At 69.3% G+C, this 55,998-nt stretch carries 56 protein-coding genes (2 of these 56 running past the window's edge); 21 read left to right on the plus strand and 35 right to left on the minus strand.

Annotation, left to right across the window (positions count from 1 at the left end):
• A protein-coding gene (locus DMC64_RS22415; RefSeq protein WP_037345096.1) for a hypothetical protein crosses the window boundary here: on the plus strand, window positions 1-373 show its 3' portion. Its footprint begins 140 nt before the window's first position; 373 of the gene's 513 nt are visible here — the last part of the coding sequence; the start codon falls outside the window, past its left edge; it ends in the stop codon at window positions 371-373.
• A 101-nt stretch (window positions 374-474) separates the two neighbouring features.
• Here the strand turns inward: DMC64_RS22415 and DMC64_RS22420 are convergent, their stop codons facing one another.
• Window positions 475-2,982 (minus strand): tetratricopeptide repeat protein, encoded by a 2,508-nt coding sequence (locus DMC64_RS22420; RefSeq protein ID WP_158634246.1) that lies wholly within the window; start codon window positions 2,980-2,982, stop codon window positions 475-477.
• A 144-nt stretch (window positions 2,983-3,126) separates the two neighbouring features.
• Here DMC64_RS22420 and DMC64_RS22425 point away from each other — a divergent pair, with 144 nt between their 5' ends.
• Window positions 3,127-5,655, plus strand: coding sequence for a tetratricopeptide repeat protein (locus tag DMC64_RS22425; protein WP_125735152.1), 2,529 nt, complete (start codon window positions 3,127-3,129; stop codon window positions 5,653-5,655).
• 22 nt (window positions 5,656-5,677) lie between these two features.
• Window positions 5,678-6,262, plus strand: a complete 585-nt coding sequence (locus DMC64_RS22430; RefSeq protein ID WP_125735153.1) for a dihydrofolate reductase family protein — start codon at window positions 5,678-5,680, stop codon at window positions 6,260-6,262.
• Window positions 6,263-6,295: 33 nt separating this feature from the next.
• On the opposite strand, the gene DMC64_RS22435 is transcribed toward DMC64_RS22430, so the two are convergent.
• From DMC64_RS22435 to DMC64_RS22445, 3 genes are read right to left on the minus strand one after another with little or no spacing between them, the layout of a single operon-like run.
• Entirely contained in the window at window positions 6,296-7,273 is a 978-nt protein-coding gene (locus tag DMC64_RS22435; protein ID WP_125735154.1) for an RNA polymerase subunit sigma-70, read from the minus strand.
• Between the two features lie 5 nt (window positions 7,274-7,278).
• On the minus strand, window positions 7,279-7,689 hold the full coding sequence (locus tag DMC64_RS22440) for a VOC family protein (RefSeq protein ID WP_037345088.1): 411 nt from the start codon (window positions 7,687-7,689) through the stop codon (window positions 7,279-7,281).
• A gap of 38 nt (window positions 7,690-7,727) precedes the next feature.
• A complete protein-coding gene (locus DMC64_RS22445; RefSeq protein WP_125735155.1) occupies window positions 7,728-8,462 on the minus strand; it encodes a helix-turn-helix domain-containing protein in 735 nt (244 codons plus the stop codon).
• Window positions 8,463-8,626: 164 nt separating this feature from the next.
• Here DMC64_RS22445 and DMC64_RS22450 point away from each other — a divergent pair, with 164 nt between their 5' ends.
• Window positions 8,627-9,448: a trypsin-like serine protease gene (locus DMC64_RS22450; protein WP_125735156.1), complete on the plus strand. Its 822-nt coding sequence runs from the start codon at window positions 8,627-8,629 to the stop codon at window positions 9,446-9,448.
• Window positions 9,449-9,462: 14 nt separating this feature from the next.
• On the opposite strand, the gene DMC64_RS22455 is transcribed toward DMC64_RS22450, so the two are convergent.
• From DMC64_RS22455 to DMC64_RS22495, 9 genes are read right to left on the minus strand one after another with little or no spacing between them, the layout of a single operon-like run.
• Window positions 9,463-10,950 carry a class I adenylate-forming enzyme family protein gene (locus DMC64_RS22455; protein ID WP_125735157.1) on the minus strand — a complete coding sequence of 496 codons (1,488 nt, stop codon included), beginning with the start codon at window positions 10,948-10,950 and terminating at the stop codon, window positions 9,463-9,465.
• Window positions 10,947-12,320 (minus strand): CoA transferase, encoded by a 1,374-nt coding sequence (locus DMC64_RS22460; protein WP_125735158.1) that lies wholly within the window; start codon window positions 12,318-12,320, stop codon window positions 10,947-10,949. The genes DMC64_RS22455 and DMC64_RS22460 overlap by 4 nt, the downstream gene beginning before the upstream one ends.
• The gene (locus DMC64_RS22465; RefSeq protein WP_125735159.1) at window positions 12,317-13,108 is read right to left on the minus strand and encodes a class I SAM-dependent methyltransferase; all 792 of its coding nucleotides are present in this window, start codon (window positions 13,106-13,108) and stop codon (window positions 12,317-12,319) included. The genes DMC64_RS22460 and DMC64_RS22465 overlap by 4 nt, the downstream gene beginning before the upstream one ends.
• On the minus strand, window positions 13,099-14,592 hold the full coding sequence (locus DMC64_RS22470; protein WP_199755061.1) for a class I adenylate-forming enzyme family protein: 1,494 nt from the start codon (window positions 14,590-14,592) through the stop codon (window positions 13,099-13,101). Before DMC64_RS22470 ends, DMC64_RS22465 begins: the two co-directional genes overlap by 10 nt.
• Window positions 14,589-15,881: an NAD(P)/FAD-dependent oxidoreductase gene (locus DMC64_RS22475; RefSeq protein WP_125735160.1), complete on the minus strand. Its 1,293-nt coding sequence runs from the start codon at window positions 15,879-15,881 to the stop codon at window positions 14,589-14,591. Before DMC64_RS22475 ends, DMC64_RS22470 begins: the two co-directional genes overlap by 4 nt.
• Window positions 15,878-16,801 (minus strand): UbiA family prenyltransferase, encoded by a 924-nt coding sequence (locus tag DMC64_RS22480; RefSeq protein WP_125735161.1) that lies wholly within the window; start codon window positions 16,799-16,801, stop codon window positions 15,878-15,880. The genes DMC64_RS22475 and DMC64_RS22480 overlap by 4 nt, the downstream gene beginning before the upstream one ends.
• Window positions 16,798-17,439 carry a class I SAM-dependent methyltransferase gene (locus tag DMC64_RS22485; protein WP_125735162.1) on the minus strand — a complete coding sequence of 214 codons (642 nt, stop codon included), beginning with the start codon at window positions 17,437-17,439 and terminating at the stop codon, window positions 16,798-16,800. The genes DMC64_RS22480 and DMC64_RS22485 overlap by 4 nt, the downstream gene beginning before the upstream one ends.
• Entirely contained in the window at window positions 17,439-18,560 is a 1,122-nt protein-coding gene (locus DMC64_RS22490) for a DegT/DnrJ/EryC1/StrS aminotransferase family protein (protein ID WP_125735163.1), read from the minus strand. Before DMC64_RS22490 ends, DMC64_RS22485 begins: the two co-directional genes overlap by 1 nt.
• The gene (locus DMC64_RS22495; protein ID WP_233629772.1) at window positions 18,557-19,705 is read right to left on the minus strand and encodes a DegT/DnrJ/EryC1/StrS aminotransferase family protein; all 1,149 of its coding nucleotides are present in this window, start codon (window positions 19,703-19,705) and stop codon (window positions 18,557-18,559) included. Before DMC64_RS22495 ends, DMC64_RS22490 begins: the two co-directional genes overlap by 4 nt.
• A gap of 167 nt (window positions 19,706-19,872) precedes the next feature.
• Here DMC64_RS22495 and DMC64_RS22500 point away from each other — a divergent pair, with 167 nt between their 5' ends.
• Genes DMC64_RS22500 through DMC64_RS22525 form a run of 6 tightly spaced genes read left to right on the plus strand, consistent with a single transcriptional unit; the run spans window position 19,873 to window position 25,238 of the window.
• Window positions 19,873-20,892, plus strand: a complete 1,020-nt coding sequence (locus tag DMC64_RS22500; protein WP_125735165.1) for a Gfo/Idh/MocA family oxidoreductase — start codon at window positions 19,873-19,875, stop codon at window positions 20,890-20,892.
• Complete coding sequence (locus DMC64_RS22505; RefSeq protein WP_125735166.1) at window positions 20,882-21,700, plus strand: sugar phosphate isomerase/epimerase; 819 nt, start codon at window positions 20,882-20,884, stop codon at window positions 21,698-21,700. Before DMC64_RS22500 ends, DMC64_RS22505 begins: the two co-directional genes overlap by 11 nt.
• A 23-nt stretch (window positions 21,701-21,723) precedes the next feature.
• On the plus strand, window positions 21,724-22,917 hold the full coding sequence (locus DMC64_RS22510) for a M20/M25/M40 family metallo-hydrolase (RefSeq protein ID WP_370324538.1): 1,194 nt from the start codon (window positions 21,724-21,726) through the stop codon (window positions 22,915-22,917).
• Window positions 22,914-23,963 carry an Ldh family oxidoreductase gene (locus tag DMC64_RS22515; protein WP_125735168.1) on the plus strand — a complete coding sequence of 350 codons (1,050 nt, stop codon included), beginning with the start codon at window positions 22,914-22,916 and terminating at the stop codon, window positions 23,961-23,963. The genes DMC64_RS22510 and DMC64_RS22515 overlap by 4 nt, the downstream gene beginning before the upstream one ends.
• The gene (locus tag DMC64_RS22520; protein ID WP_125735169.1) at window positions 23,960-24,904 is read left to right on the plus strand and encodes a Gfo/Idh/MocA family protein; all 945 of its coding nucleotides are present in this window, start codon (window positions 23,960-23,962) and stop codon (window positions 24,902-24,904) included. The genes DMC64_RS22515 and DMC64_RS22520 overlap by 4 nt, the downstream gene beginning before the upstream one ends.
• Window positions 24,837-25,238: a hypothetical protein gene (locus DMC64_RS22525; RefSeq protein ID WP_037345066.1), complete on the plus strand. Its 402-nt coding sequence runs from the start codon at window positions 24,837-24,839 to the stop codon at window positions 25,236-25,238. Before DMC64_RS22520 ends, DMC64_RS22525 begins: the two co-directional genes overlap by 68 nt.
• A gap of 40 nt (window positions 25,239-25,278) precedes the next feature.
• Here DMC64_RS22525 and DMC64_RS22530 read toward each other — a convergent pair whose 3' ends face one another.
• The 7 genes from DMC64_RS22530 to DMC64_RS22560 form a co-directional block, all read right to left on the minus strand.
• Complete coding sequence (locus DMC64_RS22530; RefSeq protein WP_125735170.1) at window positions 25,279-25,815, minus strand: EF-hand domain-containing protein; 537 nt, start codon at window positions 25,813-25,815, stop codon at window positions 25,279-25,281.
• 78 nt (window positions 25,816-25,893) lie between these two features.
• Window positions 25,894-27,141, minus strand: coding sequence for a nucleotide sugar dehydrogenase (locus DMC64_RS22535; protein ID WP_125735171.1), 1,248 nt, complete (start codon window positions 27,139-27,141; stop codon window positions 25,894-25,896).
• Between the two features lie 14 nt (window positions 27,142-27,155).
• Window positions 27,156-27,467: a hypothetical protein gene (locus tag DMC64_RS22540; protein WP_125735172.1), complete on the minus strand. Its 312-nt coding sequence runs from the start codon at window positions 27,465-27,467 to the stop codon at window positions 27,156-27,158.
• 323 nt (window positions 27,468-27,790) lie between these two features.
• Window positions 27,791-28,750: a ribokinase gene (locus DMC64_RS22545; RefSeq protein WP_125735173.1), complete on the minus strand. Its 960-nt coding sequence runs from the start codon at window positions 28,748-28,750 to the stop codon at window positions 27,791-27,793.
• Window positions 28,735-29,769 carry a phosphotriesterase gene (locus tag DMC64_RS22550; RefSeq protein ID WP_125735174.1) on the minus strand — a complete coding sequence of 345 codons (1,035 nt, stop codon included), beginning with the start codon at window positions 29,767-29,769 and terminating at the stop codon, window positions 28,735-28,737. Before DMC64_RS22550 ends, DMC64_RS22545 begins: the two co-directional genes overlap by 16 nt.
• Window positions 29,762-30,757, minus strand: coding sequence for a DMT family transporter (locus tag DMC64_RS22555; protein ID WP_038510724.1), 996 nt, complete (start codon window positions 30,755-30,757; stop codon window positions 29,762-29,764). Before DMC64_RS22555 ends, DMC64_RS22550 begins: the two co-directional genes overlap by 8 nt.
• Before the next feature lie 31 nt (window positions 30,758-30,788).
• Window positions 30,789-31,541, minus strand: coding sequence for a glutamine amidotransferase (locus DMC64_RS22560; RefSeq protein WP_125735175.1), 753 nt, complete (start codon window positions 31,539-31,541; stop codon window positions 30,789-30,791).
• Window positions 31,542-31,652: 111 nt separating this feature from the next.
• On the opposite strand from DMC64_RS22560, the gene DMC64_RS22565 reads away from it, so the two are divergent.
• Window positions 31,653-32,642, plus strand: coding sequence for a LacI family DNA-binding transcriptional regulator (locus DMC64_RS22565; RefSeq protein WP_125735176.1), 990 nt, complete (start codon window positions 31,653-31,655; stop codon window positions 32,640-32,642).
• Entirely contained in the window at window positions 32,639-33,697 is a 1,059-nt protein-coding gene (locus tag DMC64_RS22570; protein ID WP_125735177.1) for a M20 family metallopeptidase, read from the plus strand. Before DMC64_RS22565 ends, DMC64_RS22570 begins: the two co-directional genes overlap by 4 nt.
• Before the next feature lie 29 nt (window positions 33,698-33,726).
• On the opposite strand, the gene DMC64_RS22575 is transcribed toward DMC64_RS22570, so the two are convergent.
• Window positions 33,727-34,188: a hypothetical protein gene (locus DMC64_RS22575; RefSeq protein WP_125735178.1), complete on the minus strand. Its 462-nt coding sequence runs from the start codon at window positions 34,186-34,188 to the stop codon at window positions 33,727-33,729.
• Between the two features lie 128 nt (window positions 34,189-34,316).
• Here DMC64_RS22575 and DMC64_RS22580 point away from each other — a divergent pair, with 128 nt between their 5' ends.
• Complete coding sequence (locus tag DMC64_RS22580) at window positions 34,317-35,069, plus strand: alpha/beta fold hydrolase (RefSeq protein ID WP_125735179.1); 753 nt, start codon at window positions 34,317-34,319, stop codon at window positions 35,067-35,069.
• Here the strand turns inward: DMC64_RS22580 and DMC64_RS22585 are convergent.
• Together DMC64_RS22585 and DMC64_RS22590 are read right to left on the minus strand one after the other, a co-directional pair.
• Window positions 35,056-35,289 (minus strand): DUF6480 family protein, encoded by a 234-nt coding sequence (locus DMC64_RS22585; protein ID WP_037345055.1) that lies wholly within the window; start codon window positions 35,287-35,289, stop codon window positions 35,056-35,058. The two genes, DMC64_RS22580 and DMC64_RS22585, sit on opposite strands and share 14 nt — an antisense overlap.
• Before the next feature lie 62 nt (window positions 35,290-35,351).
• Window positions 35,352-36,287, minus strand: coding sequence for a glycoside hydrolase family 43 protein (locus DMC64_RS22590; protein ID WP_125735180.1), 936 nt, complete (start codon window positions 36,285-36,287; stop codon window positions 35,352-35,354).
• Between the two features lie 181 nt (window positions 36,288-36,468).
• Here DMC64_RS22590 and DMC64_RS22595 point away from each other — a divergent pair, with 181 nt between their 5' ends.
• Complete coding sequence (locus tag DMC64_RS22595; protein WP_158634247.1) at window positions 36,469-36,759, plus strand: DUF3040 domain-containing protein; 291 nt, start codon at window positions 36,469-36,471, stop codon at window positions 36,757-36,759.
• Here the strand turns inward: DMC64_RS22595 and DMC64_RS22600 are convergent.
• From DMC64_RS22600 to DMC64_RS22610, 3 genes are all read right to left on the minus strand, one after another.
• Window positions 36,726-37,670, minus strand: a complete 945-nt coding sequence (locus tag DMC64_RS22600) for a universal stress protein (protein WP_233629773.1) — start codon at window positions 37,668-37,670, stop codon at window positions 36,726-36,728. The genes DMC64_RS22595 and DMC64_RS22600 overlap by 34 nt on opposite strands.
• Before the next feature lie 83 nt (window positions 37,671-37,753).
• The gene (locus DMC64_RS22605) at window positions 37,754-38,848 is read right to left on the minus strand and encodes a M20 family metallopeptidase (protein WP_125735368.1); all 1,095 of its coding nucleotides are present in this window, start codon (window positions 38,846-38,848) and stop codon (window positions 37,754-37,756) included.
• A 51-nt stretch (window positions 38,849-38,899) separates the two neighbouring features.
• Entirely contained in the window at window positions 38,900-40,408 is a 1,509-nt protein-coding gene (locus tag DMC64_RS22610; protein WP_125735369.1) for an AbgT family transporter, read from the minus strand.
• A gap of 160 nt (window positions 40,409-40,568) precedes the next feature.
• On the opposite strand from DMC64_RS22610, the gene DMC64_RS22615 reads away from it, so the two are divergent.
• Window positions 40,569-41,552, plus strand: a complete 984-nt coding sequence (locus DMC64_RS22615; RefSeq protein WP_125735182.1) for an Lrp/AsnC family transcriptional regulator — start codon at window positions 40,569-40,571, stop codon at window positions 41,550-41,552.
• Between the two features lie 12 nt (window positions 41,553-41,564).
• Here DMC64_RS22615 and DMC64_RS22620 read toward each other — a convergent pair whose 3' ends face one another.
• Window positions 41,565-42,176, minus strand: a complete 612-nt coding sequence (locus DMC64_RS22620; protein WP_125735183.1) for a TetR/AcrR family transcriptional regulator — start codon at window positions 42,174-42,176, stop codon at window positions 41,565-41,567.
• Between the two features lie 114 nt (window positions 42,177-42,290).
• On the opposite strand from DMC64_RS22620, the gene DMC64_RS22625 reads away from it, so the two are divergent.
• From DMC64_RS22625 to DMC64_RS22635, 3 genes are read left to right on the plus strand one after another with little or no spacing between them, the layout of a single operon-like run.
• Window positions 42,291-42,677, plus strand: a complete 387-nt coding sequence (locus DMC64_RS22625; RefSeq protein ID WP_199755062.1) for a Dabb family protein — start codon at window positions 42,291-42,293, stop codon at window positions 42,675-42,677.
• A 38-nt stretch (window positions 42,678-42,715) separates the two neighbouring features.
• A complete protein-coding gene (locus tag DMC64_RS22630; RefSeq protein ID WP_125735185.1) occupies window positions 42,716-43,330 on the plus strand; it encodes a gamma carbonic anhydrase family protein in 615 nt (204 codons plus the stop codon).
• A complete protein-coding gene (locus DMC64_RS22635; RefSeq protein WP_233629774.1) occupies window positions 43,275-43,973 on the plus strand; it encodes a hypothetical protein in 699 nt (232 codons plus the stop codon). Before DMC64_RS22630 ends, DMC64_RS22635 begins: the two co-directional genes overlap by 56 nt.
• Window positions 43,974-43,994: 21 nt before the next feature.
• Here DMC64_RS22635 and DMC64_RS22640 read toward each other — a convergent pair whose 3' ends face one another.
• The 6 genes from DMC64_RS22640 to DMC64_RS22665 form a co-directional block, all read right to left on the minus strand.
• Window positions 43,995-44,594: a dihydrofolate reductase family protein gene (locus tag DMC64_RS22640; RefSeq protein WP_125735186.1), complete on the minus strand. Its 600-nt coding sequence runs from the start codon at window positions 44,592-44,594 to the stop codon at window positions 43,995-43,997.
• Window positions 44,595-45,459: 865 nt separating this feature from the next.
• Window positions 45,460-46,023 (minus strand): hypothetical protein, encoded by a 564-nt coding sequence (locus tag DMC64_RS22645; protein WP_125735187.1) that lies wholly within the window; start codon window positions 46,021-46,023, stop codon window positions 45,460-45,462.
• Between the two features lie 18 nt (window positions 46,024-46,041).
• Complete coding sequence (locus DMC64_RS22650) at window positions 46,042-47,319, minus strand: NucA/NucB deoxyribonuclease domain-containing protein (RefSeq protein WP_158634248.1); 1,278 nt, start codon at window positions 47,317-47,319, stop codon at window positions 46,042-46,044.
• A gap of 368 nt (window positions 47,320-47,687) precedes the next feature.
• A complete protein-coding gene (locus DMC64_RS22655; RefSeq protein WP_125735189.1) occupies window positions 47,688-50,012 on the minus strand; it encodes an ATP-binding protein in 2,325 nt (774 codons plus the stop codon).
• Window positions 50,009-50,410 (minus strand): RIP homotypic interaction motif-containing protein, encoded by a 402-nt coding sequence (locus DMC64_RS22660; RefSeq protein WP_125735190.1) that lies wholly within the window; start codon window positions 50,408-50,410, stop codon window positions 50,009-50,011. The genes DMC64_RS22655 and DMC64_RS22660 overlap by 4 nt, the downstream gene beginning before the upstream one ends.
• A 123-nt stretch (window positions 50,411-50,533) precedes the next feature.
• Complete coding sequence (locus DMC64_RS22665; protein WP_158634249.1) at window positions 50,534-51,085, minus strand: TetR/AcrR family transcriptional regulator; 552 nt, start codon at window positions 51,083-51,085, stop codon at window positions 50,534-50,536.
• Between the two features lie 83 nt (window positions 51,086-51,168).
• On the opposite strand from DMC64_RS22665, the gene DMC64_RS22670 reads away from it, so the two are divergent.
• The 3 genes from DMC64_RS22670 to DMC64_RS22680 all read left to right on the plus strand — a co-directional run bounded on the left by DMC64_RS22670 (window position 51,169) and on the right by DMC64_RS22680 (window position 54,931).
• Window positions 51,169-52,707 (plus strand): MFS transporter, encoded by a 1,539-nt coding sequence (locus DMC64_RS22670; protein ID WP_125735192.1) that lies wholly within the window; start codon window positions 51,169-51,171, stop codon window positions 52,705-52,707.
• A gap of 133 nt (window positions 52,708-52,840) precedes the next feature.
• A complete protein-coding gene (locus DMC64_RS22675; protein WP_125735193.1) occupies window positions 52,841-53,815 on the plus strand; it encodes an alpha/beta hydrolase in 975 nt (324 codons plus the stop codon).
• A gap of 81 nt (window positions 53,816-53,896) precedes the next feature.
• Window positions 53,897-54,931: a GlxA family transcriptional regulator gene (locus DMC64_RS22680; protein WP_125735194.1), complete on the plus strand. Its 1,035-nt coding sequence runs from the start codon at window positions 53,897-53,899 to the stop codon at window positions 54,929-54,931.
• A gap of 12 nt (window positions 54,932-54,943) precedes the next feature.
• On the opposite strand, the gene DMC64_RS22685 is transcribed toward DMC64_RS22680, so the two are convergent.
• Window positions 54,944-55,864, minus strand: coding sequence for an NAD-dependent epimerase/dehydratase family protein (locus tag DMC64_RS22685; protein ID WP_125735195.1), 921 nt, complete (start codon window positions 55,862-55,864; stop codon window positions 54,944-54,946).
• A 30-nt stretch (window positions 55,865-55,894) separates the two neighbouring features.
• A protein-coding gene (locus DMC64_RS22690; RefSeq protein WP_125735196.1) for a trans-acting enoyl reductase family protein crosses the window boundary here: on the minus strand, window positions 55,895-55,998 show its 3' portion. The gene runs 1,078 nt beyond the window's last position; only the last 104 of its 1,182 coding nucleotides appear in the window; its start codon lies off the right edge, out of view; it ends in the stop codon at window positions 55,895-55,897.

Genomic DNA, 55,998 nt, shown 5'->3' on the forward strand with positions numbered 1-55,998 from the left:
CGGTACCACCGACTGCGGCGGATGGCGTGGCGCCACAGCCGGGTACAGCGGCTGGAAGGTGTCCACTTCGGACTGTGCCTGGATCAGCCCGGCGTCGAAGAAGAATCCGCAGCACCGCCGCTACAAGTGGGCCGCGCAGTCCGGAAGCAACACCAGGATCTGCGTCCAGGTCCAGGGCCACTATTGGAGCACCAAGAAAAAGAAGAGCGTCGCGACCTGGACGACGGCGGGATGCGGCACCTCCGGCACCGTCGTCGTGCGGTGGTCGGGACCGCCGAAGAAGGGCGGCGGCTACCTCGGCCTCGCCGCCACCCCCAAGGTGCGGGCGAAGGTTCAGCCGGGTTTCCTCGGCGTCGGGTACAAATGGGCGTGAGCCGACCATTCGCCCTTTGACGTTGCGAAAGCCACTTTCACAACCTTCGACGTTACGAAAGTGGCTTTCGCAACCGTCACCGCGCCGTGCGGTCGCACCGGCTAACGCAGGCCGATCTCGGTGAACAGGGCCTGTGCCTTCCGCCCGTGCTCGTCGGCCGTGCCGCTGTCGCCGGTGACGGCCGCACCGCGTTCGATCCCCTTGTGCGCCTGTGCCTGCTCATAGCGATCGCCCAGTTTCTCGGCGACCGCGAGCGCTTCGCGATGCCTGGCGATCGAGCCCGCGGCGTCCCCCTTGCCGTCGAGCGCGATGCCGATTCCGTTGAGCGCCTTGACCTCGAACTCGCCCAAACTGTTCCGGCGCGCGAGGTCCAGTGCCTCGCTCAGATGTGTCAAGGCGTCGTCGTGCACGCCCAGCCGCGCGAGCAACACTCCGATGTGGAGCAAGGCCTCGGTTTCCGGGAACCGGTAGCCGAATTCGCGTGCGGTGACGAGCGCCCGCCGGTAGTGGCCGAGCGCCTCCGCGGAGTGACCCTGCTGCTCGCGCACCGTGCCGAGGTTGCCGTAGGTCAGGCATTCCCCGACCCGGTCCCCGACCTCCAGCATGATCTCCAGCGCCTCGTCGAGGTACGTCGCCGCCTTGTCCCAGTCGCCGACACGCATCGCGCTGTTCCCGAGGTTGCCCAGCGCACGGCTCTCGCTGGTGCGGTTGCCGGTCGCCCGGTGCACGAGCAACGCCCGCCGGTAGCAGTCCTCGGCCGCCGCGAAGTCACTGAGCCGGTCGAACGCGTTGCCGAGGTTGTTCAGTGCCCGCGCCCAGCTGGTCCGGTCACCGGCCGCGTCGTATCGCTCGAGCGCCTGCTTGAGCTGGTCGATGCTCTCCTGGTAGCGGTTGGAACGCAGGTAGACCGCACCGAGGCTCATATGCGCGCTCGCCTGGATCAGCGGGTCGGCGGCGCGGATCGCGATGCCGTGCACGATCTCCGCGTCGGCGAACAGCAACGCGTTGTACAGGTACCGGTTCAGGATCGGCGACATCATGGCCGCGTCCTCGCTCCGGCCCTCTTCCCCGGCCAGCGCGGTGATGCCCACCAGGTTGTGCCGTTCGGCGTCCAGCCACTCGGTCGCCGCCGCGAGGTCGGCGAAGTCGGGTGCCGCAACGTCCGAAGTGGACACTACGGGCCTGCGGTCGCGTTCATGCGGGGCGTAACGGTCCATGGCGCGGCAGGCGGTGTGCCGGTAGTAGTCGAACAACCGCCCGAGTGCGGCCTGCCGCGCGGAAGCGGCGTCCACGTCCCGCGCCAGCCCCGCCGCGTAGAGACGGACCACGTCGTGCAGGCCGAACCGGCCCTGGACGTGCCGCTGCACCAGGCTGCCGGCGACGAGTTCGCCCAGAAGTTCCTCCGCCGTACCCGGGTCCACCCCGGCGAGCGCGGCCGCCGCGCGCGTGTCGACGTCGCGGCCGGGATGGATCGCGAGGAGCCGCAGCAGCAGCGCGGCCTCGGCGGGCAGGTCCGCATAGGACAGACCGATCGCGTTCTCCAGCTCGTCCTCGACCCGCAGGGTGTCCCGGCGTTCCGCGAGCCGGGCGGCGTGGTCGCGCAACGTCCAGTCGCGGCGGTTCCGGATCCGGCCCGCCACCACCGTCAACGCGAGCGGCAGATGGCCGACCAGTTCGGCGATCCGCGCGGCGGCCTCGGTGTCCTCGGCGACCTCGGCCGCACCGACCAGCCTGCGCAACACGTCGAGCGATTCGGTCCCCGGCAACGCTTCCAGGTGCACGGACCGCGCACCGGCCAAGCCGGTCAACCGCCGTCTGCTGGTGATCAGCACGACGCCGCCCGCCCGCTCCGGCAGCAGTGGGCGCACCTGGTCGGCGTCCGCCGCGTTGTCCAGCACCACGATCGGACGCCGGTCCGCGAGCAGCCGCCGGTAGGTCGCCTGCCTATCCGCCGGACCGAGACGGTGGATCTCCCCGCCCGGCACGCCGAGCCGCCGCAGGAACTCGTCCAGCACCGCGAGCGGGTCGGCGGGCGCGCGGTCGGCGTCGTAGCCGCGCAGGTCCGCCCACAACCGGACCACGATGCCGTCGCGGTGCGCCAGCCGGTGCGCGGCACGGACGGCGAGGCTGGTCTTGCCGACTCCGGCCATGCCGTCGATCACGACCGTCGAGCATCGCTCGTCTCCGCCGGGGCAGGTGATCGCGGCCAGCTCGGCGTGCCTGCCGACGAAGTCCGTGCTGTCGGCAGGCAGCTCACCTGCGACGGTCACCCATGACGAGTCCGCCGTCAGCCCCGCGATCACCTGACAGACCTGCCGCCACCTGGCCACCACCGCCTCGTCGGCGGTGAGCGCGCGCACGATGTCCGCGACGAGGTCCGCGTCGACCCGCCGTCTCCCCGGCCGCAGGCAGCGGTAGACCGTGTTGAACACCGGCAGATCGGGGTTGCCCGCCGCCCGCCGCCCTCGCACGACCCGCCGGTGCAGCTCGCGGTAGGACACGCCGTACCAGCCGCGCAGCGTGTTCAGCCGGACCGCCAGCTCGTCGAACGAACCGGCGCCCAGCGGCTCTGGCGGCATTTCGCCCACGTCCGTCCGGTCGGGATTCACGGTCGGGAAGGGTAGTCCGTATGGTCGATCGGCACTGTCCGAATGGAAGAGATCGCCGACCATCGAGTTCGCCGATCCGGCCCATCGCCGTTGCTCCTCGACTAGGGTCGACCGGCATTCGGTTCGCGTGTCCAGGGGGTTCCCGTGACGGAGGAACAGCGCCCGAGTCCGGTCGGAGCTCGGTCGTACGACGAGCTCTCCCAGCGGCTGAGGCAGGCCTTGGCCTGGGCGGGGCTGACCCACCGGGAACTGCACCGGCGGGTGCGGCGCCTGCGCACGGCCCGCGGGACGGCCGACCTTCCCGCCTACAACACCGTCTATCGCTGTTTGCTGCCCGGGCGCAAACGGCTGGACGTCGAGCTGGTCGTCGACATCGCGGCCGTGTTGCTCGGCATGGACGTCGCCGCGGAATGGCGGCAGGCGCACCGGGTGATCACCGGCGACGCCACCGAGGCGGCCGTGATCAGCGTGGCCGATCACCTTCCCGCCGGGACCGGCCGGTTCGTCGGCAGGCAAGCACAGCTGCGCCAGGTGCTGGAGGCCGAGCCGGAGGACGCCGGTGTGTGGGCGATCTCCGGAATGGCCGGGGTCGGCAAGACCCGGTTCGCCGTCGAGGTCGCGCGGCTCTGGGGCGAGCGGGGCCGGTTCGCCGACGTGCGGCTGGTGGTGAATCTGCGCGGCTTCGACGCGGATCGTCCGGCCGCCGACCCGGCCGCGGTGCTCGAAGGTTTCCTGCGCCGGCTCGGGGCGTCCGGTAGCGAGATCGGCTGTCTCACCCTCGCCGCCCGGAGCGCGCTGTTCCGGCGGCTGCTCGACGGACGGCGCGCGCTGATCCTGCTGGACAACGCGGCGTCGGTCGACCAGGTGCTGCCGTTGCTGCCCGCCGTTCCGTCCTGTCTGGTGCTGGTCACCAGCAGGCGCCGCCTGGTCGAGCTGACCGAAGCACGGCACGTAGCGCTCGACGTGTTCACACCGGAAGAATCGGTCGAGTTGCTCCGCGACGGAATCGGCGACGAACGTGTCGACGCGGAGCGGGGCGAAGCGGCCGACATCATCGAACTGGTCGGCCGGTTACCGCTGGCCCTCGCGCTGGTGACCCGGCGGCTGGCCGCCTCGGACGAGTGGACGATGGCCGACCATCGGGACCGCCTCGCCGATCTGCGGACCATGCTGCGGCTGGACGACGGGGTCGAAGTCGCGTTGCGCACGTCGTACGACGAGCTGGCCGAGCCGGACCGGGTGTTGCTCGGCCTGCTCGCGATGTACCCGGGACGCGATTTCGACGACCACGCGGCGGCGGCGCTGGCCGGCGCCGGGATCGGCGTCGTCCGGCGGCAACTCGACGATCTGGTGGCGGCCAACATGGTCACCGCCCGCGGGTCCCGGTTCGAACTGCACGACCTGGTCCGGGTGTTCGCCGAGAAACGCGTCCGGGAGAGCGTCCAGGCCCGCGTTCGCCGGGCCGCGGTGGGACGGCTGCTCGACTTCCAGCTGGCCACCACCCGTGCCGCGCTCGTCACGTGTTACCCGCATGAGGCGGAGCGGTGGCAGGACCTGCCCACCCCCTCGGCGCAGGCCCTCGTGTTCGCCGGGGCGGACGAGGCGATGGCCTGGCTGGACGCCGAACGGGTCAACCTGATCGTCGCGTCCGGCTGGGCGTTGAACGAAGGACGTGACGAGCACGTCACGCGGCTCGCGTGCGTGATGACGAGCTATTTCGAGGCCCGCGTACACGTGAGCGACGCGCTCGCCCTGTTCGGCGACGCCGCGCGGGTCGCCACCGGGGTCACCCGGGGGCACGTGCTGAACGGGCTCGCCATGACCCATTGGCAACGGGGGGACACCGCCGAATCACTCGCCGTCCTGCAGGAGGCGATCGAAGAGTTCGACGCCGCCGGTGAATCCGATTACGTCGTCAACCTCTCGGGGAACGTCGGCCTGTTGTTGGCCGGTCTCGGTGATTTCCGCGCCGCGCTGCCCTGTTTCCGGCGCGCCATGGAATTCGCCGTCGCGAAGAACAACGAGTCGTTCCGGGCACGGCAGTTGTGCAATATCGGCATCGCGGAAATGCGGCTGGGAAATCATTCCGCCGCGGTCGAGCATCTGTCCCAGGCCCTCGACGCGACCAGGGCGAGCGGTGACCGCCTCTGTGAATGCCGCACGCTCGACGGTCTCGGCACCACGTTCTGGTACCTGGGAAAGGACGCCGACGCCTGGGCCTGTTACGAACAGGCGCTCGACGTGGCGAGGCAGACGCACAACCGGGCCGACGAGGGCAAGGTGCTCAACCACCTCGGTGTCCTGCTGGTCGCCGCGGGGCGGACCGACGAGGCGCTGGCGCATCACCGGCAGGCCATCGAGCTGGCCACGGAGATCGGCAGCCGGGAAGGATTCCTGGCCGCGAGCACCGACATGGCGGCCACCCTGCTCTCCGCCGGGCGGGCCGGCGAAGCGGTGCGCTGCCTGCGGCAGGCGATCGAATCGGCGACCGCGGCGGACAGCCGCTACGAACTGGCCAGGGCCCAAAGCGGACTCGCCGACGCGTTGTTCGCCGACGGTGATCCGGTCGCCGCGCGACGGCACCGGAAGACCGCGCACGCCGCGTTCACCGAGATGGGGGTGCCGGAGGCGGAACCGATCAGTTTCCCGCACCGCGACCGTCTGTACGGATGAGATCGACTCACCGGAGGCTGACGTGCGGAAACTGACCTTTGCCATGAACGTGACCCTGGACGGCTACATCGCCGCGCCCGGCGACGACCTCGGCTGGAGCGGAGGCGACGGACCGGATTCGTCACCGGGCGACGAGCTGTTCCAGTGGTGGTCCGACCGGGTCGCCGCGACGAGCCTGGCGCTGTACGGGCGCAAGCTGTGGGAGGCGATGAGTCCCCACTGGCCGACCGCCGACCGGCAACCCGGCGCCACCCCGGCGGTGATCGAGTACGCCCGCCGCTGGCGCGACATGCCGAAGGTGGTGTTCTCCTCGACGATCGCCGCGGTCGACTGGAACACCCGACTGGTCACCGGCGACGCGGTCGCCGAGATCACCCGGCTCAAGGCCGGGGACGGCGGCCCGATGGACATCGGCGGCGCGACCCTCGCCGGGGCGGCCATGCGGGCCGGGCTGATCGACGAGTACGTGCTGGTCACCGTGCCGGTCCTGGTCGGCGGCGGCACGCCGTTCTTCACCGCGCTGGACGGCTGGGTGAACCTGACCCTGATGGAGACCCGGACGTTTCCCGGCGGCGTGGTGCTGACCCGCTACGAGACGAGGCGCTGAGGGTGGCTTTCGCGACACGACGGACCTGGACGATCACAGGGTCGGCGGCAGGCCCAGCCAGGGCTTGCCGGTGGCGTCGAAGCCGGTGAGCTCGGCGATCTTCCCGTCGGCGACGCGCAGCACCGCGATGGCGAACAGCCGGTGTTCCGGGTCTTCGGGGGTGCGCAGGTACAGCGCGGCGGCCGGCATGCGGTTGACCGTCGTGGTGATACCGCGCCAGTCGTCGTGGCCGCGCCGGAAGAGCCCGCCGGAGACCCAGCCGTCCACCGCGTCCTTGGCCGTCGTGGTCGTGGTGCCCGCCTCGGGCAGCATCACGAAGCGCAGGTCTTCGCGCAGCAAGGCCGCCAGCCCGTCGAGGTCGTTGCGCTCATGAGCCTCGATGTACGCCTTCACCACGCCACGTTCGCCCTTCGACAGCTCCGCGCCCCGCCAGTCGAGACGGCGGTCGGGCAGCCGCCCGCGCATCGTCACGCGCGCCCGCTGCAAGGCGCTCGTCACCGACGCGACGGTCAGCTCGAGGGCGTCGGCCGTCTTCGACGCCGGCCAGCCGAGGACGTCCCGCAGGACGAACACCGCCCGTTGCCGAGGCGGCAGGTGCTGGACGGCGACGATGAACGCCAGCTCGATCGTCTCCCGCGCCACCACCGATTCCTGCGGATCCTCGGGGAGCATCCGGTCGGGATACGGCTGCAGGTACAGCACCTCGGAGTCCTCCAAGGTGCGGTCCTTGCGCTTCTCCAGGAAATCGAGGCAGGCGTTCGTCGCGATCCGGTAGAGCCAGGTCCGCAGCGCGGCGTGGCCCTTGAACGACTCCCGCTTGTGCCACGCCCGCAGGAACGTCTCCTGCGTCAGGTCCTGGGCGTCCTCGTAGTTCGCGAGCATCCGGTAGCAGTGCACCTGCAGCTCACGCCGGTGGCGCTCCGTGACGAGCGCGAACCGCGCGGGATCGCCGGAGCGGACCACCTCGAGGAACGTGGCCGCGTCCGTGTCGAGCGGCCGGGCGTCGGTCATGGTCGTCAATTCTGCCCGTCGTCCATGGCGGCCGGGTCGTAAGCCAGCAGTTCCCAGCTGTGGCCGTCCAGGTCGTCGATGGCCCGGTTGTACAGCCAGCCCATGTCCTGGGCCGCGCGCGGTTCGGTGGCGCCCGCGGCCAGTGCCGCCTCGACCAGGCCGTCGACCTCTTCGCGCGACCCGGCGGCCAACGCGTTGATCACCTCGATCGGACCGTCCGTCAGGGGTCGCTTGGTGAACGACGCGAACGTCTCACGCGTCATCAGCTGCACCAGGATCGTGTCGGCGAGCGCCACCTGGACCGAGGTGTCACCGCTGAAATCCGGGTTCACCGTGCCGCCCATCGCCGTGTACATCTTCGTGCTCGCTTCGAGGTCGGCGACCGGCAGGTTGACGTAGATCTGCGTGATGGCCATGACTTGTCCTCCAGTAGGTCCGTGTGTCACCACGAAACCTACGGGTGCACCGCGACCTCGGTCTTGTACAGAAGCGACAGCACCTCGTCTTCGCTCGCGCGCCTGAGCTGGGTGGCCGTGCGACCGGTGAACCGGGTCAGCGAGCGGGCCAGATGCGGCTGGTCGTGATAGCCGACCCGGTGCACGACCTCGATCGCGGCCATCCCCTGCCCCAGCAGCATCACGGCCTGCCTCGCCCGCTCGATCTGCCGGATCGCGCCCTGGGTCAGCCCAGTCGCCGCGGCCACGCGCCGTTGCACCGACCGCGGGGTGACCAAAGTGGGCACTTCGCCGCGGAGCACGTCGGTGACCAACGGGTCGCGGATCAGCAATCCGGCACGGACCAGGCGATCGACGAACACATCGGCGTTGTCGTAGCCCGGGGTTTCCCACTCCTCGCCCTGCAGGACGAACGAACGGGCCGTGGTGTGCGAACTCGTCACGGCGGTGTCGACCAGTCCCGAAACCGGCATCGGCGCGAGGTACGCACCGTGGCGGAAGATGATCCCGAGCGTTTCGCCCTCGCCCGGGCCCAGGTCCAGCACCGTGGGACCCGTCTCGGGGCCGCGCACCGCCACGTGCGTCTCACCCCGGTCGCGCCACACCACGAGCTCCCAGTTCGAGTTCGCGATGGACCGCATCCGCGACGGCCCCGCGGCGGCCTGACCGGCACGGTAAATCCGCTCCACGTAGGGAGAGTCGGACGGTCGCTGCTCGACGCCATCAAGGCTCACGAGCAAGAAGCTAGCACCGGGTTCCGAGCCACAGGTGGTACCAGCGCTACCGGCCGGCGTCACGCCGCCACCACCGCGGTTCGGGGGCTGGCCCGATGGTCCCTGACGCGACGGACGACGAAGCTGGACTTGATCGATCCGAAGTCCTCGAACAAAGGAAAAGCATGTCGAAGGTGGCGACCCTACGCCGCAACCTGGTCCGTGCCGCCGCTGTCACGCTGGCGGGAGTGTTCTGTGCGATCGCGGTGCCCGGCAGCGCCGGCGCCGTGGTGAACGGCAAGAACTCCACCGAGCGCTACGAATTCATGGTCTCGATCCCGGAGGTCGTGCCCGAAATGAACAACGCCAAGGGCGTCTGCGGGGCGGTGCTGGTGCATCCACAGTGGGTGGTGACCGCAGCACACTGCGTCGACCCGGACAACAACCCGGCCAGGCCGGAGGGCACCGTGCGCATCGGCAGCGAACGGCGGACGTCCGGCGGTACCGTCCGCACGATCGACCGCTGGGTCCGTCACCCGGGCTACCAGCCGGGCGCGCCGAACAAGAACGACATCGCGCTGGTGCGACTGGACCGTCCGGTCTCCGAACGGCCCATCCGCATCGCCGACCGTCCTGGCCGCCCCGGCACGCCGACCCGCTTGATGGGCTTCGGGACCACGGTCGACACCGCCGACTTGGAAAAGGTCGTGTTCCCCGAACGGCTCCAGCAACTCGACACCCGCATCGGCGCCGTGTCCGAATGCTCGCCCGGTTACGCGGACTCGACCCGGCTGTGCACGGTGAGCCGCAAGCGTGGCGCGATGGCGTGCATGGGCGACTCCGGCGGACCGCAGGTCCAGCGCGGCTGGGGCGGCCGCTGGGAGCTGATCGGCGTCACGTCCGGCCCCGGTGACGACGACGTGCCGTGCGCCAACGGCCCCGGTCTCTACACCAGCGTGCCCGCCTACGCCGGGTGGATCCACCGGACCATCCACGGGCAGCGCTGATCTTTCGTCGGGTCCTATGGTGGGCTGAGTGGGGAGGATTGGGAACGTCGAACGTCCCCAATCCTCCCCGCGATCTCGGTCAACGTGCGATGACAGACCTTCCCCGTACGCCCCAGCGGCAACTCAGGAAGCGCGATCAAGAACTCGGGCATCTTCGCACCGGCGAGCCCCCTGGCGGCAAGGAACGTCTTCAACTCGGGCAACCCCGGCGAGTGTCCATTCCGGACGGACACACATGCGCAAAGCCGTTCCCCCAGAACGCTGTCCGGAACCGGAACACAGGCGACCTCGCTGATCGCGGGATGCTCACCCAGCGCGAGCTCCACCTCGGCCGGACTGATGGTGTACCCGCCGCGGATCACCACCCGTTTCCGCCTGCCGGTGACGTGGAGCCTGCCCTGGTCGTCGAACCGGCCGTTGTCCCCCGTCCGCACCCAGCCCCCGTCGAGCCGGTACGCCGCGTCCAGTTCGGGCGCGCCCACGTAGCACAGCGGTGTCATGGGGCCTCGCGCGCAGATCTCGCCGTCGACGAGACGTATTTCGCATACCGCCGGATCCGGGACCCCGACACCGTTTTCCGGCATCGTCGTATGGCAGTTGACCCCGTCCGAAGAGCCGTAGATGTCGATCATCTCCACCCCGAACCGCCGGCGGCAGGCGGCGCGCGTCGAAGCCGGCAGGGTGTCGCCGCTCGACACGATGGCCACGAGCCCGGGGGCGTCCACATCCGCGGGGTGCTCGACCATGCGCCGCCACATCGCGGGCACACCGAACACGTGGGTCGGCCGGTGCTCGGCGATCAGCCGGAGGGCCGCACCGGCGTCGAACCGGCGGGTCGAGATCAGCGTGCCGCCGAGGCGGCACAGGGTCACAGCGACACCGAATGAGCCGAAGCCCGAAGTCGATGAGACGAGGACCAGGTCTCGCGGCACCGCGGTCTCGCCGTGGACGGCACGGACGTAGTTGGCCCGGCCGCCGGCGAAGGCGTTGTGCGAGTACGCGACCATTTTCGGTTCCGATTCCGAGCCGGACGACACCAGGATCCGGGCCGGAGCATCCGGGTGGACGTCGGCGATGTGGCCCGGCTTCGACGAACCCGACACCCTTCCGCCCTCGATGACGAACCGGACGCCCGCGCGTTCGAGCAAGCCGTCCGCCCCGCGCGGCAGGGGCAAGACCACGGCGCCGAGCGCGAGGATCGCCAGTTCCGCGACCACCGCGTCCCGTCCGTCGGGTTCCCGCACTCCGACGATGTCCGCCGAGCCGCATCCGGCGGCCGCCAACCGGGCGGCCATCGCCCGCACCGCGACATCCAGCGTCGTGTAGTCGAGCGCGCCCTCGTCGTCGATCACGGCCGTGCGAAGCGGATGTTCGCGCACCCGGTCGCGGAACAGCGAATACAGATCGCGGTCGGGGCAGTGTCCACATCGGACCCATTCGCGGCGAACCCCGGCGGGCACGAGGTCACGCAGAACGACCCCGGTCTCCGACACCCAGATCATGACGTGAATTCCCACGGCGACGCGACCAGCGCGCAATCGGCCTGGATGAGGGCGCGGGAGAAGCGTGGATCCGCGGCGAGTGCGGCCAGGTCGTCGCACACCGGCACCGACAGCGGGCGGTCACATCGACGGCCGGCGCCCGCGTTGAGCCGGTACGCCGCGGACAGGAGTGACGACGCGACCCGCGTCGCACCTTGCGCCAGACCCGTCACGATCCCGTGCGCGCACACGATCCCGCCGAAGACGTCGACGATCGTCATCAGCGACGGCGGAACCCCCGCGTGAGCCTGGACGACGAAATCCGTGCCCACCGGTGGTTCCGGCCCCAGTTCCGTCCCCCAGCCCGACGCGTGCGCGTACAGGATCCCCGGCCGCGCCCGCGCGAGATCGAGTGCGCTCAACGACCACCGCTCCGCCTTGCCCGGCGCCCAGTTGTGCAGGAACACGTCGGCCCCGGCGGCGAGTTCGAGCAGGTGCCGCCTCCCGTCCGGGGTGTTCAGGTCGATTTCGACGACCTCCTTGCCGTCGTTGAGCGCGCGGAACCGGGCCGAGGTGTGGCCGGCGATCGGCGGAACCCACCGCAGCGGATCACCGCCCGGCGGCTCGATCCTCAGCACCGTCGCGCCGAGGAGACGCAACAGGTGACCCGCGAGCGGGCCCTGGACCCGGCGGCAGGATTCGAGTACGACCAAGCCGGACAACGGAAGCGGCTCCACCGCCCGCACCGGACGGTAGCCGCGGCCCTCCCCGCTCACGACGAACGCGGGAGCCCGGTCGAGCGGCTCCTTCGCCATCCGCACCAGCGTCATGCCCGTCAGAAGGGCGACCTGCTCGAGCTCTCCGATCGGTCGTGCGGCAAGGGCCTCCCACAGCCGCGGAGGCAGAGGGCAGGTCGCGGTCGCGAAGCGGTGCAGGAACGGATGCCAGCCACTCGAAATCGCTTGCGTATCGGCTTCGAGCGTCGTCCAGAACCGTTGCCAGACCGCCGGTTCGAGGGTTTCGATCTCGAACGGGACACCGTCGGCCGAGTGGAAGGGCGGCCCGCCGGGGACGAACGGCTCCCGATGCTCGTCCTCGGTGGTCGCCGCCGCGAGATACTGCGAGATCGCCAGCAACGCCGCCTGTGCCAAGGAAGTCGACACACCGCGCAACGGGATCCCCCGGCCACGCGCGAGCTTCAGGGAGACGGCGCCCAGCGCGGAGAGCTCGGCCGCGAGGATGGACGCGTAGTCGAGACCGAGCCGGGTCGGTTCGCCGAGGCTCCGGCCGTGCACATGCATGATGCCGCAGGCGGCTTGGACGTCGAGCTCGCCGGCCAGCGGCAGATCGACCGGCCCGGCCACCGTCACCGTGTCCAGCGCGGTGATCATGCGGGCCGCCTGCCCCGCACCGAGTACACGACACACGACGACGCCCGGAATCCCGGATCCCGCATGACCGCCCGCACTTCGGCGAGCTCGCCGTCGGTCATCCCCGCGGCGACCAGCCGGTCCCGCAGGTGATGTGTGTGGTGGATCAGCAACTCCAGACCGGGTGATCCGGCCCGCCACGGGAAGACCGACGGCACCGGATCGACGTCGACCAGCCCGGCCGCGACCATGGACGCGGCCGCGCGACGACCCCACGTGCCGTCCCCGCCCGCCATGGAGAACGCTTTTTCCTTGGCCGACAGGAAAGTCTCGTAGAGGTTCGCGGCCCTCGCGTCGGGCGCCAGCAGGACCGGGCCGTAGGAGATGTCGAACTCGTCGATCTGCATCCACCCACCCGGTTTCAGCGCGCGGACAAGCTTACGGAGTACGGCCTCCCGCTCGGGCAGATGCTGCAACACCAACCGGGTGTGGACGAGGCCGAACTCCGCCTGGGGCAAGGGATCGTGGACGACGTCGTGCCGGAGGACGGTCAACCCCGGCGCGGGCACGATGTGGTGGGGTTTGATGTCGGTCGCCAGCACCGTGCCGGTCGGCGCCACTCTGGCGGCGAGCCACTGGGCCACACCGCTGCCACCCGCGCCGACCTCGAGACAGGACCAGCCGGCCCCGACACCGGTCCCCGCCAGCCGCGTGAAGGTGACCGGGTCGTACGCCGCGGAGAGACAGCGATGCTGCTCGACGGCGTGCCCGCTGTCGTTGTCGAACGCGTAGGCCGTGCTCACGTCCACCTTCCCGAACCGTGCGTCGCGGCCGTGCCGGTCAGCCGTGCCAGCAGTTCCAGGCGCCGTACCTTCCCCGTCCCGGTTCTCGGCACTTCGTCCCACGAGAGCACCACGGGCTCTCCCAGCGGCGGCAGGTCGAGCACCGCCTTCCGCCATTCCGCCGTGTCCAGCCCGTCGTCGGTCACGACGACCGGGATCGGCGCGCGCCCGGCCGCGGAGAGCAGCACGCATTCGGAGATGGCCGGGAGGCGGTCTTCGATCGCGTCCTCGACCGCGAGGCAGCTCATCCCCGGCACGCTGTCGACCTCGCGATCGAGCAGCGTCACCGCGCCGCCGTGGTCCACCACGCCGAGATCGCCGGTGTTCCACCACCGCCCGTGCACCTTGGCCTCCCATCGGTCCTGCTCCCCCACGTACGCCACGCATCGCGCACGCGTGCGGGCCAGCAACAGCCCGCCGGTGCCCCGCGGCACCGGTTCGGCGGTCTCCGGGTCGACGACCCGCAGCCGGGCGAGACCCGGCAACGGCCTGCCGAGATCACGGGTGGTGTGCGCGGTACGTCTGGTGAAGAACCGGAACGACAACGGACCCGTCTCCGACTGGCCCCAGCCTTGCATCCACAGTGGACACTTCCGGCCGCTGGCGTGGAGCATCGTCCGGATCACCGGTGGGTGCACGGCGTCGTAGGTGCTGACGAACCTCCGCACCCGGAGGAACGGGTTCTCCGGCGAGTTCGCGAGTGGCCGCCAGCGCGCGTACGCCGACGGAAGGGCTTCGATGACGGTCGGCCGATGACGCCCGAACATCGACGGCGCCGAGGAGGGATCGCTCAGGATCACGATCTCCCGCGGCGCGAGGCACAACGCCGACGCCGTCCAGCAGAAGGTCCGGCCGTGCGCGTACGCGCTGGCGTTGGCCAGCACGTCGTCGCGTCGGAGACCGAGGACGGGCCAGCGGATCGCCTCCGGGCGCGCCAGCCGGTCGATGATCGTCCGGGTCGTGTGGACCACCAGCTTCGGCGTCCCGGTCGTCCCCGAGGTGTGGCAGATGAGCAGCGGCTCGTCGGCGTGCCTCCGGTGCACCGCGGGCGGTGGCGCGGCGGCGAAGTCCTCGACGCGCAGGATCCGGTCCGCCCGCAGGGAAGGCCGGTCGGTGACCAGCACCGCCGGGCCGAGACGGCGCAGCAGGAGCTGCACGGTGTCGTCCGGCAGCAGTCCGGACAGCTTCGCCGGCACGGCTCCGATCCGTACCGCGGCGCAGGCGAGCAGGTCGTAGTCCCAGTGGCCGCGTTTGACGATGGCCACCCGGTCCCCCGGCTTCACCCCGGATTCGGACAACCATCCCGCGGCGTCCCGCACCAGGCGGGCGAGCCCGGCGACCTGGTACGCCGTCCCGCGCTCCGGAGCGATGTCGAACGGCCGGTCGAGATACACCCACGTCCGGTTGTTCGCGCACTCGTCGAACAGCGTGCCCATGTCGTGCGGCTTCATCGGGCCCTTTCCTTCGCCGGGCGAGCGGCCAGCCGTCGCGCCGCCCGCAGACCGGAGCGGACGGCCGACTCGCTGCACGGGCTCAGGAACACCCAGTCACCCGCGTAGTCGACGACGCCACGACCGAGCCCAGCCTCGAACCCGGCGCGCAGGGCCAGCGCCCGAGGCGTCGCTTCGGGCAACGCGTGGCGTACCCGCCGGACGATCACGCGGCGGGTCGCCGACCGCAGACCGGGAACGAGCGGTTCGGCGGCGCCGGTCAACCGGCTCGCGACGTCCTCGTCGGAGGCGTCCAGCAGGTCCGGCACCACGGCCGGATGGGCCATGAGCGTGACCAGCCCCCGGCCCTCCGGCGCGCGGCCGGGATGTTTCAAATGGTCGAAGATGACCGTGGAGACCGTGCCGTTCTCGGCGGTCGGTACCACCAAGGCGTAGTCGGGGCCACCGAGCGGGCGATCGAGAAGCAGGTGCGCCTTGACCACCGGCGTGAACGAACACTCGCGGAGAAAGGCCGAGCCGTGCCCCTGGTGGACCCGCGCCGCCACCGGGGCGGGGACGGCCAGCACGACCGCTCGCGCGCTGATCTCCCGCGTACCGCTCGAAAGGCGCGCCGAGGAACCGTCGTCCACGACCTCATCGACGGGGAACCCCGTGGTGACGTCCGTTTTCGCGGCGAGGGCACGGGCGAAGGTGTCCATGCCGTCGCGGTACGCCCGCCAGGTCGGCGGTGGCCCCACCGCCGTGAGCAGCGCGAGCAAGGGCGCCGCCGCGGACCGGGCCGGATCCCAGCCGAAGAAGCCGGAGACGATGGGCTGCAGCAGGTACCGCAGCAGGTCCGGATGATGCGGTGCGGCGAACTCCGCGACGGTGGCCCCGCCCAGGCTCGAACTCTCCGGGCGTTCGGTGTCGAACGTGCCCCTGATCATCCGTGCCGCGTCCCATCGCGCCCGGAGGGACAACCCGGCTCCGGTGACCAACCCCCGCGTCTGCGCGACGCCGGACCTGGCCTTGCCGCGCCACATCGCGATGCCGCGTCCGATCGGGGGCGCCGCGCTGGGCCCGACCCCCAGTTCCGCCAGCAGCCGCCAGGTCTCGTCGTAACCCCGCTCGGCCATCTGCTCGGCGCAGGTGTCGATCAGGTAGCCGTCCTCGCGCAGGGTCGTCATCCGGCCGCCGACCACGTCGGCCGCCTCGAAAACCCGCACCTCACGCCCCGCCTTGCCCAGCTGGTACGCGGTGGTGAGCCCGGCGACACCCGCGCCCACCACCGCCACGTCGACGTCGGTCACGTGATCACCACCAGGTTCACCAGGACGAGCGTCAGCACGGTGAGCCGGTGGATCCGGATGCCGAGCATCCGCGCCCGCAGGATGTCCCCCAGCGCGAACCCGAGCCACAGCTGCCACCCGCGGGACACGATCGTGGGTACGAGCGCGAGGGGGAACCACCACGGGCCGCCGAGGGCGGGGACGGCGAGGATCAGCGCGAGTTCGGCCGCCGACACGCCGATCACGAAGAACATGTTGCCCCGCACCGAGGTCAAGGCGGCCACCGTCGGCCTGCCGACCCGGCGGTCGCCGTCGACGTCGTTGGTGTTGGAGTAGACGCCGAACAGCAGCGGCCCCAGACCGAAGAGCAGTGCCTGGGCGAGCGCGAACCCGGTGAACTCGCCGGTCGCGAGGCCGTACGGCGCGAGGAGCAGCGCCCAGCCGAGCGCGGCGATGAAGAACTCCTGGAAGCCGTGGTAGCTGAGCTTCACTCCCCACGAGTACTGCAACGAGAAGAAGTAGGTGACCACGATCAGCACGACCGTCCACAGAGGACGATAGGGCGCGATCGCGATGGCCGTGAGCCACAGTGCCGCGCCGACGACACCGGTCGCCCACGCGAACCGCAGCACCTGGTTCTCGTTCAGTGTTCCGGCGACCAGTGGCTTCCGGTATCGCTTGCGCCGCGCGTCGTCCGGCGAGTAGTTCGTGATGTCGCTGCCGTCCCGATAACCCGTGAGATCGTCCAGCGCGACCATCGCCGCGATCACGAACACCTCGCCGAGCAGGAACACCCCGACGGTCGCCAAGACCCCCGGGTCGAACCTCGACATCGGCGCCAGCAACGTCCACACCACGACCACGCCGAGGTAGTAGTCGACGATGTCGAGCTTCGCGAGCCTGAAATACGCTTTGCCGCGAGTGACGGCGAGGGTGGTCATCGCGGGTCGTCCAAGGCGATCGACGCGACGAACGACCGGTCGCCGCCGTAGTCCAGCTCACGTCGGTCGAGCAGACGGGCGCCGGGGAGCAGGGCCAAGTACTCCTCCACGGTCCGCAATCTGGAGAACCGGCCAACCGGGATCTCCGCGTCCTCGTACTCGACCAGGACGAGATGCCGTGCCGCCGCGGCGATCGCCCGGCACGCGTCGGCGATCTCGTCGTCGTCCAGGACGTGCATCAGCACCCATACGCAAACGGCGACGTCGAACCGCTTGTCCTTCCAGGGAAGCCGCTGGACGGTCGTGCGCACGAAGTCCACCGTGGACAGATGCGCGCAGTTCTCCCTGGCCAGCGCGAGCATGCGCGGGGTCATGTCGATCGCCGTCACCGCACGCGCGTGCGCCGCGATCGACGGGGTGAGCCTGCCCATCCCGCAGCCGATCTCCAGCGCGGATCCCACCTCGCCGAGTGACTCCAGGAACCCTGTGACGAGCCGGATGGTGCGGGCGGTCGTCCCCGCCGCGAGTTCGGCGGGCTGGGAGGCGCGCATGACCCGGGTCAGCCCGGCCCGCTCCGCGCGTTTGCGCCATTCGTCGGCGACCTCGCTCGGCGCGGGGGTGCGGGTAACCTGCTGCATCACGACTCCTTCGCGAATCGGCACACCGCGTCCGCGATGCGTTCCACCTGCCCGTCGGTCAGCTGCGGGTAGATCGGGATGGCCAGCGTCCGCCGCGCGGCCAGTTCCGCCGCGGGCCAGGCGTCGCCCGGCCGGGTGTAGGGAGCGAACGCGGGCTGCCTCGGCAACGGCGCCGGGTAGTAGACGTGCGAGCCGATGCCTCGCGCCGCGAGGTACTGACGGAGTTCGTCCCTGCGCTCGCAGAGGAGCGAATAGACGTAGTAGCACCGTCCATCACGGGCGGGAGGCGGCGCGAGCACACCGCAGCCCGCCAGTTCGGTGAAGCGTTCGGTGTAGTACTCGCCGATCCGTGCCCGGCGCCTCAGCCGCCGGGGCAACGTCGGGAGCCGGTACAGCTGGAACTCCGCCATGATCTCGTCGAACCGGCTGTTGTAGCCGATCCGGTGATACACGAACCTGGACTTGCCGTCCTGGCCGTGGTTGCGCAGCATCCGCACCGTCGAGCCGAGCCCGGCGTCGCGGGTGACGACCATTCCGCCTTCACCCGGCATGCCGAACGTCTTGACCTGCACGAACGAGTAGACACCGGCGTCACCCCACATCCCGGCGGGGGTGCCCGCGAGGGTCCCGCCCTGGGCGACCGCGGAATCCTCCAGCAACCGGGCACCCGCTTCGGTGGCGATCCGGCGCAACTCCGGCATATCCGCCATGACCGAGAACATGTGCGCCGGCATGATCACCTTGGTGCGCGGCGTGACCAGCCGGGCGACCGCGGCGGGATCGGCGACCATCGTCCACGGGTCGATGTCGGCGAACACCGGCGTCGCGCCGAGCAAGGCGGGCGCGGCCGCGAGCGGAGCGCAGCCGAAGGCGGGCACGATCACCTCGTCCCCGGCGCCGACGTCCATCGCGCGCAGGACCAGCGTCAGCGCCGAGGTTCCGCTGCCACAAGCGACCGCGTCCACGGCGCCGACCGAGTCACGGATGGCCGCTTCGAACCGGGCCGTGCGCTCGCCGAGGATGAATTTCTGCTCGGGTGCGAGACCGACGCGACGGACGATGTCCAGCAGTTCGGCACGGTCGTCGTCGAACAGATCCGTCGGGAAGAACGGGAGGGTCATCCTCGCCGCCCGTGGTAGAAGTCGCGGATCGCGTCGCAGACCCGGTAGCAGTCCCCGGCGGGCATGTCCGGATACAGCGGTAGCGCGAGCGTGTGACGGCAGGCGCGCTCGGCGTTCGGGAATTCACCCTTCCGATAGCCGAGGCCGTCGAAGCAGGGTTGCAGAGGAAGCGGGGTCGGGTAGTAGATCTCGGTCTCGACCCCCACCGCCGACAGATACGCCGCCAGGTCGTCCCGCGCGTCGACCTCGACCACGTAGACGTAGAACACGCCGCCCGGCCGGTGTTCCGGCAGCTTGCGCACACCCGCCACTCCCGCGAGCGCCTCGCTGTACCGGGACGCCAGTTCCGCGCGCCGGGTGATGTCACTGTCGAGCGTGGTGAGCTTCGAGAGAAGCACCGCGGCCTGGATGTCGTCCATCTTGCTGTTCACACCGGGCAGGCCGGTCGCCGTCGAGATCGCGGGGAAGTCGGCGATCGTGACGCCGAAGCGGCCGTGGTGGCGGAGCGCGTCGGCGGTCGCGGCGATCCGGGCGTCGTCGGTGAGCACGGCGCCTGCGTCACCGAGCGCGCCCAGTGTCTTCGTCGGGAAGAACGACAGCACCCCGCCCGCGCCGAACAGGCCCGCGTGCGTGCCGCGGTGACGCATGCCGATGGCCTCCGCGCTGTCTTCGACCACCGTGAGGTCGAGACGTCGCGCGACGCGAAGCACGCCGTCGATGTCCGCGAGCCGCGAGAACAAATGCGTCGGCATGACGAACCGGGCGCGCTCCCTGGCGGCGCCCGCTACCGCGGCGGGGTCGATGCCGTACCCGTCCGCCTCGATGTCGGCGAAGACCGGCGTGCCGCCCGCGAGCACGACCGAGGTCGCCGACGCCCCGAAGGAGAAGGCGGGGACGATCACCTCCTCGCCGGGCTTCAGACCCGCCGCCCTCAACAGGAGGACGAGCGCGTCCGTTCCGCTGTTCACCCCGACGACGAACCTCGCGCCGGTGTACTCCGCCAGCGCGGACTCGAGTTCGGCCACCTTGGCACCGTGCGAATACTTGCCATTTTCGACGACGTCGAGAATATGTCTCCTGGTGCCGGCCCACGTCCGCTCGAATGTGGCCGATTGATTGAAGAAAGACACCGACAGCGTACCCACCTCCGGTGGCGTAGGAACCGTTTCCGAGCGTAGGACAGGCAATCCGGCCGTCCGCCCACGTTCGCACTTCCTGGTCAACCCGTGGCCGAACTGTTGACAGTTGATCTTGACGATGTCAGTTTCGAAATGGATTTCCTGATTGCGAAACTCGAGGAGCGAGCTCGCCAGTGCGATCATTCGTCGTGGGACTCGGCCGGGCAGGCGCGGGTCTGCATCTCCCCGTCTTGGCCAAACTCCGTGAACGGACCCCGAAGCTCTTCGACGACCATCCTGTCGTGGCCTGCGAACCGAGGGAGACCGTCGTCTCCCGGCCGGGTCTGGTGGTCGCGCCGACCCTCCACGAGGCGGCCGACGGGCTCTGCCCCGCCGACACGATCGTGCACATCTGCACGCCACCGACCCAGCGCCTGGCGGTGCTCTCCGATCTCGCCGCACTGGGCTTTCGCAAGATGATCGTGGAGAAGCCCCTCACGACCGACATCGACGACCTCGCCCGGATCGTCCGCTTGCGCCGCAAGTACAAACTGCACATCGAGGTGGTCGAACCCTGGCTCGCCAGCAGCCTCACGAAGCGGCTGGTCGAGCTCCTCCGCGGTGGCCGGTTCGGCGCCGCGAAGTCGATCGACGTCGTGCAGAACAAGCCGAGATTCCGCCGGTCGCTCGTGCGGCCCGGGCACCCGACCGCCTTCGACGTCGAGCTGCCGCATGGTGTCGCGCTCGCGCTGCGGCTCGCGGGCGCCGCCCGGGTCACCCACGCGTCCGGAACCGATCTCGAGGTCGAGGGCAACGTCGGCCCGCGGATGGGCGGGGCGGCCGTCGGCCTCCGGCACAATTCGGGTGTCCACACGGAGATCCGCTCGGATCTCACCTCCCCGGTCCGCGAGCGGCGGGTCACCGTCGAGTTCGAGCAGGGCAGCGCGATCGGGCATTTCGCGGTGAGCGGCGACGACCATCACTCGCAGTTGACGTTGCGTTCGAACGGCCGGTCGGAGCACGTCGTCCTGCGGGACGACGCGATGACGGAGTGGATGTTCGAGGCCTACCGGAAGTTCCAGCTGGGCGGGGAGCAGACGCAGGGCTTCATCTTCGCCACCGAGGTGGTGCGGCTGCTGTCGGTGGCCAAGAACATCTGCGCGGAACCGGTCACCAGCCCCGAACCCGACGCGGTGGCGTCCCATGCCGGCTGACCCGGTGCTCGCCGGCATCACGGACGAGGCGGCGTACGACATCGGTGGCCAGCTCTCGGTGCTCGACGAACTGGGCTGGAAGGCGATCGAACTGCGCACGGTCGACCGGGAGGCCGTCGCAGACCTCACCGACGAGCGGTTCGACGCCGTCGCGACCGCTCTGTCGGACAGCGGCGTGCGCGTGGTCTGCCTGGCCTCCCGGATCGGTGGCTGGGCCCGTCCCGCCGGTACCGATTTCAGGCACGACCTCGAAGAACTCGACGTGCTCGCCCGGCGGGCTCGGGCGATCGGCACCGGCTACGTGAGGATCATGTCCTATCCCCACGACGGGCTGAGCGATCGCTCCTGGCGCACGCTGGCCATCGAGCGGATCATCGTTCTCGCCGAGCGGGCCGAGAGGCAGGGGGTGACGCTGCTCCACGAGAACTGTTCGGGCTGGGCGGGCACGCGGGCCGAGCGCATGCTCGACCTGCTGGACGAAGTCGCGAGCCCGGCGCTGAAGCTGTTGTTCGACACCGGCAACGGCGTCGCCCACGGCTACGACGGGTTCGACCTGCTCGCCGACATCGTCGGTCACGTCGAGCACGTGCACGTCAAGGACGCCGACGAACGTGGCTTCACCCTCCCTGGCGAGGGCTCCGCGCGGGTCGCCGACTGCGTGAAACTGTTGCGGGCCAACGGGTACCAGGGCGCGTGGTCGCTGGAGCCGCATCTCGCGCTCGTACCGCACGAACAAGGGGCACTGGCCGACGGCGCGGCGGCCGCGTTCGTCGCCGCGGGCCGGGCGATGACCGAGCTCCTCCGATGAGGCCCGGGGATCGAAACCTGCTCATGAAGCTGCTCGACCTCCCGACGGCCGGGCCACTGGAAACGACGGGTGAAGTCCGCCTGTGGGACGCGATGCGCGCCTACGCCGACGCGGCCGCCGACATCGGTTTCGACGTCCTGCGGTTCGCCGCCCCGGACCCGTCGGTGCTGGACCGTCCGGGTGTTCCCCTCCTGCTCCGCGACACCGCGCCCGAGTTCCTCACCTGCCAGCCGAGTCTCGTGCTGCGGATCGGCCCCGCCGCTCCCGCCGTCATGTTCAACGTGCACCTCGACACGGTGGCCCCGTTCGAGCCGGCGGGTTTCGACGGGACCAGATTCGTCGGCCGCGGCGCGATCGATGCCAAGGGGCCGGCGGTGGCCCTGCTGGCCGGTGTCCGGTCCGCCTTGGCGACGGAGCAGGCGGTCGGCCGGGACATCGGCGTCCTCATCCAGGCGGTCTCCGGCGAGGAGGGTGGGGCGATGGGCACCTTCGGGACACGACCGCTCGTCGAAGCCGGATTCCACGGCGAACTCAACATCTTCTGCGAGCCGACCGGACTGCGGTACCTCCCCCGGTGCTCGGCGTCGATGACCGCGTGCGTGAGCGTGGACGGTGAAGACGCCATCGACGACGAGCCGCATCGAGGACACAACGCGACGGTCCTGCTCGGGTTCCTCGCCCAGCACCTCGCGGACGACCTCCCGAAACACGGTCAGGTCTGCGTCGCGGGCCTGCACACGGGCCGAATGCACAACCGGGTGTACGGCAGCGGCGAACTTCTGCTCAACATTCCCTACGACTCGGGGGAAGCGGCGGCGAAGATGATCTCGGCGCTGGAGGACGGACTCAGGAGCGGCATCGCCGCGTTCGAGGACCGGTTCCGGTGGTCCCCCGCGTTCGCCCGCACCGCGACGGACGCGGCGAGGATCACCGGTCTGCGCTGGCTGAAACGCGACCTGCCCGCGCTACCGGCGCAGGACATCCCGCTGCTGGACGCGTTCGTTCCCCGGTGGCCGGACGACGAGCCCGCGTTCACGTGTGACGCCCTGTGGCTCACGGGAGTTCCCGGCACGAAGACGGCGGTTCTCGGTCCCGGTTCCTTGGGAGCGAACAACGCGCACTCGCGCGGGGAGTACGCCGATGTCGAAGAACTCGACCGGTTCGGCGATCTCGTCCGCGAGATCGTCGTGCGGTTCGCCCGCGAGGGAGGAGCATGACCGTGCTGGTGCCCTATCCCGTTCTTCTTTCCTTGGTGGCCGGTGTCTTCGTCGACCGCGGGATGCCCGAGGACCGGGCGGCGATCGCCGCGACCGCGTTGTGCCACGGCGACCTGACCGGGGTGACCTCGCACGGCCTCGTGAACCTGACCAGGCTGTACCTTCCTCTGCTCGATCAAGGGCGCGCCGAGCCGAAGGCGGACATGACCGTCGAGACCGACCTCGGCGCGTGCGTCCTCGCCGACGCCCGTCGCACACTCGGGTTGTGGTCGGCTTCGCAGGCGATGGAATTGGCGTGCGCCAGGGCTTCCCGGCATGGCATCGGCATGGTCTCGCTGCGCGGGGCGACGCACATCGGCTGCGCCGGGCACCACGCCGCGCGGGCCGTCACGCACGGCATGATCGGCCTCGTCGCTTCGAACTGCGGCGGGCAGCGTATCGCCCCGCCACCCGGTGGCACGGCCGCGATGCTCGGCACGAACCCGCTCGCGCTGGCCTGTCCCGCCGGCGGCGCGCATCCGTTCGTCCTCGACATGAGCACCACCGTGGTGCCGACCGGCCGGATCCGTGCCGCCGCGCGGGAAGGCAGGGAGATCCCGCCGGGCTGGCTCGCCGATGACGACGGCGCACCGGTGACCGATCCCGCCGCGTTCGACCGGGGCGAGGCTCATCTGCAATGGCTGGGCGGTGGTCCCGAAACGGGCGCCTACAAGGGATTCGGGCTCGGTCTGCTCGTCGAGGTACTCGGTGCGCTGGTACCCGGCGCCATGCTCGGCGCGACGTCGGCCGACGGGAACCGCGACGACGACATCGGGGTACTCGCCCTCGCGATCGCTCCGGACGTCCTGCGCACCGGATTCGCCGCCGACGCGTCCGCGCTCTTCACCGCGGTGCGGGAGTGGCCCGCCCGCGATCCCGCGGTCCCGGTCGTCTATCCCGGCTGGCACGAAGGTGAGCGTGCGGCCCGCCACCGTCAGCACGGCGTGCCGGTGGCCGACGCGGTCTACCGGGAACTGCGCACCGCGGCGGAGAGGACGGCGAGGTGATCCGCGTCGGTGTCGTGGGGCTCGGTGTCATCTCGCGGTTCTACCTTTCCGCGGTGGAAAGGTCGCCGGCTTTCACCCTCGCGGCGGTCTGCGATCTCGATCCGGCGGTACTCGCGAAGATCCCCGTGCCCGGCTACCGCGACCATCGGGAGATGCTCGCCGCCGGAGGGCTCGACGCGGTGATCGTCACGGCGCCGAACGACGTGCACGCCACCGTGTGCCGGGACGTGCTGGACGCGGGTTTGCCCGTATGCGTGGAAAAGCCGATCGCCACGAACCTCCGCGACGGCAAGGACCTCGTGGAAAGAGCCGCGCGGCGGGATGTCGCCCTGTTCACGGCTTTCCATCGGCGGTACAACCGCAACGTGCGCGCGTTACGCGAGAGGATCGCGGGCGGGCCGCCGATCGCCTCCCTGACCGTGCGCTACCTGGAGCGGATCGAAGAGCACGTCGGTGGTGATCGCTGGTACCTCGACGCGACACGGTGCGGCGGCGGATGCGTGGCGGACAACGGACCGAACGCCCTCGACCTCGTCCAGTTGTTCCTCGGCAGGCTGAAGTTGCGAGACGCCCGGATCAGCCGTGACGCCGACGGCATCGACCGGCGGGCGACGCTGATCCTCGAAGGCGCGGTCGTCGAACTCGACTGGTCGTTTCCCGGAGAGGTCAAGGACGTCGAGGTCCGGCTGGCGGACGGCACGATCCTGCGCGCCGACCTACTCGACGGCTACCCCGAGTTCAAGGGATCGCTGTGGCACGAATACGAGGGACTGCTGCGCGAGTTCGAGGAAGCGGTACGCAAGGGCGGGTCCTGGCGCGACAACGGCCTGACCGCACTGTCCATAGTGGATGATTGTTACCGGAGGGAGAACGATGCGGGAAGACGGGCCCAAGCGGGAGATCGTCGGCACGGTGGTGAAGGTGCTGGTACATCGGCGTGACGACCGGGGCATGAGTCTCGAACCGTTCGCCAGCCGGTGCGTGCGCGCCGGTGAGGTCCACGAACTCGTGACGACCAGCCACGACGACACGGAGCCGGGCGCCCGCATCGACCACGTCGGCTTCCTCGGATTCGCCGAGATCGACCGTGCCGGCGTGATCGACAGAGGCGACGAAGTGTGGATCGGTGGCGAACTCGTCGGCACCGTGCTCGGCTTCGACGGCTGCCATTTCCCCAACCACTACAACATCCTCATCCACACCGCGCTGCCGGTCACCGGCGAAGGGATCGGGTTGAAGCCGGAGCGGGAGGTCTGCTTCCGGGGGCGGTGGTGAGTGGCTCCCCGGCGCGGGTGGGCCACTCACCACCGCGCGGTCACTTGCCCAGCAGCGGCACGTCGCTCTTGCCGAGGTGGTAATCGCGTACCGCGTGCACGAGTTCGTCGACGGTCAGCTTCCCGTTGCCGTTCACGTCGATGGCCCGGAACGCCGGGGCCACGGCCGAGGCTTCGACCCCGATGGCCTCCAGCCACTTGGCGAACTCCCGCTGGTCGACCTCGCCGTCGCCGTCGGTGTCGCACAGGCCGACGATCGCCGAAATGGTCGGGCGGACCACCCTGGCGAATCCCGCGTCGCCTTCCTGGAAGATCTGCGCTTCGATCACCTCGGTGAACTGCCGCTCGTTCAACGAGCCGTTCGGGCCGACACCCGCCTTGTCGGCCAGGAATTCGAACATCGTCACGAACGAGTCCTTCACCGCGCGCGCCTGCGGCGAAGTCTGGTCCTCACCGAACGCACTGATGATCCGCTCGGCCTCGGCCTCGAAGTCGGACTTCTCGATCCTGCCGTTGCCGTTGACGTCCCACTTCTGGAAACGCTTCTGGAGCCGGTCGTTCTTGATCGCCGTGGTCATTCGTGCACTCTCCTTTTCGCGAAAGATCGGAAGAATTGCGATACGCGTGCCTGCCCTGCTCTCGACCAGGCAGAACGTTCAGAGCCGGACGACCTCCTTCCCGGGAACCCGTCCCGTCACGTCGAAGAGCAACCTGGCCGTCGAGGCCAGGCGGCCGTGGTCGTAGGCGCGATGCGCCACCAGCAGGACGGCGACGTCCGCGGTGCGCAGCGTCGCGTCGAGATCGGCCACCGGCGGGCCCAGTTCGGGCACGGTCTCCGCCACCGGATCGTGGTAGGACAACTCCGCCCCGAGCGCTCGCAAGCGAAGGGCGATCCGGATGGCGGCGGACTCGCGGGTGTCCGGCACGTCGGCCTTGTACGAGACACCGAGCAGCAGCACTTTCGCGCCTCGCAACGGCTTTCCGTGTTCGGCGAGCAACCTGGTCACGCGGTCGACCACGTGCTCCGGCATCCGGTCGTCCACGAGCCGGGCGGCGTGCACCACACCGAGCAGTGCGCCTTCCCGCTCGGCCTTGTCCAGCAGGTACTTGGGATCGACCGGGATGCAATGGCCGCCGACGCCCGGCCCCGGCGCGAACGGCGTGAAACCGAACGGTTTGGTCGCCGCGCAATGCATGACGTCCCAGACGTCGACGCCGATCTGATCGCAGAAGATGGCGATCTCGTTGACCAGTGCGATGTTCACGTACCGGTAGGTGTTCTCCAGCAGCTTGGCCATCTCCGCTTCCCTGGTGCCCCGCGCGATCACCACCGTGTCGACGAAACGCTCGTAGAACTCGGCACAACGTTTCGCGCAGGACGGGGTGTGCCCGCTGATCACCTTCGGCGTGTTCCCGATGCCGAACCGTCTGTTCCCTGGGTCGACCCGCTCGGGTGAGTACGCGAGCGAGAAGTCGGTTCCCGCTGTGAGACCGCGTTTTTCAAGGATCGGCCGGACGATCTCGTCGGTGGTACCGGGAAAACTCGTCGACTCGATGATCACCATCATGCCCGGCGACAGGCGTTCGGCGACCGTCTCCACCGCACGGCGCACGGCGGCCAGATCCGGTCCGCCCGCCGTGGTCAACCCGGTCGGCACGCACAGCACGATCGTCTCGGCGCCACCGAGGACGTCGGGGTCGGTCGTCACCGTGAAGCCGTTGGCGCGCATGGCCCGCAACCGGCTCGCGGACACATCGGGCACATGTGGCCTGCCCGCGGCGATCTCGGCGGCCACGCGGGGCGAGGTGTCGTATCCGATCACCGACAATCCCGCCCCGGCAACGGCTTCCGCCAGCGGTAGCCCGACGTAGCCGACTCCCACCACGACGACGTCGACAGACACGTGGTTCTTCTCGGTCAACGGTTGACCGAGAAGGCGCCGCTGCCCGCCGGCACATGCGAGCCGAACCCTGGCTCGACCGGAACGCCCGGTGTCAGGCAGAACGGATCCGCGTGGACGACCACTTCCGACGAGCTCTGATTGAGCAGAACGTGTGCGGCGACAGGAAGTTTGTTACAGCCCTCGGGGTTCCGGTAGGTGTCCAGGCGCTGGAATTCGGTGGAAAAGACCACCACCTCGCCCGCTGCCGCCTGAGCGGGCGGACTCGGCACGATCAGCAGTGCTCCCACGGATGCCGCGCTCGACACCGCGGCGACAAGACGGTTCATCGCATGCCTCCCACATCCAAGATCACGACTTCTCTCCGCACGCTAACAGTCACTCCGTGTCAAACTTTTACTCACGGCGGATCTTCACGCGCGCAGGTTGCGGCGGCTCGGACAGGGTCATCCGGATGGTGGCGTCAAGCGCTCCCTGCGTGATGTTCGAGAAGGGGCGGTTCACATGAAGGAGTGGCGCGGGTGGTCGTCCGGACGAACGGGGACTACTCCGCCTCGCGGTCATTGACGGGGTATGTCAAACGTGACGCGTTGCGAAAGCCACTTTCGCAACGTTGAAGGTTGGGAAAGTGGCTTTCGCAACGTCAGCGGCCTTACCCCTGAAGAGAATCCGCAACGCCACTGTCGCCGACCTCGGCCAAAGTCGGCAGAGAAGGATGCGCTCCGTGCCGCGTCACGACGACAGCGGCCACTTTCGCCGCGAAACCGCAAGCGGCCACCACGTCCGCGGTCGTCGGCTCACCGGGGATTTCCGCGAGCCGGGCGGCGAGCGCTCCGACGAACGAATCGCCCGCGGCGGTGGTGTCCACCGCCCGTACCGCGACGGCCGGTACGTGCGTGGACGACGACGCGTCGAGGACGGCACAGCCCGCGGCGCCCAGCGTCACGATCACCCACCGGCATCCCGCGGCGAACAGTTCGGCACCGCCGCGCCGCAAACCGTTGCCGTCGAACGGATCCTGACCGGTGAGCTGCCGGAATTCGATTTCGTTCGCCACCACCACGTCGCTGAGCGGCAGCAGTTTCCCGGCCACGTCGTCGGCGGGCGCGGTGTTGAGCAGGGTCAGCACGCCACGGGAGCGAGCGGCCGCGAAGGCGCGTTCCGTCGCTTCGGCCGCCGCCTCCAGCTGGCCCGCGACGACGCGGAGCCCCGGCAGTTCATCGATCGCCGCTTCGGCCGCGGCCGCCGGGATGTCGGCGTTCGCCCCGGACACGACGACGATCGAGTTGACGCCCTCCGCGTCGACGGTGATCGCCGCCCGCCCGGTGGGCAGCGCGGACCTGCGCACGTGGGTCACGTCGGCGCCCTCGGCGAGCAGGGCTGCCAGGTATTCGTCGCCGTCTTCGTCCCGGCCGACGCAGCCGATCACGGCCACTTCCGCGCCGAGCCGGGCGGCGGCGACCGCTTGGTTGCCGCCCTTCCCGCCCAGCTCCCGGCTCGCCGAAAAGCCCATCAGGGTCTCCCCCGGCTCCGGGATACGCGGCGCGTGGACGATGTGATCGACGTTGAGCGACGCGACCACCGCGATCGCGCGGGTCATGCGGTCAGCCATCGGGCCGGGACGTCTCGCATCAGCCGGGACACGGTCTCGGCGGGCACGCCTTCGGCTTCGAGCAGGTCGGCGAAGATCGTCGGCACGAACACGAGCCCGTTCCCGCCGTTGTGCGTCCACATCTGCTTCAAGAACAGGTCGTGCGACAGCATGATCTGCTCACCGAAGCCCTCGTGCACCCACCTCGCCACGGCGCGAGCGGTCTCGGAAACCGTCGGGGCGACACCCTCGCCGGGGAACGAGATGTCGAGGCCGATCATGTCGAACTCCAGCAGCACCCCGCGTTCGAGCAGCTCGCGTTGATATCCCGGGTCCTCACCGGACGGATCGCTGTGCGCCAGCGCGACTTTGCCCGGCAGCGCACCGCATTCGTCCAGTACGAGGTCGAGCACCTCGTGCCCGCGGCGCTGCCAGCCCGGCATGTGGATGTTCAGCCCCACGGAGGGCCGCGCGGCCTGCGCGAGCGCCGCCGCCCGCAGGGAAGCCCGCTCCCCGTCGGTGAAGAACGGCGAAACACCGACCTCGCCGATGACGCCGGCCCGGATCCCCGTCTCGCCGACTCCCTCGTCCAGCTCGGCGAGGATGCGCTCGGTTTGCGCGTCGACGGTGACCGCGGTGATGCGCTCCCCCTCGAACTTCTCCAGGTACGCGCCGGTGCCCATGACGATGGTGACCCCGGTGGCCTCGGCCACCGCCGCCAGGGCGAGCGGATCCCGGCCGATCGCGGCGCTGCCCGTCGCGTCGACCAGCGTGCCGCCGCCCGCCGCGGCGAAGGCGGTCACCTCGCGCACGACGCTCGCCCGGTCCTTCGCCGCCACGTTGTCGGCGCAGCAGTAGGGATCCTGGCGGAGCAGGAACTGCCATCCCGGCCCCACTTCCGCCTCGGCGAGTGGCCGTGTGGAGGCGTACGAGGGTTCGGCGACCGCGGAGGACAGGTCGTTGAAGAGGTGCTCGTGCGGCAGCACCAGCCCGAGCTCCGTCGCGTCGACCGGTCCGAGAACGCCGCGCACCTCAGCCACGGCGCACCTCGGCGGGCTGGGCGAGGACCGCCGGTTCGGCCGTGTGCCGGGACGGGATCATCGCGATCGCCGCGGCCGCCAAGGCCACGAACGCGCCGATGACGGTGACCAGGTGGAGGCTGGACCCCGCCGCGGGGGCGACGAGTTCGAGCAGCAGCGAGCCGATGAGCTGACCGGCCGTGGAGGCCAGCCCCAGCAGCAGGAGGCCGAGACCACGCACCAGCAAGGCCATCAACGCGATCGACAGGAGGCCGAGAGGCCCGCCGAAGTACATCCACCAGGTGCCCGGCAACGCGAAGTGCGCGCCCGAGACCGCCATCCGCACCACGTACACGAGACCGAGCGCCACGAAGCCGATGAGGAAGTTCCAGGTGATGGAAACGAACATCGAGCCGGACAGCAGGCCGACCTCGGAGTTGCCGGCGGGCTGCCAGCCGGCGAGCAGGCCACCGACGAACGGCATGATCGCCAGCGCGATCATGTGCGGGGCAGACCAGTTCGGGGAAACCACCAGCACGGTGGCGCAGATGGCGAGGATCGCCCCCGCCACGCGCGGCGCGCTCATCGCCTGCTTGAACGGCACGCCGATGCCGAGGCGGTCGCACACCACGCCGGAGATGACCATGCCGGAGATCAGCGACGTCTGGAAGATCGCCACCCCGAGGAAACCGACCGTGACCCCCTCGGAGAGCACGATCACCGCGCCGCACAGTCCGGCGAAGAAGTTCCATCGCGGGATCTCCCCGCGCACCAGCTGACCGGGCAGCCGGAAGAACGCGTCGCGCGTCCTGGTGCGCGCCAGCACGATGATCAGCATCAGCACCAGGCCGGTGCCGAAGGACACCAGCGCGGCGGCGTGCCCGTCGGCGAGCGCGGTACCGAGATGTCCGTTGACGAGCGACTGCAACGGGCCGAGCATTCCGGCGAAGACGGTCGCGATCGTCAAGACGACGACCGAAGCCGCGCGGCCGGTGGGTGACGTACTCATCGAATCCTCCTTGATCCCGAGTGCGCGCGGCTTAGTTCTCGCGACCGGCGAGCCAGGTCGTCGCCTGCGCGAAGAGCTTGCCGTAGCCGTCCCAGTCCATGAACTCCTCGGGAGCCCAGTGCGGGGAGATGTCCGAGGTGAACGCGAGGGTGCGGCCGCGGCCGACCCGGCGCGCGGCCAGCATGACGTCGCCCTCGACGGTGGCGAGCAGCTCCGCGTCCGGCTTCAGCGTGGTGTGCTGGTAGCCCAGCAGGATCGGCCACTCCTGGTCGAGACCGGAGACCACCGGGTGCCCGGGCTGGACGACCTGGGCACGCACGCCCTCCGGCGTCTCGACGCGGTCGTCGTACGGGTCGATGTCGACCGGGAGGATCTCCTCGATCGGCGTCCGGTGGTAGTTCGCCTTGCCCTCGAAGCCCTGGAAGCTCAGGTAACCGCCGGCCATCATCAGGCCGCCGCCGTTCGTGACCCACTCGCGCAGCAGTTTGAGCCGGTTGGGCGTCGGACGGCCGCGGGTGAACGTGTCCGGATGCAGCAGCAGCGTGTTGGAGCCGACGTCGGAGAGCAGGACGACGTCGTAGGCGTCCAGTTCCTCCAGCGTCTGCGGGAATTTCTCGGCCACGTCGTGCGAACGCAGGTGAGTCACCTCGACCCCTTCCGCCGCCAGCGCCGCCAGCAGCCGCTCGCACCCGATCTCCACCTGGGTGTGCGCGAACGGGTCGTATCCCTTGTGATCGATGGTCGCACTGACCCACGACTCCCCGGCTAGCAGGACCTTGACCATCGACGACTCCTTCGAGCGAAAAGCCTTAGCGTAATTTGCGCAACGTAGCGCAACGCCGTCAATATAAGATGCGTTCGCAGTCGCCGTCAACGCTCAACGGGGAGGAGCCGGATGTCGCTGGCGAAGGTGGCCCGAGAGGCCGGAGTGGCCGTGTCGACGGTGTCGAGGTACGTCAAGGGGGAGCTCAACGTCGCCTCCGAGACGGCCCGGCGCATCGACGCCGCGCTGGCGGCCGAAGGGCATCCGCCCGTACGGAAACAAGTGACCGGCCTCAGCCTCGGCCTGGTGGTCCCGTCGCTGGACAACCCGTACTTCTCCACGCTGGCGGACGCGGTGGTCGACGCCGCCGCGACGGACGGCGTCGACGTGCTCACCGCGCTCACCGGATCCTCGCCGTCACGGGAGCGCGCCGCCGTCGAGCGCCTGATGCGGGTGCCGGACGTGGGCGGGCTGATCTACCTGGGGATGAACACCACCAACGAAGCCTTCACGAGCCGCCTGGCCGGCGATTTCCCGGTGGTCTTCCTCGACGAGTACGTCGAAGCGGCCGGTCCGCGGATCGCGCATGTCACCGCGAACAGTTTCGGCGGCGCCTACCAGGCGACCACCCATCTGCTCTCCCAGGGCCACCGGCGGATCGCCCATGTCGGCGGGCCCGCCGGCCTGCGCACGGCCGACCAGCGCGAGGCGGGCTACCGGGCCGCACTGAAGTCGCACGGGATCGAGGCGGACGAAGCGATGATCGTGCGCGGCGCGTTCAGCTCGGCGTTCGGCATGAACTTCTTCGCGCATATGGCGCGGACCGGAGCGGCGCCGACGGCCGTGTTCACCGCCAGCGACATCGCCGCGGTCGGCCTGCTCGAAGCCGCCCGCCGCGCCGGGGTGTCGGTGCCGGAAGACCTTTCGGTGATCGGCTGTGACGGGATCACCCTCGGCGAATGGACGTCGCCGCGGCTGACCACCGTCGCGCAGCCGACGGAGCAGATGGCCCGCAAGGCGGTCGACGAGATCACCCGTCTCGCGGCCGGCCGTGACCCGGCCGACCACGTGCTCTCCATGCGGCTCGTCGTCCGCGAATCGACTCAGGAGTACCCCGCATGACCGACGAAACCCTCGCGTTGCTGCGCGATCTGGTGCGCCAGGACACCACCTCCGGCGACAGCGCCGCACAGGCCGCCGCGCAGGAACTGGCCGTCGCCTATGCCACCGCCACTCCGGGCGTACGCGTGTTGCGACGCTCCACCGCCGGGCGGCCGTGGGTACTGGTCGGCACCGGATCCGGCGACGGGCCGTTGTTCGTGTGCCATATCGACACCGTTCCCGTCGGCTCCCCCGCGCTGTGGGACCGCGCCCCGTTCTCCGCTGAAGTCGACGGCGAACACCTGCACGGCCGCGGCAGCGTCGACATGAAGGGCGGGCTGGTCGCCGCCTTGGCCGCGTTGCGCAACGCCGCGGAAGCCGGTGCCCACGCGCAGGTCCTCATCACCAGCGACGAAGAGATCGGCTGCCGGGGCGCGACCGAGGCCTCGGCGTCGCTGGATCTGGCGCCACGGATCGTCGTGGTGCCGGAGGCGACCCGGAACCGCGTCTCGCTCGGCCACCGCGGCGCCACCTGGCTGCGGCTTGTCGCGGAGGGGAAGGCGGCCCACGGCTCCACGCCGCAACTGGGCCGCAACGCGATCCGGCTGCTCGCCGACCGGGCCCTCGGCGCGCTCGATTCCCTCCCGCTGGCCGCCGACGACTACCTGGGCGAGGAAACCGTCAACGTCGGCACCTTCGAAGGCGGGACCGCGACGAACATCGTGCCCGCGTCGGCGGTTCTGACGCTGGATGTGCGCACTGTGGACGGTGGAGCGCCATCGATCGCTTGGGCTTCCGCGCTCGATCCGGCCATCACCGCGGAGGTGGATCTCGACCTGCCCGCCGTCCGGACGGCGCGGCTGCCCGAGCTTCTCTCCGGCCAGACGCCCGCGCCCGCGGCCAGTTACTTCACGGACGCCTCGGCTTTGGCCGGGTCGGTGGGCGGCGCGCCGATCGTGATCTGGGGCCCTGGCGATCCCGGGGAGATGCACGCGGCGAACGAGAAGCTGGAACTGGAATCGTGGCGGCGGGCTTCGCGCGACTATCTCGAGCTGGTCCTGGCCGCCGCACGCTAAGCGGTTCCCGACCGCGTCAAGGCACCTGCTCAGCCTTCGGAATCGGCGAGTTTCGCGATCTCCGCCGGAGTGAGCACGAGCATGTTCCCGTTCGCTTCGGGCAGTCCGAGCGCAGCCGCGACCAGATGCATCACCGGCACCGTCTTCCCCACGACGTCCTGGCGGTTCGGGAAGTCCGCACGCCTCCCCTTCACGACGGAGAGGTTGACCTGCTGCCCGCGGACACCATCGTCGGCCCTCGCCACGCCGGCGACCTTCCGGGTCGTGGTCGCCACCGACTCGACATCCACCGATTCGACGAACAGCCAGATCGCGACGTTCGTGTTCGTCGGCAGACCCGGATGCTGAACCTCGACCAGCGCACCATCGACCCCGGGAAGGGCGGAAAGCCGTTTCTCGAAGCCGTCGATGTCGCCGGTGCTCGGCGCGCAGCCCGTCAACGCGAGCATCAACCCCACCACGCACAGGACGACTCTCATCGTGACCTTCACGCGCTTCTCCCCTCGACAAGAGTCTTCCGGACACTAACCACCTATCCGCGTACGGTAGCCACACGCGGCCGCCTCGGGATGAACTACTGTGCCGTTGATCGAAACACGCGAGTACGAGGGGGAACGCGGTGTATCAGGCCGAGTTCGACGGTGAAGGCAGCTGTGTCCGTTGGACGGAGGCGCCGGGCGCGCAGCCCGCGCGGGTGTATCTGCACGGCCTCGGGTCGATGTCCTCGGTCTACCACGCGCACATCGCGTCCCGCCCCGAACTGGCGGGCAGGCGGAGCCTTTTCCTGGATCTGCCGGGGCACGGGATCAGCGACCGGCCCGAAAACTTCGGCTACACGCTGGAGGACCACGCCGGAGCCGTGGCCGTCGCCCTGGACCAGGCCGGAGTCACCGGGGCGGAACTGATCGCCCACAGCATGGGCGGCGCCGTCGCCCTCGTCCTCGCCCATCTGCGTCCGGACCTGGTCTCCCGGTTGGTCCTCACCGAGGCGAACCTCGATCCTTTCCCGCCTCCGACGGCGGGCAGCAGCGGTATCACCGCCTTCACGGAGGACGAGTTCGTCGACAAGGAGTTCGCGCGCGTGCTGGAGCGTGTCGGGCCGGCGTGGGCATCGACCATGCGGCTCACGGACCCTCGCGCGCTGTATCGCACGGCGGCCGGGCTTCGGAAGGGTGCGGAGCCCATGATGCGCACCATCCTGGAGCGACTCGACGTCGATCGCGTCTACCTGCAGGGCGAACGCAGTGGTGAACTACCCGGCCGGGAACAACTGGAAGCCGCCGGCGTCGAGGTCATCACCGTCCCCGGCGCGGGGCACAACGTCATGTTCGACGACCCCGACGCGGTCGTGGCGGCCGTCAGCCGAGCTTGAGCCACCCCAGCGCCAACGCCACGACGAACCCGCTCGCCAAGACGACGATCACGCCGATGAGGATCAGCCACGCCACAGGCATCGCCTTGGACGGCATCGGCTGCGGATGCGACAGTCCGGACGTCTGAGCGGAGTCGGGCGGTGTGTCACCCGGCCGGACGCCACCACCTGGTTCGCGGCGGGTCTTCTCGGGTTCCGGGTCGGGCGGCTGGGCTGTCATCGCCGGTGCTCCTTCGGTCGGTCTTCCCCATCGGATACCCGAACGACGGCGACGAAACCCTGTCAGCCGAGTTGGGGTACATCGCCAGGGAAGCCGATGGGCAGCTGGTACATCCCGCGGGCGGTGCGGCCGCCCCCGAGCCAGCCGTGGAAGTGGATGTATCCGTCGACGACGTCGGCGCCTCCCGGCGCGTCGACCTTGCCGCCGAGGAGATCGGTGGACAGGAACGGCGTACCCGCCTTCACGAACGGCCCGCTCAACGAGGGCGCGGAGGCATATCCCGTGTGGTAGCCGGAACTCTGGAACGTGTCGGCCGAGTAGAACAGCAGATACCGGCTCGGCGTTTTCACCACCGCCGGTGCCTCGACCACCGCGTTCTCCGACGCGAGATCGGCGCGCAGGAGCTCGATCCGCGGGCCGTCGAGTGTCCGTCCGTCGGCGCGCAGTTTCTGGGACCAGATCGCGGCCGGAGGCCCGACCGCCGCGCCGTCGCTCTTGTAGAGCAGGTATCGCGAGCCGTCCGAGTCCACGAAGGTCTGCGGGTCGATGTCACCGCCGTCGCCGGGGACACAGATCAGCGGCCCGTCTCCGGCGGGTGTGTACGGCCCTTCGGCCTTCGCGGCGGTCGCGACGCCGATGCACATCTCCCCACCGGGAGCCACCGCCGCGGAGAAGTAGAGCACGAACGTTCCGTCGGAAAGGCGGGCCACGTCGGGAGCCCAGAACCCGCCGTCGGGTTTCGCCCACTTCGGCACGGCCGCGAGAGCGTCACCGGCCACCCGCCAGGGCCCCTCTGCCGCCGGGGCGTGCGCGTACGGCACTTTCACCGCACCGGTGCTCGTGGAGAAAGCGAAGAAGCCGGAGTCGGTCTTGACGATGTCGGGGTCCGGGAAATCCTGCCCGATGAGCAGCTTCGGCGTGCCGATCGCGAAGGCGGGCGGCGAGGGGACGAGTGTCAGGGCCACGGCGAGGATCATGAGCCGGCGCAGGAACTTCATGACCGATTCTGTGGACGGGACGACGCGGTCGGCAGCGTAACGCGGGCGTTGCCACCGGGAAGCGTGGATTTGGCCGTTCACCCGGTCCTGCGGGATTCAACCGCGCGACTTCGGGTAGTGGCGCTGTTTGTCCCGGGCCCCGGCGGGTACGCGCGGGGACAAGGGCGACGAAGGAGGCATCGTGCGACGCAGAGACCGCCGCATCCTGCAGGAGATCGAAGAAGACCTGACCGCGAGCGATCCCGACCTCGCGGCGGCCTTCGACCAGGTGAAGCGTTCCTCGGGTGGCCAAACCTGGTGGGCCGTGCTCGTCGTCGCCGAGATCACCGCGCTCCTCATGATCACGGTGGGACTCTTCAGCGACAGGGGCCTCGTGTTCCTCGCCGGAGTCGCCGCCGCGAGCGCGCTCGTGTGGGCGCACAACACTTACCGCCAGGCTCAGCGGCTACCGGCGTGGCGCTCCTTGCGGTGACGGACCACGGCGACCGGACAAGGCGCGTGGTGCACCATGGCGCGGCTGACCGAGCCCAGAAGAGCTCGACGTAACGGCCCCCGCCCGTGACTGCCGACGACGAGCAGCGCGGCACCCTCGGCTTGCTCTGCCAGCGCGTGGGCGGGCCGGTCGACCGCGATCACGCGCTGGACGGGAACGTCCGGATACCGTTCGCGATATCCGGCCAGCGCTTCGTCGAGCAGGGGTTTTCCCCGTTCCTCGATGAGCTCCCTGTCGTGCTCGGTGGGCGTCACCGCCATCGCTTCGAGCGGCAGATCGGACCACACGTGCAAGGCCACCAGCGCGCGGCCGTGCCGGGCGGCGAAGTCGTAGGCGAATCCGATGGCTTCCCTGCTGGTCTCGGATCCGTCGACGCCCACCACGACCTTCCCGTCAGCGTCCGCCGACGGTTCCTCGCCGGTGCGCACGACCACGATGGGCCGGTGGTAGTCGTGCAGGAGTTCGTTGGCCGTCGAACCGACCAGCAGCCTGGGCAGCGCGGTGAGCCCCGACGAACCGATGACCAGCAGATCCGCGTTCTCCGCGGCGTGGGCCAGCTCGTCGGGCGCGCGGCCGGACAGCAACCGCGTCGAAACGGTCAGCTCCGGCCATGCCCGGCGACATTCCTGCGCGATGTCGCCGAGCATGGCCTCGGCGTGCCGCTGCGCTGTTTCCTGCCCTGCTTCGAGGAATCCAGGCCGCGGCCAAGCCCCGCCAACCGGGACGGCTTCGGGCACGGGCGGGAATCCGACGACATGGGCGACGACCAAGCCGCGACCGCGGGCGGCTGCCTCCCCCGCGGCCCAGCGCACGGCCTTCCGCGCCTCTTCTGAGCCGTCATAACCTGCGACGACGGCTCCCTTGTCCATTGTGGATTCCGTGGACGACATGGCGTCACTCCCCAACCGCGGGCATTGACACCAGATGGGCTACCACGTCCGGCGCTCGTCGAAACGTCGAATCGACCCGCTCGTCAGACGAGCGCCGCGATCAGCCCGATCACCAGCGCCGTCCGTTCCGGGATGTGTTTCACGAGGATGTGCTCGTCGCGTGCGTGGGCACCGCCGCCGACGGCACCGAGGCCGTCGAGCACCGGGCGGTCCAGCGCCGACACGAAGTTGCCGTCGCTCGCCCCTCCCACCGCGGTCTCCTCCAGCTCCCAGCCCGCTTCGGCGGCCACCTTCCGCGCGGTCGCGAACAGCGCCCGGGACGGGTCGTTCGGGGTCATCGGCGGCCGGTTCCACTCCCCTTCGACCGAGATGTTCACGCGGGGATCGGCGGTTTCCAGACCGGCGAACACCTTGTCGATCCGGTCCATTTCGGACGGTTCGGCGACCCGGACGTCGACGCCGCAGCCGGCGCTGCCCGCGGTGACGTTACGACCGGTACCACCGGAAATCGTGCCGACGTTGACGGTGGTCCCGAGTTCGCGCGAGCCCGCGGACGCCAGCTGTCCGACGATCTCGGCGAGGGCGTGGATCGCACTGGCTCCCGCGTACGGGTCCAGGCCCGCGTGCGCTTCGACGCCGGTGGCGGTCACGTCGAACAGACCGACCCCCTTGCGCGCGGTCTTCAGCTTGCCGTCCAACGACGCCTCGAAGACGAGGGTGGCCAGCGCGCCCTCACTGGCCGCTTCGATGTACGGCCGCGAGTGGGGGCTGCCGATCTCCTCGTCGCCGTTGAAGAGGAATTTGACCGACGGATGCGGAAGGCCGAGTTCGCGGAGCCCTCGCAGAGCCCAGACCGATTGCACCAGGCCGAGTTTCATGTCGAACGCGCCCGGCCCGGTGACGCGGCCGTCCTCGTCGGTGTACGGCCATCCGACGAGCGTGCCCGTCGGCCAGACGGTGTCGTAGTGGCTCAGCAGCAGCACCGTTCCCGGCGCCGTCCCCGCATAGCCCAATTCAAGCACGTCGCCCCGGACCGTGTCGGTGTGGCGGGCCTCGGTGTCGGGTGAGCCGAGACGGTCCAAGACCCACGCCCGGATGGTGTCGAGGCCTTCGTCCAGCATCGGTTTGTCGTAGCTGTGCGTCTCCAGTTCAACGATGCTCCGGAGATCGTCGAGCATGGCGGGCAGTGCCTGCCGGGACCAATCCGTGTGTGACAAGAGAATCCCTTCCTAGCGAACGGGGGCGCCGGGGCCGAGCGGGATGCCGAACACCCAGAACACGAAGAACAGCAACGTCCACACCACCAGCAGGGCGAACGAGAGCGGGACCGTCATCGAGAACAGCGTGCCGATCCCCGCCGAACGCCGGTAACGCTGCAGGAAACCCAGCGCCATCACGAAATACGGGCTCATCGGGGTGATCGCGTTCGTGCACGAGTCCGCGATGCGGTACAGCGCCTGCGTGGTCTCCGGCGGGATGTCCAGCAACATCAGCATCGGCACAAACACCGGGCCGATCAGCGCCCACTGGGCGGAGCCGCTGGTGACGATCAGGTTGACCAGCGTCACCACGACGAGGATGCCCAGCATGACGACCGGTCCGGAGACCCCGGCGGTTTTGAGCAGGCCGGCGCCGTTGATCGCGGTGATCTCCCCGATGCCGGTCCATTTGAAGTAGGCCAGGAACTGGGAGATGGCGAAGAACAGCACCAGGATCGGTGCCATCTCACGGAATCCGTGCGCCATGAACCCCGGGATGTCGCGACTGCTGGTCACCGTCCCGGCGACCTTGCCGTACGCCCAGCCCGCGGCCAGGAAGCCGAGCGCGAGGAAGATCGAGATGGACGTCAGCAACGGTGACTCGATGATGCTTCCGCCCTTGCCGCGCAAGGGCGACGACGCGGGCAGCACCGCCAGCACCAGGGCGACCACGAAGACGGCCAGCGCGATGAGCGCGGCGAGCAGGCCACGCCGTTCCTCGCGGCTGAGCTTGAGCGAACCGAGATCGTCCTCCTCCGCGTCGTCGTCGACGGGCATCGCTTCGGCGCGCCGCGCGAGGACCTTCTCGGTCACGAGCGTGATCACGGCGGCCAGCACGACCGACGAGGCGAGCGAGAAGAAGTAGTTGGCCAGCGGGGTGACCGAGTAGGCCGGATCGATCGTCTGCGCCGCCGCCGTGGTCAGCCCGGACAGGATGGCGTCGGTCGGCGTGATCAGCGGGCTCGCGTCGTACCCGGCGGAGATGGACACGAACGCGACCACGATACCCAGGATCGGGCTCCGCCCCACCGCGCGGAAAGCCAAGGCCCCCAACGGGATTAGCACCACGTAGGCGGCGTCGGACGCGACGTGGGACACCATGCCGGTGAACGCCAGCGCGAAGGTCACCCATCGCGGCGAAACCTTCGAAACGCCGGACCGGAGCACCGCGGCGAGCAGGCCGGACCGCTCGGCGACCGCCACGCCCAGCATCACCACGAGGATCGTGCCGAGCGGCGGGAACGACGTGTAGCTCTTGACCGCGTCGGTCACCATCATCCGCACGCCGTCGGCGGACAACAGGTTCTTCGCCTCGACCGTCTTGCCCGTCGCCGGGTTCACCGCCGACACCCCGGCCGCGCTGAGCGCCCAGCTGGCCAGTGCCAGCACTCCGCTCAGGAGGACGAACAGCCAGAACGGATGCGGCAGCTTGTTGCCGAGCCGCTCGACGCCGTCGAGCGCGCGCAGCAGGAGGTTCATCGGACGTGAGGTCGTTCTGGCCTGGCTGGAACTCACCGGCGCGGCTCCTTTCCTGATCGGAGGCCCATTACAAACTCAAGCGACCGAATAGTGCAACCTTGAATCGAATTCTGCACGGATCAGTCAGGTGAGACTCATGGATGACTGATACATTCACCACGTGCTGACCGAACCCGACCTCGACCTGATCGCGGCGCTGCAGATCGCCCCGCGCGCCTCGGTCGCCACGCTCGCCGAGGCGCTCGACGTCTCCGCCAGCACGGTGGGACGGCGGCTGGTCCGCCTCGAGGAACAGCGGATCCTCCGCGTGATCGGCCAGGTCGAGTGGACGGCGAGGGCTCGCGGGAACCCGCGCCACGTCTGGGTCACGACCGAACCCGGTGCGTCCGGTTCGGCGGCGAAGGCGCTCGCCCGGTTTCCCGAGGTCCAGCTGGCGGCGGAGACGGCGGGCCGGTCGGACGTCTACCTGGCCGTGCACGTGCCGGACCGGGCCGAGGCGCGCGAACTGCTCGCCGAGCGCATCCCCGGCGTACCGGGCGTGGCGGGAACCCATTCGGAGCTGGTGCTGCGGGCGCTGACCAGGGCCGACTCCTGGCGTCTGCACCGGCTGAGCGAAGACCAGCAGAAGATCCTGTCCCGCGAACAGGTCGTCCCGGACGGTTTCGACGCCGACGACGTGGGCCCGGACGAGCGGCGGCTCATCGGGCTGCTGGCCGGGAACGGCCGGATCACCGCGGCCGAAGCGGGCCGGAGCCTCGGCCTCAGCCAGTCCACCGCCTACCGGCTGATCCAGTCGACGTTGCGGCGCGGCATCGTCCGGCCCCGCGTCGAGGTGGAACCCGCGCAGCTCGGCTACGAACTGGAGGCGGTCATCGCGCTGACCATCACCCCGGGCGCCATCCAGGCCGTGGCCGGTGAACTGGCGCGGCATCCGTCGGCGCGGTACGTGTCGATCGTCGCCGGCACCGCTTCGGTCATCCACCAGGGCGTGTTCCGCAACGAGGACGAGATGGCCGACTTCCTCACCAGGGACCTCGCTCCCCTGCCCGGCATCACCGCGCTGCAGGTCTCCGTGGTGTTGCGCATGCTGCGCCGGTACTGGCTGTACCGGGAGGACGGCAGATTCGCCCCGGACCGCCCCTGAGACTCACCGGAACTACGGGCCGTACGCGCGCACGAAGGTATCGACCGCCGACTCCGCCATACCTTCGAGTTCGGCCGCCGGGACAGCGCGAGTGCCCAGCCGCGAGCGGGACTCCAGTGGCCCGATCAGCAGGGCGAGGAACTGCTCGGCGGCCCTGGCCGGATCGCAGGAGCGAAGAGCGCCGGAAAGGGCGAGGCGGGCGAACCGGTCGGCCAAGGCCTCCGTCAGGTGCACCGACGTGCGCTCCTGCATGGTGACCGCCAGCTCGGGGAACGCGGCGAGCTCGGCGTAAGCCAGCGACCGGAGCGCGTGCGAACGCTCGCCGGAGCAGATGCGCAGCAGCCGGGAAGCCGCGGTCCGCAGTGTCGCGCGAACATCGGCCCCCGCGTCACGGAGCGGCTCGATGGCGTCGAGCGTGTCGGCGGCGACACTGTCGGCCGTTGCCGCGATGGCACCGCGGAACAACGCTTCCTTGTCGCCGAAATGGTTGTAGACAGTGGGTTTCGCGGCCTTCGCCTCGTCCGCGATCTCCTGGACGGATGCCCGGGCGTACCCGTGGCGCGCGAAGACCGTGAAGGCCGCGTCCAAGATCGCTTGGCGCTTGTCGACCCTCGTCTTCGTCACGACACGATCCTATCCACCGGACTTTCAGCGTCCGGCATTGCGCATGAACCCACCCGTTCACTACTTTGAACTCACCGGTTCAATCTACGGGAGGCAGTCTTGATCGTCCAGTTCATGCGCTTCGCGTTCCGCGAGGACAGCACCGAGGAGCAGAAGGCCCGCGCCTTGGAATTGATCCGCCGGACCGCGGCGGTGGAGTCGGTGGCGTTCTCCACGGTCGGCAGGCTTCTCGGCGATGCGGCCGAGGGCTACACCCACGGCTATTCCTTCGGCCTCGCCGACCTCGGCGCGTTCGAGCGCTACATGTACGACCCCGTCCATCTGGCCGGCGACCCGGAGATCCTCCCGCACTACGCCAAACTGCACGTCGGGCTCGCCGTTTCCGACGACCCCGATCCGGAGCTGGCGGCGAAGATCACCGCCGTCTACGAAGGAAAACTCGCCGAATACCCCGAGTGGGAACGGCTGATGGCGGCGATCCCCGAAGTCCGGTTCGGCTGACCCGCGACCCGCCTTCACCCCGCGGATAGCGTGGAGCCATGCTGATCGAACATCGAGGACGACGGCCCGTGGTACCCGAATCGGCGTACGTCGCGCCGTCCGCGGTGCTGAGCGGCGCGGTGGTTCTCGGCGAGCGCGCCCGGGTCCTGCACGGTGCCGTGCTCACCGCCGAAGACGGGGAAATACGCACCGGGTCGGACGTCGTCATCATGGAGCACGCGCTGATCCGCGGCCGTGACCGGCATCCGGTGACCATCGGCGACGCGGTGCTGATCGGTCCGCACTCGCATGTCAACGGCGCCACCGTCGAGGACGAGGTGTTCGTGGCGACCGGCGCGTCGCTGTTCCCCGGCTCGGTCGCCGGCACCGGCGCCGAACTACGGATCAACAGCGTGCTGCACGTCGCTTCGCGGCTGGAACCCGGCGCGGTGCTCCCCATCGGCTGGATCGCCGCCGGGAACCCGGCCACACTGTTCTCGCCGGACCGGCACGACGAGCTCTGGGAACTACAACGCACCTTGGAATTCCCACAGGTCGTGTACGGCGTCCCGAGAGGGACCACGATGCGCGAGATCATGTCGCGACAGGCCCGGTTCTATGGCGCGCACCAGGACGATCGGATTCTCGAAGACCGTCCGGACGACGACGCGTAGTCCGGAAGAAATGCGAGATACTCCCCGGGTGATCACGATGCAGCCCGTTCTGGAGGTCCGCGCGACGGACGGCTTCGCCCTTTGGCCTGTCGCCGAGACCGAATCGTTCGGATACATGCCGCTCAACGGCGAACTCACGCCTCTCGAGGTCGGTACAGCGGTGATGAACATCGCCGCCTGCAACGACATCGACCCTGAGGACGGCGTCCGCCCGCCGCGTCCCGCCGACCCGCTGGGGTCGTTCCTGCACGGCCTGCTCACGCTTGACACCCTCTTCGCGGCCGGCGGGTTTCAGGTGACGGACAGCTCCACAGGCGTGGAGTTCATGCCGGGCTGTTGCAACGGTCTGGAGGACTGGCGCGAATGGCACCAAGTCGTCGAGGGCAGCGGCCAGGTCGGTTTCGGGCACGATCCCGATCCCCTCGCCGAACGCCACGGTGATGCCGTGCGGCTGACCGTCGACGCCGAGCGAACCGACAGCCCGACGATCGAGTTGCCTGCCGCCGATCTCCGGCACCTCCTTGCCGGAGCCGAGCACGACCTCACCGGTTTCCTGGCGCTGGCAACAGATTGGGCCGAGAGTAACCTGCCCCGCCACGACGGCCCGGTCATCGCCGCCCTCGCCCGCGCACTGGACCTCTGAGCCGGCAGCTGGTGATCGGCACTATTCGCCGGGCTCCACGGGATAGACGAGGTGCGTGACCTTCTTGCCCTGGATGACCCGGGGCTCACCGAACTTCCGGGGAGCGTTACCGAGCGTGTCCACGAAACGGACCCCGTCGCCGAGCATGAACGGCACGAGGTCGATGCGGATCTCGTCGAGCAAGCCCTCTTCCAGCGCTTCGCGGGCTACGACGCCCGGGCCCACGCCGACGTTCTTGTCCCCGGCGACCGCCTTGGCCTGCTCGATGGCGGCCTTGACGCCGCCCTCGGTCACGAAGACGAACTCGGCGCTTTCGGGAGCCCAGCCTTCAGGCACCGAATGAGTGACCACGAAGACCTGCACGCGCATAGGGTGCTGTCCGCCCCACCCGTTCATGCCGTCGAACTGGTTTCGCCCGACCACCAGAGCCCCGTAGCCCTCGATCATGTCGCGGACATAGTCGGCGGACGCCTCCGAGACCAGGTACGACCGGCCCGACGCGGTGGGGACCTCGACATCGCCGGCACGGCACCACGCGAAAAGGTACTCGAACCCCCCGTTCTCCGGCCCGGCGATGAAACCGTCCAGTGACACGGACGCCTGAGTCGCCACCTTTGGCATGAGAAATCCCTTCCAGCACGAGAAATCGAGACTTGCGACCCTGGCAGCGTCACCGGTCGTTGTCCACTTCTCCCGTGCTCGACGACACGGCGACCACGCGATCGGTCTTTCGCCGCGTACCGGTCGGACGGCCGCGAATACATCACGTGCAGCAGGCGGCCGGAAGACCACCTCGTGATCGTGGCGGGCAACACGGCGCGGCGAACGGGACCCGCTGCGCAAACCTCAGCCTGTCAATCGGCGCGATGGCCCCTCCCGGGGTCGGATTTGTCATCGTGTGCCCGTACGCCCGGCACTCCTGCCCCGCCATCCAGTCGCACGTCGTCGGCAACCGGAGCGAGCTGCGCCTTGAACCGCGGTCTTCTCCGGAAGCCGGCTACACGCAATGGATTCAGGTACAAGTCCGACCGGGATCGCGCGATCAGCGCGAACTCGCGAAGGTAAGGCCATACCGGCGTTCCTTCCTGCTGGGAGTCGCGCAACGCCAGGAACTCTTCCGCAGCAGCCACGACTCGCACGACAGTCAGTGCGCAGCAGGTGAACCACGCAGGTCTGGGCGATCGTCTGCGTTCAGCTCGGTGAGCACATGCAACCAGTATTTGGCGCCCTCGCAGGTCACCGTCAACGCGACATGGATCACCGGTCAGCTTCAGCCACCGGCCTTGGCACGGCTCAGCAGCTGCTCGACGAGCTGCTCATCCAGCCCATCCAAGCCGCTCTCGGGCTTCGAATCCTCGGCGTTCTCCACGCCGGACATCATGTCGGTCATCAGGTGCACTCCATGATCGGGAGTTACACCGCTCGTTTTACAGTCCCGTCTCTTGTTCGAGATCGGGGTGATGGGGAGTGCGGAACTTGGCTCGGTTCAGGATTGGTGCCCGGTTGCCCAGGTACGTATCGCGGTATGCAGTTGCTGGTCGTGGCTGAGAGCGCGTGGCTCGTGGTGCTGCACGGTATTGCGGTCGTCGGCCGGCCAGAACTGCACGATGAAGCGTTCGCTGCGGTGGATGGTCGCGTTCGGATTGGCGTCGAAAACGTGGTTCACGTCCTCGACACCCCAGCGGTGGACGCGGACGTGGTACGGGCCGGGAGCGGAGAGCCGGAGTTCGCCGGTGTCGGGCGCTGTGGCCATGGCGCCCTGGGCGGCGATGTCCGCGACGGTGAATCTGACGGTCTGTGTTTCGGTGTCGCTGTGGGCCGGGGCACCGGCTGTGGGTTCGCTGTCCCAGGCTTCGAGGTGGACCAGGGCGTAGGCGGTGTAATCGCCGGCGACGAAGATCGCGAGGGCGTCTCGTATCGGCAGTATCAGGTTGTGCGGCTGGTCGAAGGGGAATCGCGGGGGCTCGGTGAGCCCCCGCGATTGGATGGTGAAGTGTTTGTAGTCGATACCGACCAGGCCGTGGACTGGCTGGGTCAGGAGTGTCGCCATGGCCGGTAACTGTAGCGGTTAGCCGGCCTTCACCCAGTACTCATCGAGGGTTCCGTCGGCGACGGGGTCCTCGTCGTAGAGGATCCGGTCCCAGCGCAGGTAGGTTTGCAGAGCGTTGCCCGCGAGCCCGTTCTGGCTTCCGTTGACGTATTTGACGGAGAAGTTCCCGTCGCCCCGGCCGGCGCCCTGCACAGTGGTGGCGAACGGGTACTCGTCGCACTCCTGCCCAGGTTGTTTCGGTGGCAGCGTTCTACAGGCCGCGTCCTTGGCGTTGCGGTTCTTCGTCCAAGTGTCGAGACCGTAGGGAACCCTGTTCAGCCCTGCCGAGTTCGGGATGCCGCCCCAGTGGCCGGGAATCAGTTTCCCCGGCCTGGGCGGATGCGTGGCCCCGGGGTTGAGGTGTGCCAGTTTGATGTGGTCGACGACCTCGTTGTAGCCCTGGCCGTATTCGTAGTTGAGACGAGGGATCACGTCGGTGAACACGCAGGCCTTCGGAGCTCCGGCGAAGTAGTCCGCGGAGTCGCAGCGGAACCCCGGTCTGGTGAGGGAGTCCAGTTCCACGGGCCGGTTGAAGTCATCGAGAGCGCTTCCCCGCAGGACGAACAGGTTCCGGAGCACCTTCTCGGGTTGCTGGGTCGCGGCGGCTTCGTCGGAGCTGAGGTTCCAGTTGACCCATTCCCCGTCGTCCCAGTCACCGACGTCCATCGTCACATACTTTCGATCGGCGGAGCAGCCCACAGTCAAGTCGACGCACTCGACTTTGAGGCTCAGGGTGGACCAGCCGGAGAAGCTGCCACTGGTGTCGTAGTCGTCGCCATGGAACCAGTAATGGACCTGGCGGGTGAAGGGATTGGCCACCGCCTGCGCCCGGTACTCGACGGTGAACTCGCCTTCCTTCTTCCCGTTGTAGATGTACTCGCCATGGACCTTGTTCTTCTGACACCAGTAACCACGGAACAGGACATGGCCACCGATTCCGTCCGCTCCAGGACGGCTCAGGCATTCGTTGAGCAGCCACTCGGGCGGCGGTTCCACCGCCGCGGTGGCGAGCTGGGCCTGCAGTGCGTCCACGTTCTTCAGCTCATCGGCGTTCGTGTCCGCAACATTGTCGTGGTTCCTCGCGGCGTAACGCCGGGCCTCCTCGACTGTCCCGTTCCGCGCTTCCGGTCGGAGCGCGCTGACCGCGCCATCCGCGCCCAGCAGATCTGAGACTGTTCCCCCAGCATATTCGTCCGCGATGGCGTCCGCCTGCGCCGTGGCCGGAGCGGGCACTCCGAACGCGGCGATGACAGACATCGTCAAAGCGCCGAGAAGTTTCCTCACTTTCGATTGCATATATTTCCCCTCTGGCTGTGTATCGAATTCACGGCGAACGTGATTCGGCACGTATTACCTGATTGGAAATCCTGACCCAGTTTCAGCGAGAGGCGGTCTCTCACCGTCGGCGGCTACGGTTCCGTGACGCACAGGTGAAAGCAACCGCCATTTGGCCGATTGCGGTATCGAACGTCATATTCGCAGGGCGTCCTTGTTCTTTGGAAACCTGCGTCCTCCGCGAAGTTACGGGGTATTCGCCACACGATTTGATAGTCGCCCGTGTCCGCGATTCCGGATTTCGCTCCGCGTGTCCCATGACCTGACGTTCGATGCGTCGGGCCCTGGCGCTACCGCGTCGGTTCGTCTTCGAAATCCGGGCGGAGCCGCCAACCCAGCAAACCCTGAACCGGCTCGTCACAGCCCGCGGTCTCAGGGGCCGGGGCCGCCCGTTCTGCGGCGTCACGGGCGTCGTCGGGTCGGCCGGCGGCGGTGAAGATGCGTTCCAGTTCGCGCCATATCTGAACTTCCGCGCGACGGTCACTGATCTTCGCGTAGGTCACGGCGGCGGCGACGAACGCCTGCACGGTGTCGGCAAGCCAACCCGCCTCGCGGAACACCACACCCAGGTTGCGCCACGTCTGCGCCGCGCTGCGCCTGTCGCCGACCTCCTCGAAGGCAGTTCCCGCAGCGAGGAACACGTCGATCGCGTCGCCACGCTGCTGGAGCTCGTACAAGGTGATCGCCAAGTTGCCTCGCGCCATCGCCGCATGAGGCCGGTCACCGATGTCGTGGAAGGTCGCCACCGCGGCGGTGTGCTCGTCGAGAGCGCGGATGTGATCGCCCCTTTTCTGGAGCGCGGAACCCGCGTTGCTTCGCGCGGCGGCTTCGCTGCGGCGGTCACCGAGTTCCTGGAAAAGGTCAGCGGCATAGAGGTGGTAGCTTGCCGCTCTCCCGGCGTCGCCCACGCCCTGCAACGCCAAGCCCATGTCGTCCATCATCCGGCCGTCGATGGCCAGATCGTCGAGGAGTACGCGGCCGGCCAGCAGCGCGGTGTTCAGATTGTGGAGGGCCTCCTCGCACCGTCCGGCCTCGGTCAGGGCGGCCGCCAGGTTGTCGATGGCCAAGACCGTCGTTACCGGGTCACGCAACCGGCGCGCCGATCGGTCGGCGATCCGGGCGACGGCGCCCCAGTCGGCCACCTGACGCCGCCAGGACCAGAGATTCGACAGGGCGAAAGCCAGATCCACCACCTTCTGATGTTGTTCGGCCTCCTCGGCTGTCGCCACCGCGGCGACCAGGCACGCCTGTTCCGTATCCAGCCAGGTCAGTGCGTCCTGCCAGCCGGTGAACGGCCCACCGTGAGGGTGCGGTGCCTGGGAGCGCACCGTCGCCATCCAGCCCAGCGCGGCTCGCGTCGTCACCAGGTAGTGGTCGAGCACCCGGTCGGTCGCGGCGGCGAGCTGCGCCGAGCCGATGCCGAGATCGGCCACGGCGTGCCGGGCGACTGCGAGGCGCAGCAAGTCGTGGAACTGCCAGCGCCGCGGGCCACCCAACAGCAGGTGGGCGCGGGTCAGCACCCGCAACCGCACCCTCGCGACCACCTCGTCCACACCCAGCACCGCCGCCGCGGCCGCCGAACCGGAGTCCGGGCCGGGCGCGATCGTCAGCAGGCACAGCAACCGGGCCGCCTCGGGATCTCGGGTGCGCAGCCGCTGCCAAGACGTCGCGAACGCGGCGTGTATCCCGCCGACACCGTCATCCAGTACGTCCAACCGGGTTCGCGTGTCAGCCAGGTCGGCGGCGAGCTCACCCATGGTGAAGTCCGGTTCCTCGGCCAAGACGCCCGCGGCGATCGCCACGGCTTGAGGCAGCCACCCGCACCACCGCAGCACCTCCGCCACAGCGGCGGAATCGGCCACCCGAGGATCAGCCGGCAGGCCGCGGCTCCGGGCCCGCTGGTGCAGCACGGCCCGCAGCAGCTCCGCTGCCTCATCGGGCGCCAGCACCCCCAGCTCCACTCGATCGGCGCCGGCCAGAGGCAGAGTTTCACGCGACGTGATCAGCACCCGGTGAGCGCGGGCAGCGAACGGTGTCGGCAGCAGATCGCGGACTTGATCGGGATCCGCGGCGTTGTCCAGCACCACCAGCACCCGCTGGCCGCGAGCGGCCAGCAGATCGAGGTGCCGGTGATAAGCGGTCGGCTGCTGCGCCACGTCGGTCGGGATCCCCTCGGCCGGCACGCCCAACGCCCGCAACGCCGACGCGAACACCTGACCGGGCCGTATCCGGTTCTCCACAGTGGGTTCATAGCCGCGCAGATCCACGAAAACCGCACCGCCGGGAAACCACCCCGAAGCCACCGCCTCCGCGGCGACCCGTCGGACCAGCGCGGTCTTGCCGATCCCGCCCATACCTTGCACCACGCCGGCCACCGGGCGGGCAACGCCGGGTTCGGTGGGCGCCAGAAGCCCGGTCAGCCGCTCGAAATCCGCGGCCCTTCCCACGAACACCTCGGCGTCGGGCTCGGCGTGAATCGCCGTCACCACCGCGCCGCTTTCCGGGACAGCGCCCTGAACCTGGAGGTAGAGCGTGTTGTGGTCGCCGACCTGCACACCCTGCCCGTAACGGGCGTCGACCGCCATGGGCTTCGGTTCGTCGGCCGACGCGGTCACTGCGACGATCGCGAGCCGAAGTTCAGCGTCATCGAGTTGTGGTCGCCGACCTGCACACCCTGTGCCTCGCGGGCATCGACGGCGAACTTGCCGCCGGCCAAACCAGGTCGATCAAGCAGGTCTCGCGCGGCGGCGACCAACTCGTCATCGGGTTCGAGGTCCACTCCGTCCAGCGCTCGAACGAGCTCGGCCCGGATCAGCTGTTCCCGGTCGGGTACGGAATCGTCGCGGGCCGCTTCTTCGAGTTCCTCGGCCGCCTTCCTGCCCAGCCGCCGACGTAGCCCGCCGACCAGGCCACCGTAAGCATCCTTGACCGCGAGCGAGGCGGTGTCCTTGGCCCCGACCGCCGCTCCCGCGACCAGCGCGGCTGCCACCACATCCACCAGATCCCCGACCATCGCGCCTCCCTACGCCCGAGCCAGACGACCAGTCTGCCCCGCACCACCGCGCTTCGACCAGACCGGCGATCTGGCAGGACCGACGAGGTCGTCTCCGTTCTCAACGGGCGCGCAGGGCCAGTGTCATGCGTCCTCGCCGAGGACGTCGAGAATGCTTGCCGCCAGACGCTCCCGGGCTTCGGAGGTCAGCGGGGACGCCAGGGTGCTCTCGTATCCCCATAAGCCGTCGGCGGCCATCCGGGCGACCAGGCATCGCAGCGACTGATCGTCCATGTCTTCGACGGGCTGCTCGCCTTCGGGGAACCAGCGCCGGTAGACCCGGAGCCAGGGTGCCATCCACTCGGGGTCGTTGGCGGCTTCGAGAATGAACGGCATCTCCACATGGGTCAGTGACCGGAGCGAGGCCAGCACGTAGCCCTTGGTGCGATCCACCAGACTCGCGCCTTCGGGGTCTCGTCCCGTGGCATCGAGGAGTGCCCGCTCGATGCGGTCCGCCAGTTCCTCGTGGATCCCGACCAGCAACGCGTGCTTGTTCGGGAAGTGGTAGATCAGCCCGCGCTTCGTCATCCCGGCCTCTTCGACCACCGCGTCCAAGGTCAGCGCCGTGATCCCGCCCGCTTCCACCACCCGCAGTGCGGCCTCGATCAGTTGTGGTCGTGCGCTCGGTCGTGCCATCGGCCCTCCTGTCGACACCATTAGTATACCATCTGGTGTATGTACACTATTTGGTGAAGTAACTCGGACAGGAGGACGAACTCATGACGGAAACCCTTCAGCGGGCCACGGCCCGCACCTGGGTGGGATTGGCGGTACTCGTGCTGCCGATGCTGCTCATCGCGATCGACGGTGTGGTGCTGATCTTCGCGCTCGCCGACATCGCTGAAGACCTGCAGCCAACAGGCGTGCAGCAGCTGTGGATCCTCGACATCTACTCGCTGATGCTCGCGGGCCTGCTGATCACCATGTCGTCGCTGGGTGACCGTTTCGGTCGGCGCAAGATACTGCTCGTCGGCGCGGTCGTTTTCGCCGCCGCCTCGGTCTTCGGCGCCGTGTCCACCGAGCCGTGGATGCTGATCGCGTCCCGTGCGCTGCTCGGCGTCGCCGGTGCGATGATCATGCCGGGAACGCTGTCGCTCATCCGGAACATGTTCCTCGACCGCGGCCAGCGCCGAACGGCCATGGCGGTGTGGTCCGCGTCGGGAGCGCTCGGCGCGGCCGCCGGGCCGATCGTCGGTGGCTGGATCATCGAGATCTTCACCTGGCACGCGATCTTCCTGATGAACATCCCGGTCATGGTGCTCCTGCTGGTGCTGGCGCCGATCCTCGTCCCGGAGAGCAAGAACCCGAACCCGGGAGGCATCGACGTTCCCAGCATTCTTCTCTCGCTCTCGGGAATGATCGCCTTCGTCTACGGCGTGAAGACCTTCGCCGAAGGCAAGGAACCCGTTGCCGCGCTGGTCACCTTCTTCGCCGGGCTGACCCTGCTCGTGGTGTTCGTCGTCCGCCAGCTGCGCATGCCGGTGCCCATGATCAACGTCCGCCTGTTCCGCGTCCGGGCCTTCACCGGCGCGGTGGTCACCGACCTGCTGTCGGTGTTCGCCCTCGTCGGAGCCATGTTCGCGATGACCCAGTTCCTGCAGCTGGTCGCCGGGCTCAGCGTCATCCAGTCGGCGCTGTGGATGCTGCCGCAGGCCGCGATGTCCGCCTGCGCCGGGTTCATCGCCGCGGCGCTCGTCAAGCGCTTCCCCACGTCGATCATCGTCGCCATCGGCGGACTCATCACCGCCGGAGGCTTCGCGATGCTGCTCACCCTCGACCCCGGCACCCCACCGTGGTTCATCGCGATCAGCCTGTGCCTCGTCGGCCTCGGCGCCGGTGTGGCCATGACGCTGACCAACGACCTCATCATGAGCTCGGTACGGCCGGAGGAGTCGGGCCAGGCCGCCGCGATCAGCGAAACCGCCTACGAACTCGGCACCGCGTTCGGCACGGCCATCCTCGGCTCCGTGCTGCTCGGCTTCTACCGCGCGGGCCTCGCCGACACAGCCCCGTCAGGACTGCCCGGGGGCATTCTCGACTCCGCCAAGGAAACCCTCGCCGCCGCACTGCTGCACGCGCGCGAACTGACGGCGGACCTCGGAGCAGCCCTGTACACGGCGGCGACCGACTCGTTCACGAGCGCTCTCTCGTGGACCGGCGGAATCGCAGCGCTGATCCTGCTCGCGGTGGCGATGTTCGCCGCCGTGATGCTCCGTGGGGTATCGGCGCAAGAAGACCTCGCAGATGTCGAACACTGAGGCGAGTCAGGGCGGGAACCGTAGGAGTGTCGCGATCACCTCGAAGGGAGTCGTTCGCGGCACTCGGCGCGAGAGCCGAGCGGGTCGTAGCGTCGAGGAGGCAAGTGACCGGCATTCGAGGAAAGGACTTCCGATGACCGACCTTCCTGCCCCGACCACGCCGTACCTGGAGCCCGAAGCCAAGAAGCTCACCGAGGACACCGACCCGCATCCGCGCATCTACGAGCTGCCGCCCGAAGAGGGCCGCAAGATCCTCAGCGACCTGCAGAGCGGCGAGGGCGTCGAGCGACCGGACGTCGATGAGGAGTGGGTCGACGTCGACGCCGGCGAGTGGGGCACCGTCCGCACCCGCATCATCAAGCCCAAGGACGCCACCGGTCCGCTGCCGGTCGTGTTCTACATCCACGGCGCCGGTTGGGTCTTCGGCGACGACAAGACCCACGACCGCCTTTTCCGCGAGCTCACCGTCGGCGCCGGTGCCGCCGGCGTCTTCCCGGTCTATGACTGGGCGCCCGAGAAGGGGTACCCCACACAGGTCGAGCAGAACTACGCCGTCGGTCAATGGCTGCAGGCGAACGGCGCCGACCACGGCCTCGACACCTCCCGCGTCGCCGTCGCCGGTGAGTCCGTGGGTGGATGCATGTCCGCGGTCTTCGCGCAGATGAACAAGGACCGCGGCGGGCTCGCGCTCAAGGCGCAGATCCTGCTCTACCCCGTGACCGGACCGGACTTCGACACCCAGTCGTACCACCAGTTCGCGGAGCACTACTACCTCACCCGCGACGGCATGAAGTGGTTCTGGGACGCGTACACGACCGACGAGAGCAAACGCGAGGAGAAGTACGCCTCTCCCCTGCGGGCCACGATCGAGGACCTCGAGGGACTGCCGCCAGCCCTCGTCATCACCGCGGAGGCAGACGTCCTGCGCGACGGAGGCGAGCTCTACGCCAACAAGCTCCGCGAGGCAGGCGTCGAAGTGACCGCCGTCCGTATCAGCGGAACCGTCCACGACTTCATGCTGCTGGACGGCCTGCGGAACACCCCGGCCACCAATCTCGCGCGGAAGCTGTCCATCGACGCGCTGCGCGAGGCGCTTCACCAGGCATGACATCGGAAAGGGCGCGAGGCGGCAGACTCGGCGGGGTCTGCCGCCCATAGGCGTGCCGGCCACGGCATCCGAGGAGACGAGATGAGCCCGACGGCCACAGGCCCGCATGTCGACGAGACCGGTGCGCGGGTCGTCGGTGAGATCGGCCTGCTGGAGTACGAAGACTGCCAGGTCTCGGCGATCCACGGCCTCCGGGACATCTTCCGCGTCGCCAGCGAGTACGCCGTCGAGTCGGCCGATCCTCCGAGCGTGATCCGGGTCAGCACCTGGACCGTGACCGCCGCCGAGGAGGGGCCGGTCATGGTCTGTTCCTCGGACACCCATCCCGACCTCGAGCATCGCCTCAGCCACGTGATCATCCCGCCCAGTCTCATCGTGCCCGAGCTGATGACGTCGGTCAGCGAGCTCACCGACTGGCTCGCCGGCCTCCGGTCCGGGGGCACCACTCTCTGCGCGGTGTGTGCCGGCGTCTTCGTGCTCGCCGAGACCCATCTGCTCGACTCGCGGGACGCCACGACCCATTGGGCGTTCGCCGAGGAACTGGCGCGGCGATATCCGAAGATCCGGGTGGACGCCTCGCGCATGGTGATCGACGACCTCGACATCGTGACGGCCGCAGGAATCCTGGCGTGGGTGGATCTGGGGCTCACGCTGGTCGACCGGCTGCTCGGTCCCAGCGTCATGGTGCACACGGCGCGTTTCGTCCTCGCCGACCCGCCTCGCCGGCGGCAGTCCCTCTACCAGGAGTTCACGCCCCGACTCCAGCACGGCGACGCCGACATTCGCCAGGTGCAGGCCCAGCTGCACGCCAGGCTCGACGAACCCCACCCCGTGGAGCGTCTCGCGCGAACCGTGGCCATGCACCCGCGCACCTTCCAGCGGCGGTTCAAGGAGGCCACGGGCCTGACGGCGACGGAGTACATCCAGGCTGCCCGCATCGCGAAGGCCCGCGAGTCCCTGGAGCTGACGAACGAGCCGGTCGCTCGGATCTCGCGCGGCGTCGGCTACCTCGACGTGTCGAACTTCCGGCGGCTCTTTCAGCGCGCCACGGGCGTCACGCCGTCGGAGTACCGGAACCGATTCGGGATCGCGTCACGGTCCAGCCCCGCGGGGTGACCGGTCGGGCGGTCAGTCGGCGAGGATCCGCTCCACGCCCTCCCGGTACGTGGTGACCCGGAAGTCGGGGAAACGGGCCGCGAATTTCGAGCTGTCGAAGATGTTGTCGTCGCGGTAGCGGGCGAGCAGCTCGTACATCTCGTCGAGCGGCTTGACGAAGCGGCGCCCGAGGCGGAAGGCGAGCATCGGCAGCACCGTGTAGCCGACCTTGCGGCCGGTGACCTCGCCGGCGATCTCGACGAGCTGGGCGTACGTTCGCCGGTTCGGGTCGACCGGCAGATGCCATGTCCCGCCGTAGGCGTCCGGCGTGTTCCCGAGCAGGGCCAGTGCCCGGCTCGCGTCGGGAGTCCAGATCAGGGAGCGCTTGGCGCGGGCGTCGACCGGGACGAACGGCCGCTTGCCCGCCCGGATCCGGTCGAACACCAACGAGTTCGTGTAGCTCGTGGTCCGGCCGGGCCCGTAGAACTCGGGGGCGCGGCCGATGAGGCCCTGGACCCGGCCCGCTCGCATGGCCTCCAGCAGCATGGTGGCGAGCTCGCCGCGGACACGTCCTTTGCGGCCGCCCGGCGCGAAAGCCGTGGACTCGGTCTGGGGCGCCGACGTTCCGGGATACATGTAGGTGTTGTCGAAGAAGACGAGCTTCGTTCCGTGTTCGGCGCAGGCGTCGATGACGTTGCGCATGATGACGGGGAACTGCCGCTCCCACAGCTGCGAGTCCAGGGGCAGCCCGACGGTGAGGTAGGCGATTTCGCTGCCCGCGACAGCACGGCTGGTGGCCGCGGCATCGGTGAGGTCCGCGGCCACGAGCTCGTCGGTGTCGTTGACCTGCTTCGGCTTGCGGCTGACGAGCCGGATGTCTGTGGTGTGGTTGCGGTGGAGCTCGTTCACGAGCTCGTCGGCGATCGGTCCGCCGGCGCCGAGAACGGTCTGCATTCGGGTCTCCTTTGAAGTGTCGGGGGCAGCTCAGCTGATCACGGTGAAGCCGATGCCGGCGTCCTGGAGCCGGTGCATCAGGTTCTCGCCCATCGCGGCGGCGGTGGTGACCTGGCCGGCGGTGGGCGGGTTGT

The sequence above is a fragment of the Amycolatopsis sp. WAC 04197 genome (genome assembly GCF_003947475.1).
GTDB lineage: Bacteria > Actinomycetota > Actinomycetes > Mycobacteriales > Pseudonocardiaceae > Amycolatopsis > Amycolatopsis japonica.

Excerpts from the sequence above, each read along its gene's own strand:
- DMC64_RS22435 (WP_125735154.1), bottom strand. The coding sequence starts at position 7,273 with ATGACCGACGCCCGGCCGCTCGACACGGACGCGGCCACGTTCCTCGAG.
- DMC64_RS22440 (WP_037345088.1), bottom strand. The coding sequence starts at position 7,689 with ATGGCCATCACGCAGATCTACGTCAACCTGCCGGTCGCCGACCTCGAA.
- DMC64_RS22450 (WP_125735156.1), top strand. The coding sequence starts at position 8,627 with ATGTCGAAGGTGGCGACCCTACGCCGCAACCTGGTCCGTGCCGCCGCT.
- DMC64_RS22455 (WP_125735157.1), bottom strand. The coding sequence starts at position 10,950 with ATGATCTGGGTGTCGGAGACCGGGGTCGTTCTGCGTGACCTCGTGCCC.
- DMC64_RS22460 (WP_125735158.1), bottom strand. The coding sequence starts at position 12,320 with ATGATCACCGCGCTGGACACGGTGACGGTGGCCGGGCCGGTCGATCTG.
- DMC64_RS22470 (WP_199755061.1), bottom strand. The coding sequence starts at position 14,592 with ATGAAGCCGCACGACATGGGCACGCTGTTCGACGAGTGCGCGAACAAC.
- DMC64_RS22480 (WP_125735161.1), bottom strand. The coding sequence starts at position 16,801 with ATGACCACCCTCGCCGTCACTCGCGGCAAAGCGTATTTCAGGCTCGCG.
- DMC64_RS22485 (WP_125735162.1), bottom strand. The coding sequence starts at position 17,439 with ATGCAGCAGGTTACCCGCACCCCCGCGCCGAGCGAGGTCGCCGACGAA.
- DMC64_RS22490 (WP_125735163.1), bottom strand. The coding sequence starts at position 18,560 with ATGACCCTCCCGTTCTTCCCGACGGATCTGTTCGACGACGACCGTGCC.
- DMC64_RS22505 (WP_125735166.1), top strand. The coding sequence starts at position 20,882 with ATGCCGGCTGACCCGGTGCTCGCCGGCATCACGGACGAGGCGGCGTAC.
- DMC64_RS22510 (WP_370324538.1), top strand. The coding sequence starts at position 21,724 with ATGAAGCTGCTCGACCTCCCGACGGCCGGGCCACTGGAAACGACGGGT.
- DMC64_RS22515 (WP_125735168.1), top strand. The coding sequence starts at position 22,914 with ATGACCGTGCTGGTGCCCTATCCCGTTCTTCTTTCCTTGGTGGCCGGT.
- DMC64_RS22525 (WP_037345066.1), top strand. The coding sequence starts at position 24,837 with ATGCGGGAAGACGGGCCCAAGCGGGAGATCGTCGGCACGGTGGTGAAG.
- DMC64_RS22530 (WP_125735170.1), bottom strand. The coding sequence starts at position 25,815 with ATGACCACGGCGATCAAGAACGACCGGCTCCAGAAGCGTTTCCAGAAG.
- DMC64_RS22540 (WP_125735172.1), bottom strand. The coding sequence starts at position 27,467 with ATGAACCGTCTTGTCGCCGCGGTGTCGAGCGCGGCATCCGTGGGAGCA.
- DMC64_RS22545 (WP_125735173.1), bottom strand. The coding sequence starts at position 28,750 with ATGGCTGACCGCATGACCCGCGCGATCGCGGTGGTCGCGTCGCTCAAC.
- DMC64_RS22555 (WP_038510724.1), bottom strand. The coding sequence starts at position 30,757 with ATGAGTACGTCACCCACCGGCCGCGCGGCTTCGGTCGTCGTCTTGACG.
- DMC64_RS22560 (WP_125735175.1), bottom strand. The coding sequence starts at position 31,541 with ATGGTCAAGGTCCTGCTAGCCGGGGAGTCGTGGGTCAGTGCGACCATC.
- DMC64_RS22565 (WP_125735176.1), top strand. The coding sequence starts at position 31,653 with ATGTCGCTGGCGAAGGTGGCCCGAGAGGCCGGAGTGGCCGTGTCGACG.
- DMC64_RS22570 (WP_125735177.1), top strand. The coding sequence starts at position 32,639 with ATGACCGACGAAACCCTCGCGTTGCTGCGCGATCTGGTGCGCCAGGAC.
- DMC64_RS22585 (WP_037345055.1), bottom strand. The coding sequence starts at position 35,289 with ATGACAGCCCAGCCGCCCGACCCGGAACCCGAGAAGACCCGCCGCGAA.
- DMC64_RS22590 (WP_125735180.1), bottom strand. The coding sequence starts at position 36,287 with ATGAAGTTCCTGCGCCGGCTCATGATCCTCGCCGTGGCCCTGACACTC.
- DMC64_RS22600 (WP_233629773.1), bottom strand. The coding sequence starts at position 37,670 with ATGTCGTCCACGGAATCCACAATGGACAAGGGAGCCGTCGTCGCAGGT.
- DMC64_RS22605 (WP_125735368.1), bottom strand. The coding sequence starts at position 38,848 with ATGCTCGACGATCTCCGGAGCATCGTTGAACTGGAGACGCACAGCTAC.
- DMC64_RS22610 (WP_125735369.1), bottom strand. The coding sequence starts at position 40,408 with ATGAACCTCCTGCTGCGCGCGCTCGACGGCGTCGAGCGGCTCGGCAAC.
- DMC64_RS22625 (WP_199755062.1), top strand. The coding sequence starts at position 42,291 with ATGCGCTTCGCGTTCCGCGAGGACAGCACCGAGGAGCAGAAGGCCCGC.
- DMC64_RS22630 (WP_125735185.1), top strand. The coding sequence starts at position 42,716 with ATGCTGATCGAACATCGAGGACGACGGCCCGTGGTACCCGAATCGGCG.
- DMC64_RS22635 (WP_233629774.1), top strand. The coding sequence starts at position 43,275 with ATGGCGCGCACCAGGACGATCGGATTCTCGAAGACCGTCCGGACGACG.
- DMC64_RS22640 (WP_125735186.1), bottom strand. The coding sequence starts at position 44,594 with ATGCCAAAGGTGGCGACTCAGGCGTCCGTGTCACTGGACGGTTTCATC.
- DMC64_RS22645 (WP_125735187.1), bottom strand. The coding sequence starts at position 46,023 with ATGGCGACACTCCTGACCCAGCCAGTCCACGGCCTGGTCGGTATCGAC.
- DMC64_RS22650 (WP_158634248.1), bottom strand. The coding sequence starts at position 47,319 with ATGTCTGTCATCGCCGCGTTCGGAGTGCCCGCTCCGGCCACGGCGCAG.
- DMC64_RS22660 (WP_125735190.1), bottom strand. The coding sequence starts at position 50,410 with ATGGTCGGGGATCTGGTGGATGTGGTGGCAGCCGCGCTGGTCGCGGGA.
- DMC64_RS22665 (WP_158634249.1), bottom strand. The coding sequence starts at position 51,085 with ATGGCACGACCGAGCGCACGACCACAACTGATCGAGGCCGCACTGCGG.
- DMC64_RS22670 (WP_125735192.1), top strand. The coding sequence starts at position 51,169 with ATGACGGAAACCCTTCAGCGGGCCACGGCCCGCACCTGGGTGGGATTG.
- DMC64_RS22675 (WP_125735193.1), top strand. The coding sequence starts at position 52,841 with ATGACCGACCTTCCTGCCCCGACCACGCCGTACCTGGAGCCCGAAGCC.
- DMC64_RS22680 (WP_125735194.1), top strand. The coding sequence starts at position 53,897 with ATGAGCCCGACGGCCACAGGCCCGCATGTCGACGAGACCGGTGCGCGG.
- DMC64_RS22685 (WP_125735195.1), bottom strand. The coding sequence starts at position 55,864 with ATGCAGACCGTTCTCGGCGCCGGCGGACCGATCGCCGACGAGCTCGTG.